This window comes from Marinococcus sp. LNSP9103-4 (assembly GCF_056034345.1).
The window spans coordinates 1-57,671 of sequence record NZ_JBQLIA010000003.1 but is presented as its reverse complement, the minus strand read 5'-3'; the positions used below and the strand labels follow the sequence as shown (position 1 = coordinate 57,671).

The 57,671-nt window shown below is 47.0% G+C and carries 45 protein-coding genes and 1 other annotated feature (1 of these 46 running past the window's edge); of the genes, 5 read left to right on the top strand and 40 right to left on the bottom strand.

Features of this window, described 5'->3' with window-relative positions; translation table 11 throughout:
• The 27 genes from thrS to ACTRXG_RS02870 all read right to left on the bottom strand — a co-directional run.
• Positions 1-1,489, bottom strand: the 5' portion of a protein-coding gene (gene thrS / locus ACTRXG_RS03000; RefSeq protein WP_474261915.1) for a threonine--tRNA ligase. It extends 452 nt beyond the left edge of the window; the window shows 1,489 of its 1,941 coding nt (coding positions 1-1,489); its start codon is at positions 1,487-1,489; its stop codon lies beyond the left edge, outside the window.
• 330 nt (positions 1,490-1,819) lie between these two features.
• Positions 1,820-2,929, bottom strand: a complete 1,110-nt coding sequence (gene mqnC, locus ACTRXG_RS02995; protein ID WP_322526531.1) for a cyclic dehypoxanthinyl futalosine synthase — start codon at positions 2,927-2,929, stop codon at positions 1,820-1,822.
• Positions 2,930-3,070: 141 nt separating this feature from the next.
• Entirely contained in the window at positions 3,071-3,997 is a 927-nt protein-coding gene (gene dnaI, locus ACTRXG_RS02990) for a primosomal protein DnaI (RefSeq protein ID WP_474284009.1), read from the bottom strand.
• Between the two features lie 18 nt (positions 3,998-4,015).
• Positions 4,016-5,419 carry a replication initiation and membrane attachment family protein gene (locus ACTRXG_RS02985; protein ID WP_474261913.1) on the bottom strand — a complete coding sequence of 468 codons (1,404 nt, stop codon included), beginning with the start codon at positions 5,417-5,419 and terminating at the stop codon, positions 4,016-4,018.
• Positions 5,420-5,435: 16 nt separating this feature from the next.
• Positions 5,436-5,915 carry a transcriptional regulator NrdR gene (gene nrdR, locus ACTRXG_RS02980; RefSeq protein WP_022793114.1) on the bottom strand — a complete coding sequence of 160 codons (480 nt, stop codon included), beginning with the start codon at positions 5,913-5,915 and terminating at the stop codon, positions 5,436-5,438.
• 171 nt (positions 5,916-6,086) lie between these two features.
• Complete coding sequence (gene speD, locus ACTRXG_RS02975) at positions 6,087-6,470, bottom strand: adenosylmethionine decarboxylase (RefSeq protein WP_022793113.1); 384 nt, start codon at positions 6,468-6,470, stop codon at positions 6,087-6,089.
• Positions 6,471-6,844: 374 nt separating this feature from the next.
• Positions 6,845-7,876 (bottom strand): glyceraldehyde-3-phosphate dehydrogenase, encoded by a 1,032-nt coding sequence (locus tag ACTRXG_RS02970; protein ID WP_474261912.1) that lies wholly within the window; start codon positions 7,874-7,876, stop codon positions 6,845-6,847.
• 139 nt (positions 7,877-8,015) lie between these two features.
• Positions 8,016-8,609, bottom strand: a complete 594-nt coding sequence (gene coaE / locus ACTRXG_RS02965; RefSeq protein ID WP_474261911.1) for a dephospho-CoA kinase — start codon at positions 8,607-8,609, stop codon at positions 8,016-8,018.
• Positions 8,582-9,445, bottom strand: a complete 864-nt coding sequence (gene mutM, locus ACTRXG_RS02960) for a DNA-formamidopyrimidine glycosylase (protein WP_474261910.1) — start codon at positions 9,443-9,445, stop codon at positions 8,582-8,584. Before mutM ends, coaE begins: the two co-directional genes overlap by 28 nt.
• Positions 9,446-9,457: 12 nt before the next feature.
• Complete coding sequence (gene polA, locus ACTRXG_RS02955; RefSeq protein ID WP_474284008.1) at positions 9,458-12,082, bottom strand: DNA polymerase I; 2,625 nt, start codon at positions 12,080-12,082, stop codon at positions 9,458-9,460.
• A gap of 262 nt (positions 12,083-12,344) precedes the next feature.
• Positions 12,345-14,126 (bottom strand): two-component system histidine kinase PnpS, encoded by a 1,782-nt coding sequence (gene pnpS / locus ACTRXG_RS02950; RefSeq protein ID WP_474261908.1) that lies wholly within the window; start codon positions 14,124-14,126, stop codon positions 12,345-12,347.
• Positions 14,123-14,827, bottom strand: coding sequence for a response regulator transcription factor (locus ACTRXG_RS02945; RefSeq protein ID WP_474281647.1), 705 nt, complete (start codon positions 14,825-14,827; stop codon positions 14,123-14,125). Before ACTRXG_RS02945 ends, pnpS begins: the two co-directional genes overlap by 4 nt.
• A 172-nt stretch (positions 14,828-14,999) precedes the next feature.
• Positions 15,000-15,944, bottom strand: coding sequence for a malate dehydrogenase (gene mdh, locus ACTRXG_RS02940; protein ID WP_474281645.1), 945 nt, complete (start codon positions 15,942-15,944; stop codon positions 15,000-15,002).
• A 29-nt stretch (positions 15,945-15,973) separates the two neighbouring features.
• Positions 15,974-17,242 (bottom strand): NADP-dependent isocitrate dehydrogenase, encoded by a 1,269-nt coding sequence (gene icd / locus ACTRXG_RS02935; RefSeq protein WP_474281643.1) that lies wholly within the window; start codon positions 17,240-17,242, stop codon positions 15,974-15,976.
• 124 nt (positions 17,243-17,366) lie between these two features.
• Complete coding sequence (citZ, locus tag ACTRXG_RS02930; RefSeq protein ID WP_474281641.1) at positions 17,367-18,482, bottom strand: citrate synthase; 1,116 nt, start codon at positions 18,480-18,482, stop codon at positions 17,367-17,369.
• A gap of 234 nt (positions 18,483-18,716) precedes the next feature.
• The gene (locus ACTRXG_RS02925) at positions 18,717-19,190 is read right to left on the bottom strand and encodes a DUF441 domain-containing protein (RefSeq protein ID WP_022793103.1); all 474 of its coding nucleotides are present in this window, start codon (positions 19,188-19,190) and stop codon (positions 18,717-18,719) included.
• 108 nt (positions 19,191-19,298) lie between these two features.
• Positions 19,299-19,697, bottom strand: coding sequence for an FxsA family protein (locus ACTRXG_RS02920; protein WP_474261904.1), 399 nt, complete (start codon positions 19,695-19,697; stop codon positions 19,299-19,301).
• A gap of 85 nt (positions 19,698-19,782) precedes the next feature.
• Positions 19,783-21,537 carry a pyruvate kinase gene (gene pyk, locus ACTRXG_RS02915; protein WP_474261903.1) on the bottom strand — a complete coding sequence of 585 codons (1,755 nt, stop codon included), beginning with the start codon at positions 21,535-21,537 and terminating at the stop codon, positions 19,783-19,785.
• 84 nt (positions 21,538-21,621) lie between these two features.
• The gene (gene pfkA, locus ACTRXG_RS02910) at positions 21,622-22,581 is read right to left on the bottom strand and encodes a 6-phosphofructokinase (RefSeq protein WP_474261902.1); all 960 of its coding nucleotides are present in this window, start codon (positions 22,579-22,581) and stop codon (positions 21,622-21,624) included.
• Between the two features lie 211 nt (positions 22,582-22,792).
• The gene (locus ACTRXG_RS02905; RefSeq protein ID WP_474281637.1) at positions 22,793-23,755 is read right to left on the bottom strand and encodes an acetyl-CoA carboxylase carboxyltransferase subunit alpha; all 963 of its coding nucleotides are present in this window, start codon (positions 23,753-23,755) and stop codon (positions 22,793-22,795) included.
• 15 nt (positions 23,756-23,770) lie between these two features.
• Complete coding sequence (gene accD / locus ACTRXG_RS02900) at positions 23,771-24,616, bottom strand: acetyl-CoA carboxylase, carboxyltransferase subunit beta (RefSeq protein WP_462865667.1); 846 nt, start codon at positions 24,614-24,616, stop codon at positions 23,771-23,773.
• 265 nt (positions 24,617-24,881) lie between these two features.
• Positions 24,882-26,117, bottom strand: a complete 1,236-nt coding sequence (ystJ, locus tag ACTRXG_RS02895; RefSeq protein ID WP_474284007.1) for an NADP-dependent malic enzyme — start codon at positions 26,115-26,117, stop codon at positions 24,882-24,884.
• Between the two features lie 114 nt (positions 26,118-26,231).
• On the bottom strand, positions 26,232-29,528 hold the full coding sequence (locus ACTRXG_RS02890; protein WP_474284006.1) for a DNA polymerase III subunit alpha: 3,297 nt from the start codon (positions 29,526-29,528) through the stop codon (positions 26,232-26,234).
• Between the two features lie 41 nt (positions 29,529-29,569).
• Positions 29,570-30,529, bottom strand: coding sequence for a DHH family phosphoesterase (locus tag ACTRXG_RS02885; protein ID WP_474284004.1), 960 nt, complete (start codon positions 30,527-30,529; stop codon positions 29,570-29,572).
• A 17-nt stretch (positions 30,530-30,546) separates the two neighbouring features.
• Positions 30,547-31,857 (bottom strand): DRTGG domain-containing protein, encoded by a 1,311-nt coding sequence (locus tag ACTRXG_RS02880; RefSeq protein ID WP_474261899.1) that lies wholly within the window; start codon positions 31,855-31,857, stop codon positions 30,547-30,549.
• 199 nt (positions 31,858-32,056) lie between these two features.
• On the bottom strand, positions 32,057-32,740 hold the full coding sequence (locus ACTRXG_RS02875; RefSeq protein WP_474261898.1) for a metal-dependent hydrolase: 684 nt from the start codon (positions 32,738-32,740) through the stop codon (positions 32,057-32,059).
• Positions 32,741-32,817: 77 nt separating this feature from the next.
• Positions 32,818-33,576, bottom strand: coding sequence for an SDR family oxidoreductase (locus tag ACTRXG_RS02870; protein ID WP_474261897.1), 759 nt, complete (start codon positions 33,574-33,576; stop codon positions 32,818-32,820).
• 171 nt (positions 33,577-33,747) lie between these two features.
• Between ACTRXG_RS02870 and ACTRXG_RS02865 the strand changes: the two genes are divergently transcribed.
• On the top strand, positions 33,748-34,188 hold the full coding sequence (locus tag ACTRXG_RS02865) for a universal stress protein (RefSeq protein ID WP_091614868.1): 441 nt from the start codon (positions 33,748-33,750) through the stop codon (positions 34,186-34,188).
• Positions 34,189-34,317: 129 nt separating this feature from the next.
• On the opposite strand, the gene argH is transcribed toward ACTRXG_RS02865, so the two are convergent.
• The 12 genes from argH to ACTRXG_RS02805 form a co-directional block, all read right to left on the bottom strand.
• Positions 34,318-35,697 carry an argininosuccinate lyase gene (gene argH / locus ACTRXG_RS02860; protein ID WP_474284003.1) on the bottom strand — a complete coding sequence of 460 codons (1,380 nt, stop codon included), beginning with the start codon at positions 35,695-35,697 and terminating at the stop codon, positions 34,318-34,320.
• On the bottom strand, positions 35,694-36,899 hold the full coding sequence (locus ACTRXG_RS02855) for an argininosuccinate synthase (RefSeq protein ID WP_322526553.1): 1,206 nt from the start codon (positions 36,897-36,899) through the stop codon (positions 35,694-35,696). Before ACTRXG_RS02855 ends, argH begins: the two co-directional genes overlap by 4 nt.
• Positions 36,900-37,236: 337 nt before the next feature.
• A complete protein-coding gene (locus ACTRXG_RS02850; RefSeq protein WP_474284002.1) occupies positions 37,237-39,615 on the bottom strand; it encodes a Lon protease family protein in 2,379 nt (792 codons plus the stop codon).
• A 121-nt stretch (positions 39,616-39,736) separates the two neighbouring features.
• A complete protein-coding gene (locus tag ACTRXG_RS02845; RefSeq protein WP_474284001.1) occupies positions 39,737-40,930 on the bottom strand; it encodes an acetate/propionate family kinase in 1,194 nt (397 codons plus the stop codon).
• Positions 40,931-40,959: 29 nt separating this feature from the next.
• Positions 40,960-41,958, bottom strand: coding sequence for a class I SAM-dependent methyltransferase (locus ACTRXG_RS02840; RefSeq protein WP_474261893.1), 999 nt, complete (start codon positions 41,956-41,958; stop codon positions 40,960-40,962).
• Between the two features lie 165 nt (positions 41,959-42,123).
• Positions 42,124-42,624, bottom strand: a complete 501-nt coding sequence (gene tpx, locus ACTRXG_RS02835; RefSeq protein WP_474261892.1) for a thiol peroxidase — start codon at positions 42,622-42,624, stop codon at positions 42,124-42,126.
• Between the two features lie 31 nt (positions 42,625-42,655).
• Entirely contained in the window at positions 42,656-43,213 is a 558-nt protein-coding gene (locus ACTRXG_RS02830) for an RDD family protein (protein WP_474284000.1), read from the bottom strand.
• An 8-nt stretch (positions 43,214-43,221) separates the two neighbouring features.
• Positions 43,222-44,220: a signal peptide peptidase SppA gene (gene sppA / locus ACTRXG_RS02825; RefSeq protein ID WP_474283999.1), complete on the bottom strand. Its 999-nt coding sequence runs from the start codon at positions 44,218-44,220 to the stop codon at positions 43,222-43,224.
• The gene (locus ACTRXG_RS02820) at positions 44,220-45,845 is read right to left on the bottom strand and encodes an amidohydrolase (RefSeq protein ID WP_474283998.1); all 1,626 of its coding nucleotides are present in this window, start codon (positions 45,843-45,845) and stop codon (positions 44,220-44,222) included. Before ACTRXG_RS02820 ends, sppA begins: the two co-directional genes overlap by 1 nt.
• A 98-nt stretch (positions 45,846-45,943) precedes the next feature.
• A complete protein-coding gene (thiI, locus tag ACTRXG_RS02815) occupies positions 45,944-47,149 on the bottom strand; it encodes a tRNA uracil 4-sulfurtransferase ThiI (RefSeq protein ID WP_474283997.1) in 1,206 nt (401 codons plus the stop codon).
• Positions 47,146-48,291 carry a cysteine desulfurase family protein gene (locus ACTRXG_RS02810; protein ID WP_474283996.1) on the bottom strand — a complete coding sequence of 382 codons (1,146 nt, stop codon included), beginning with the start codon at positions 48,289-48,291 and terminating at the stop codon, positions 47,146-47,148. The genes thiI and ACTRXG_RS02810 overlap by 4 nt, the downstream gene beginning before the upstream one ends.
• A gap of 78 nt (positions 48,292-48,369) precedes the next feature.
• Positions 48,370-50,079 carry a septation ring formation regulator EzrA gene (locus tag ACTRXG_RS02805; protein ID WP_474283995.1) on the bottom strand — a complete coding sequence of 570 codons (1,710 nt, stop codon included), beginning with the start codon at positions 50,077-50,079 and terminating at the stop codon, positions 48,370-48,372.
• A 267-nt stretch (positions 50,080-50,346) separates the two neighbouring features.
• On the opposite strand from ACTRXG_RS02805, the gene hisJ reads away from it, so the two are divergent.
• The 3 genes from hisJ (at position 50,347) to rpsD (ending at position 52,624) form a co-directional block, all read left to right on the top strand.
• Entirely contained in the window at positions 50,347-51,165 is an 819-nt protein-coding gene (gene hisJ, locus ACTRXG_RS02800; RefSeq protein WP_474261885.1) for a histidinol-phosphatase HisJ, read from the top strand.
• Positions 51,166-51,181: 16 nt separating this feature from the next.
• The gene (locus tag ACTRXG_RS02795) at positions 51,182-51,688 is read left to right on the top strand and encodes a GAF domain-containing protein (RefSeq protein ID WP_474261884.1); all 507 of its coding nucleotides are present in this window, start codon (positions 51,182-51,184) and stop codon (positions 51,686-51,688) included.
• Between the two features lie 333 nt (positions 51,689-52,021).
• Positions 52,022-52,624, top strand: a complete 603-nt coding sequence (gene rpsD, locus ACTRXG_RS02790; RefSeq protein WP_022793076.1) for a 30S ribosomal protein S4 — start codon at positions 52,022-52,024, stop codon at positions 52,622-52,624.
• Positions 52,625-52,694: 70 nt separating this feature from the next.
• On the opposite strand, the gene tyrS is transcribed toward rpsD, so the two are convergent.
• A complete protein-coding gene (gene tyrS / locus ACTRXG_RS02785) occupies positions 52,695-53,972 on the bottom strand; it encodes a tyrosine--tRNA ligase (RefSeq protein WP_474283994.1) in 1,278 nt (425 codons plus the stop codon).
• Positions 53,973-54,060: 88 nt separating this feature from the next.
• Positions 54,061-54,283, bottom strand: a binding site (T-box leader).
• A 113-nt stretch (positions 54,284-54,396) separates the two neighbouring features.
• On the opposite strand from tyrS, the gene ACTRXG_RS02780 reads away from it, so the two are divergent.
• Positions 54,397-57,671, top strand: a 3,275-nt coding sequence (locus ACTRXG_RS02780; RefSeq protein WP_474283992.1) for a transglycosylase domain-containing protein, incomplete at its 3' end; no start/stop codon positions are given.

Below are 57,671 nucleotides of genomic sequence, written 5' to 3'. Positions count from 1 at the left end.
GAGTGTCAATCTGGACAGTGGAAAGTGTCTCTTCTTTGCCCATTGCTGTCTTTACCTGGACATCGAGTTTCGGACCGTAAAATGCTGCTTCGCCTTCTGCTTCCACGTATTCAGCGTCAATCGCATCCATCGCTTCTTTCAGAATGCGCTCGGAATTTTCCCACATCTGGTCATCGTCCACGTATTTTTCTTTATCCTCCGGATCCCGGTAGGAAAGCCGGAAGGTATAATCTTTGATACCGAAATCATGATAGACTTCACGAACCAGGCGTACAGCACGAATGAACTCATCCTTCAGCTGATCCGGACGGGCAAAAATGTGACCGTCGTTTAGCGTCATCGCCCGCACCCGCTGAAGACCGGCAAGCGCTCCGGATTTTTCATAACGGTGCATCGTTCCGAGCTCTGCAATGCGTACCGGAAGATCGCGGTAGCTGTGCTTTTTATTTTTGTAAACCATCATGTGGTGCGGACAGTTCATCGGCCGAAGCACAAGTGTTTCATTATCCATTTCAATCGGCGGGAACATGTCGTCCTGATAGTGGTCCCAGTGGCCCGACGTTTTATAGAGCTCGGAGGAACCAAGTACCGGCGTATACACGTGGTCATAGCCGAGACGCACTTCTTTATCCACAATATAGCGCTCGATAATCCGACGGATCGTGGCACCGTTTGGAAGCCAGAGAGGAAGGCCCTGTCCGACTGTCTGACTTGTCGTAAATATGTCGAGCTCTCTGCCAATTTTACGGTGGTCGCGCTCCTTAGCTTCTTCGAGCATTTTCAAATGATCGTCAAGCTGGGACTGTTTTTCAAAGGCGGTTCCGTAAATACGCTGCAGCATTTTGTTGCTGCTGTCCCCGCGCCAGTATGCCCCGGAAATATTCATCAGCTTAAACTTTTTTAATTTGGATGTCTGCGGCACATGAACGCCGCGGCATAAATCGACAAATTCTCCCTGCCGGTAAAGCGCGATCTGTTCTCCTTCCGGGATATCCTCAATTAATTCCAGCTTCAGCTCGTCGCCAAGCTCTTTAAAAAAGCGGACTGCTTCTTCCCGGGACACTTCCTCGCGAATAATTTCAAGATTTTCATCGATGATTTTATTCATCTCTTTTTCGATTTTAGGAAGGTCTTCCGGCGTCAGCTGGTGCGACGTATCAATGTCGTAATAAAATCCGTTTTCAATCACCGGGCCGACACCAAGCTGCACATCATCAAACAAGCGCTTCACCGCCTGGGCCATCGCGTGCGCGGTGCTGTGCCGGAGCACTTCAAGGCCTTCCGGGGACTGATACGTGATGATTTCAATCTGACCGTCCTCCCGGAGCGGAGTGCGTAGATCCACCATTTTTCCATTAATTTTTCCTGCCAGCGCACTCTTTTTCAGTCCCGAGCTGATCCCGCCGGCTACTTCTTCTGTCGTCGTGCCAATATCATATGATTTTTCATTCCCATCTGGAAATATGAGCGTAATTGCCTGTTCTGCCACTGTGATTTATCCTCCTTTTATTACTGTAATATACAGAAAAACGCATAAAAAAACCGCCCCCTCGAAAGGGGCGGGCTCAGCCGCGGTTCCACCCTAGTTTCCATCCCCTGTAAAGGGACGACTCTATCCGGGTAACGGCCGGGGATCCGCCGGCAGATACTGCTGTTCCCTGCCGAAGCTCCGAGGGGGTAAAAATAAAACGGTTCGTAGAGAACTTCCAGCCATGGTTCTCTTCTCTGGGACGCCTGTTTTATTTTCATGGCCTCATCCTTGCATTTTCCTTTTCGCTATTTCAGCATAGCGAAAAGCTTCTTTTCATGCAACCTGTATTTAGTTTTGCATTACAAAGTCTTTTTCGCTGTTCTCTTCTCCCTCAAACACCCGGAGTGTATGATACTTCGTATTACGTTGAGCCGGCGTGTAGCCTGCTTCCCGTATTAAACGAAGAATACGGTTGATGTTCACTTTGTGTGTGGTACCGGCTGAAGAAACAACGTTCTCTTCCATCATAGTACTGCCAAAGTCGTTACAGCCGTAGGAAAGGGAGCGTTTCCCCGTTTCTGGTCCTGCTGTTACCCAGGAGGACTGGAAGTTCGGGATATTGTCCAGGAACAAGCGTGAAATGGCAACGTTACGGAGATAGCCTTCCGGTGTAATACGCTCGCCTTTCATGCTTGTGTAATCCTGCTGGAAGGTCCAGGATATGAAAGCCAAAAAGCAGTTGGATTCATCCTGCGCCTCACGAATACGCCACAGGTGTTCTGCCCGCTCTTCGTTGGATTCGCCAAAGCCGATAACCATCGTTGCAGTGCCGTGCATACCGACCTCTTTAGCCATTTTCATGCAGTCAATCCATTGATCGGCCGTGCATTTCAGGCGGCTGATCCGTTTTCTCGTTTTCTCTGTGAGAATTTCGGCGCCGCCGCCCGGAAGTGAATCCAAACCTGCTTCGTGAAGAGCCGTTAATACCTCTCTCAAGGACAGGCCGGACACTTCCATCATTTTGTACACCTCTGCCGGTGTAAACGAGTGCATCGTCACATCAGGGAAATGACTTTTAATTTTTTTGAGCAGGTTCGTATAGTATTCAAATGGGAGGTTCGGGTTGGTCCCGCCCTGCATTAAAATTTCGTCTCCTCCTACATCCTGAAGCTCTTTAATCTTCTGCAGGATCTGGTCATCCGAAAGAAGGTATCCCTCTTCCGATCCCGGCCGGCGGTAAAATGCACAAAAACGGCAGAAGGTATCGCAGACGTTTGTGTAATTGACATTCCGTCCTATGTTAAAGGTAGCGACAGGTTCGGGGTGCCAGCGTTTTTTAATTTCATCTGCGGCAGCTCCCATTTTTTCTATTTCATCGCTTTCATACAAGCGCACAGCGTCATCCATTGTCAGTCGTTCTCCGTTTAATGCACGTTCCAGTATTCCATCAATGCTCATTTGTATACCCTCCAGAAAATTCCTTTGTGGCGCTCGCATGAAAATACCGCGAATCCAACCCATTTTCTGCATGCTGGGCGCTATCATCATGGTAGCATATTTATTTGTATTATACACTTAGAATGCCCTATGCATTTCCAATTATCCCCGGCGGTTCTGTCCGTCCATGAACACTTCTTCTGTGAACGGGCGGATGCGCTCCATGATACGCTTAGCTTTCAGCCGCTCGTTACCACCCTTCTGGGAATACGTCAAATGCTCTTCAAGTTCACTGTAATCATAGTTGGAGGTATAAACAGTAGGAAGCTTTTCCATCATCCGGTACTGCAGAATAACTCCTAAAATATCGTCTCTTGTCCAGGCACTCATCGATTCGGCTCCAAGATCGTCGAGTATGAGCACCGGCACGCCTTTGACGCTGTCCACCTTTTCCCTCACCGTATTATCCGAAAGCGATTCTTTGATCTCACGGAAAAAGTCCGGCACGTGTACAATCATCGAGCCGATGTTTCGCTCCGCCAGTTCATTCATGATCGCTCCGGCAATATACGTTTTACCGACCCCGAATTTTCCATACAGGTAAAGTCCCTGTCCGTCTTCTCCGGGCACGGTGGTCGATGCGAAACGCAGTGCTGCGGTTCCTGCCTTCGCTCTTGATTCATGATCCATATCCACCTGGTCAAAGGAAGCATGCAGTATCTCTTTTGGAATATAATAGCTTTTAATAAGTGCCTGTCTTTTTTTCTTTTCATCATCGTGTATCTTTAATGAACAGCGGTGATAGGCAACCGTTACTTTTCCTTTGTCTTCCATCAATTCCGGCTGATAGCCCTGCATCAGGTTCGGGCAGTTTTCAAGCCCAGGACAGGCATCGCAGTTACTGCGCTCCCTTTTATACTCAAATAAAGCTGCCTTGTTTTTTTCGTATTCTTCCGCTGGTATGTGCGGATGACGGCGCTTGAAATCAATAACTCCCGGATAGGCAAACACTTCTTTTTCAAGTCTGGCCATCCGTTCCTTCCAATCCTTATCCATCCATCTGTTCAACGAGGATCCGATCGAATCCATCCAGCCGCCTCCTTTCTTTTAACGGTTTGCTCTTTCCCGTCGTTCCTTAAGCATTTCTTCAAAGCGCTCTCTTTCCTTCGACAGCTGCTCCTCCTGCGTGGAATTTTCACCTTCTGCCGGTTTATTCTCTGCCTGCTCTTCTTTTTCCAGCCACTTAGGCAGCTTATCGTTTCGGACGTAGCCCTGAGACCGCTTATTCGTATAATTGTTTTTAGGTGCCTGGCGTTCCTGGGCCTGCTTGTGTTCTTCCTTTGCAAGCTTCATGGCATCCTCTACGGTATGTACTTTTTTTCTTGTCCACTGGCCGGCAATTTTATACACAAGTGCTTTGCTTAATTTCATATTATTTTTCTTCATCACGTAATCTGTCAACACGTTCACAACTCCCGGGGATAAACGGTAGCTGAATAAAAGCTCCTCCACGAGATGAATATCCGACTCCGGCACAGTTGCTCCTTCGGCCACCGAACGAAGAAATGTCACGGGGGACGTCTGTTCATAAAACTGCTTCATTTGCTCCTGTTCAGACACCGGGCGGCCCTTTGCCGGTGCCGGCTCCTGACTTTCTGTACGGTTCCCGAGCGCAGGCGGGGCTGCTCCGTGCTCCATACGGTAATGATTTTTTGCCTTTTTACGCAGGTCTTCTATATTTACTTCATCGTCTGCTGATAGGGACTCCTGAATCACTTTTCCCATATCAATCGGCGATAGCTGATACACAAAAGCAAGCCGGCGGACGGTCTGCTGCAGCGAAGGTGTTAACAGCCGCGAGCTGTCGAGAAAGGAAGGGAGCGAAGCTTTTAGCAGTTCCATGTCGAATCCATTCTCCTCAAGCTGCAGGCGCGACGGCTCACTGCCACCGACAAATTCTGTTCCTTCATCTGCCGGAGGCGGCTCGGAAGCCATTTCCGACGCATGCAGGGAAGCAAATACTTCATTGAACGAAGCCGTAATTTCTTCTGCTCCTTCAGGCACAGCCGAAATGCCAAAACGCTGGCGCAGCTGAATGTATTTGCTTTTCCCAAGGCGGTTATATAAAAATACGCTTAGCACATCGTCCTGAAAAAAAGCCCGCGGCGACATAGGCGGCTGGATATCATAAACAAATGTTTTATCCTGTGAGTGTGTTTCGAGTTCATAAACCCTGAGAAGCCCGATGCCTTCAAGCAGGCGGCGGGCAGCGTAAATCTCATTTAAAGGCATCTGCAAAAAAGCCATCAGTTCATGATGGGTTGCTTCGGAGCTTTCATAGCAGTCTTTTTCAAGCTTATTCTGCAGAGTCTGGTAGAGAGCGATCGCTTTGCTTCCGACTAACGGCTGGTAGAGCATAGACATCGTTTTATCCGTGCTCTCGCTGAATTCTTTACTTGTGCGAACATAGTACCCATCCACCGGTTTTACTTCCATCCAATGCAGACTCAAAGCGCCGCCCTCCTTTTTATGATTTTGATGAATCTTCTTTATTTTCTTTATCAATCAGTTCTTTTAATTCATTGATGAATACATTTATATCACGAAACTGCCGGTAAACAGAAGCAAAACGGACATAAGCGATTTCATCAATATCCGCTAGCTCTTCCATGACAAGCTCCCCGGCTTCCTCGCTTTTCACTTCTGTTCGTCCTTCTTCCCGCAGTTTATTTTCCACCCTCGAAACGATGCCCTCGAGCGTTTCCATTGGGATTGGCCGCTTTTCACAGGCTCTGATCAAGCCTCTCAGCATTTTTTCCCGGCTGAATTCCTCCCGGTTCCCATTTTTTTTCACTACGACAAGCGGCAGTTCTTCTACAATTTCAAATGTAGTGAAGCGGTGGTGGCACGTATCACACTGACGCCGGCGCCGGATGGAACGGCCTTCATTGCTCGGCCTCGAATCCAATACACGTGTGCCATTGGAGTAGCATACAGGGCATTTCATTATTATCATCTCCAATTTGATGGGCGGTCTCTATTTTTATTGGTTCTATCATATCACATTCGCTCCTGGCGGGAGGATGACAATTTGTGTATTTCTTTGAATCCCTTGTACTGCAGGCAATAAAAAACCGTTCAAGCAGCTACCTGTGCTTAAACGGTGTTCGTATGCGTATTATAGGGCATTCGCTTCCGGGCGCTCTACACGGATAGGGCCTGTACCGCGGGGGATTTCTATTGTTTCTTCCGCTTCGGCACCGAGTGATCCGGCAATATATTTAGCCGCCGTGTTCGGATCAATATGGTCTCCGCAAGTATACACATCGATGCTTGCATAGCCGTGTTCCGGAAAGCTGTGAATCGTTAAATGCGATTCTGAAATGATGACTACTCCGCTTACACCCTGCGGTGCAAATTTATGAAAAATCACTTCTCTTATTTCAGCGCCTGCTTTTAAAGCGGCGTTTACAAAGATACGTTCGATTGCATTTACATTGTTTAAAGTTTCTTCGTCACAACCCCAGAGCTCGGAGATGACATGGCGTCCCATTGTTTCCATGGTACGTTTCCCCCTTTGTTTCTTTTTATTACATCATTAGGTCGCTGTATTTTTATCGGCCCGTCACGTTTTAAAGGCTACTCTGGGGGAAAGTTAGTCCGATTTGGCACTAACCCTTACAGTAACCGCTAGTATACCTGTATACGCCTGAAAACTGTGCATTTCTGCCGTCAAATTCAAGGACGCACAGGCACGAAATTCAGTATACGATGTTTATTTGCAATTTGCAACCAGTTTTCACATGCAGCATCTTTAAAGCTTTGATCCAGGGCTTTAATGCCTGTATTTAATCCATAACTTCTGTATATAATTCCCCATAGAGGATAAACAAAAAAGCGCCCCACTTACGGGACGCTTTCCCACATTAACGATTTTTAAAACGAAGCGACGGAGGAGTAGCCGACAGCTGGTTCTCCGACCATTTTTACCAGATCCACTACCCGGCAGGAGTAGCCCCACTCATTATCGTACCATGCAAGCACTTTAACCTGGCGGTCGTTAATGACCATGGTGGAGAGCGCATCTATAATAGATGAATTTTCGTTTCCATTAAAATCTGTTGATACGAGCGGGTCCTCGCAGTAGGAAATAATTCCTTTTAACTTCTGTTCTGAAGCCGTTTTTAGCGTTTGATTGATTTCTTCCTCTGTTACCGGACGCTTCATGTCAATTACCATATCCACCAGCGATACGTTCGGCGTTGGCACCCGGAGAGCCATACCATTCATTTTTCCCTCCATGGAAGGAATCACCTCTGAAAGAGCTTTAGCTGCTCCGGTAGACGTCGGGATAATCGACTGGCCGCAGGCTCTCGCCCGGCGCAAATCCTTGTGGGGATTATCCATATTGTTCTGGTCATTAGTGTATGCATGTACAGTTGTTATTAAACCGCTTTCAATACCGATGTTATCCTCAAGCACTTTGACGACCGGCGCAAGGCAGTTCGTCGTGCAGGATGCGTTTGAGATTACGTGGTGGCGTTCCGGATCGTAGTCTTTTTCGTTTACTCCCATTACGATGGTTGTATCGACTTCTTTGCCGGGAGCAGTCAGCACGACTTTTTTAGCTCCGGCTTCTATATGCATTTCAGCGTCAGGGCCACGGTTGAATTTCCCCGTCGCTTCGACCACAATATCTACACCCAGTTCCTCCCACGGAAGTTCGAGGGGATTTCGGTTTTGAAGCAGCCGGATCCGTTTTCCATCCACGATCATTTCGTCCCCTTCGGATTTTACTTCAAGCGGAAACGGACCGTGCACACTATCGTATTTCACTAAATGAGCCAGCGTTTCAGGAGGATACATGGCATTGATGGCTTTCACTTCAATTTCAGGGTCCATCATTGCCTTTCGAAAAACCATACGCCCAATTCGTCCGAAACCGTTGATCGCTATGCTTGTTTTCATTTAATATCCTCCTCTGGAAATATGTTATACTTTTATAAGTAAAATCTAAAAATAGTATAACACATTGACAGCGCATTCTTGCAACCTATTTTTAAAAAATAACCACTTTCTTTTACGAAAAGTGGTTATCCATCCGTTTTTATTTTATTTTCCATTGATGGAGCAGCTCGTTCACCTGGGTTTTTGTTTCCTTTTCTGTCCCCGAATTATCGATCACTGCATCCGCCAGCTCTCTTTTTTCTCCGAGAGGCATTTGCGATTTGATTCTAGCAGCCGCATCTTCTTCTCCCCGGCCGTCACGCTCCACGAGCCGCTGCTTTTGCGTTGCTTCATTGACATAAACGACGATAATGCGGTCGACCAGAAAGTTTAAATTGTTTTCGAGCAGAAGCGGGATATCGAGCACGACATGTTCATTTCCTTCACGTACGAGATCATCCCGTTTGCTCATCATGCGCTGCCTGACAGCCGGGTGAATAATTTGATTAAGCACCTGGCGTTTTTCAGTATCATTAAAAATGACAGAGCCTAATTTTTTTCTGTCGAGCGTTCCATCAAACTGGAGAATTTCCGGGCCGAAGTGCTCAATAATCTGCTCCAGGGCAGGCTCCCCCGGCTCCACCACTTCCCGTGAAATCACATCAGCATCAATCACGGGAAGGCCCTGCTCCCGCAGAGCGTCTGCCACCAGTGACTTACCGCTTGCTATTCCGCCTGTAAGGCCGATAACCATTCCGTCCCCTCCTTCGTCTGGCAGACTGGACAGTAGTGCGTACCCCGGCCCGCTACTACAGCCCGCTCAATTTCATGACTGCATACTTTGCACGGCTCCCCTTTTCTTCCATATACAAACAGATTTAATTGAAAAGCGCCGGCCTGTCCGTCTCCATTCACATAGGAGCGTACCGTGCTTCCTCCCTGTTTGACTGCCTCTTCAATCACTTCTGTGATCTGCTTTCGAAGGATTTCTACCACAGGCTTTTCAAGTCCTGCGGCCGGAGCGTCCGGCAGAACACCCGCCCGGAACAGCGCTTCATCCACATAAATGTTTCCGAGACCTGCAATAATTGATTGGTCGAGCAGTACCGCCTTAATACTGCGTGAGGTTTTTTGAAACCGGGCGTGCAGGTAATCAGCGGTAAAAGAAGCATCACGATAAGGCTCCGCCCCGAGCTGGTTCAGCGGTTTTTCGTTCCACTCCTCTCCTCGGCTGAACACATGCATCGTGCCGAATTTACGCACGTCACGGTAGCGGAGCTCCGTACCGTCGGTGAAATAAAAGCGCACATGCGTGTGTTTATCCGGCTCCCCGCCGTCACTCCATTCGTAACGACCTTCCATACGTAAGTGGGAAACAACAGCCAGATCTTCAAGATAAATTACTAAAAATTTCCCTTTACGGTGCACGCGCTCGATCGTCTTTCCTCCAAGCATCATTGAAAAGGCTTCGTGGTCATCGGGGCGTTTAATAATATTAGGCCAGTATACTTTCACGGTCTCCACCGTTTTTCCAACGGCCGTGTCTTCTAAATTCCGCCGGACCGTTTCTACTTCCGGTAATTCAGGCATCGTTCTCTCTCCTTATTTCGCATCATACCATGTCGGGCCCTGGGCCACGTCTGCTTTTAAAGGCACCGACAGTTCAATTGTCTGCTCCATCAGCTCCGGCACAAGCTCCTGCATGGTTTTCACTTCATTTTCGGGTACTTCAAAGATCAATTCGTCGTGTACCTGAAGCAGCAGCCGGCTGTTCAGTCCTTTTTCTTCAAGGGCTTTGCTTACATCCACCATCGCTTTTTTAATAATATCAGCCGCCGTGCCCTGAATAGGAGTGTTCATAGCTGTTCTTTCTGCAAAGCTGCGCTGGTTAAAGTTGCGGCTGTTCATGTCGGGCAGATACCTGCGGCGGTGCAGAAGTGTCGTTACAAACCCGTCGCGTCTCGCTTCATCCTTGATCTCATTCATGTAATTCTGCACGTTGGGATAGCTTTTTAAATAGCTCTCAATAAATTCTTTCGCTTCGTTTCTCGTAATGCCAAGGCTCTGCGAAAGGCCGTAATCCGAAATGCCGTAAACGATTCCGAAATTTACAGCTTTCGCACTTCTGCGCATGTTGGATGTCACTTCGTCGTGCCCTACGCCAAACACATCCATCGCAGTTTTTGTATGAATGTCCATATTGTTCTGGAAAGCTTCCTTGAGCCCCTCATCATCTGCAATATGAGCGAGCACCCGGAGTTCAATCTGCGAATAGTCTGCCGATAAAATAGACCACCCGGGTTCAGAAGGAATGAAAGCCTTCCGGATACGCCGGCCTTCTTCAAGGCGGATTGGGATGTTCTGCAGATTCGGCTCAGTAGAACTCAGCCGTCCTGTCTGCGTAATCGCCTGGTTGAACATCGTATGAATTTTGCCCGTAGTTGGGTGAATAACTTTTAGGAGCCCTTCAATATATGTCGAACGCAGCTTCGAAATCTGGCGGTACAACAACAGATTTGGAATAATTTCATGCTGGTCACTCAGTTTCTCGAGCACATCCGCCGACGTGGAATAGCCGGTTTTCGTTTTCTTAACAGCCGGCAGTCCGAGCTCTTCAAACAGAATTGGCCCGAGCTGCTTCGGCGAATTAATGTTAAATTCACGCCCGGCTTGTTTGTAAATTTCTTTTTCAAGCTCTGTGAGGCGGCCGTCCAGCTCATCACCGATCACCTCAAGCTGCGAACGGTCCACAGAGATGCCCTGGGTTTCCATCTGTCCGAGTACAAGCGACAGCGGCATTTCCAGCTCCTTAAACAGTTCGAGCTGCTCGTTCTGTTTTAAGTCCTCTTCAATTTTCCCCTGCAGCCGGTAGACGGCTTCACCTTTCCGGATCAGATGCTCTGCCAGTGCTTCTTCCTCCGGCTTCGTACGTTTGGCACCTTTGCCGTAAACTGCTTCGTCGGTGTCCACCACCTGCAGATTCCGGCGCTTTGCTATATCAGACACGTGATGCGAAGATACAGAGGGATCAATTAAATAGGAGGCTATCAGCGTATCATGGGTGATACCCCGGAGTTCCACGCCTTTCCAGCCCAGAGCAACGACAGCGCGCTTTGTATCAAACGTATATTTTTCTTTGGATTCGTCTTTAGCCCATTCCTGGAATGCTTCACTCTGCAGCGCGTCTTCTGTGGAAATAAAATACCGGCCGGTTTCATTAATAACCGCTATGCCCCAGATACTCCCGTGGTGATAATTTTCTTCCGGCACTTCCACCACCAGGGCAGACGGGGAAACGAGCATATCCTCCTGCACGTCTTTTACATGCTTGTATGCCAGCTCATCGAATGTCTGCTGCGCTTCATCAACGTCATCAAATTTGTTTAACAGCGTTTGAAACTCCAGCTCGCGGAAAAGATCTGTCACTTCTTTTACGTCATAGTCTTCATGCTTTAATTGCTGAAGCTCTAAATCGAGCGGCGTTTCCCGGTAAATAACAGCGAGTTCTTTGCTCATTTTCGCCTGTTCTTTATTTTCTTCGAGCCGTTCCTTCATTTTTTTTCCGGAAATTTTATCAATGGACTCCAGTACTTTATCCACGGAGCCGTATTCCTGTAACAGCTTTAATGCGGTTTTTTCCCCGATCCCGGGCACGCCTGGAATATTATCCGAGCTGTCCCCCATCAGCCCCTTCATATCAGTAATCTGAAGAGGAGTAAGGCCGTACCGATCCTGAATCGCATCCGGGTCATACAGTTCGGTGTTTGTTATTCCTTTTTTGATAAAGGAAACATGCACGTGAGGACTGACCAGCTGCAGCAGGTCCCGGTCACCAGTATAGATGCGCACGTCCCAGTTTTCATCCTCGGCCCGTTTCGAAAGGGTGCCGATAATATCATCTGCTTCATAGTTCTCCTTTTCGATATAAGGAACTTTAAAAACGTCCAGCACTTCACGAATGACTGGAAGCTGTTCGGATAACTCAGAAGGGGTTTTTTCCCGGCCGGATTTGTACTCGCTGTAAGTATCGTGGCGGAAGGTTGTTTTCCCGGCATCAAAGGCCACCAGCACGTGGCTTGGCTCCTCGTCCTCCAAAATTTTTAAAAGCATGGTTGTAAAGCCGTAAATCGCATTTGTATAAACGCCTTTATCGTTATTTAAAAGAGGCAGGGCAAAAAAGGCCCGGTAAGCAATACTGTTTCCATCCAATAATACTAGTTTACTCAAATTATTGTCCTCCTTATTACAAAAAGCCGAACCGGCTTCTTATGTACTTCATCAAGCGGGCTTTCACGTTCATCGTTATATTTTATCATACACCGCGGACAGCGTCAGAATGTCTACCTGAAAAAAGCATAAAAAAAGAACGAAAGCCAAGGGGTGCTTTCGTTCCAGAGGGGATGCAGCCCGCTGCAAAAACAGACAGCGGATGAAAACCCGTTCGACCACTATGTTATCGCATAAATGTAAATAGGTCGTTTACCGGAGGTTAAGAATTTGTAAATTCTTCCTCTACGGGCTGTCTCTCCCCGGGAAAACGCAGTGTGAATACCGTTCCTGCGTCCCTGGTGCTATTCACTTCGATACGGCCGCCGTGGGCGTCCGTCAGATGTTTAACAATAGCAAGTCCGAGCCCGGTGCCGCCCGAACCGCGGCTTCTCGCTTTATCAACACGATAGAACCGCTCAAAGATACGCGGCAGCTGCTCGGGACTGATACCGATGCCGTTGTCTTCTACTTCAAGCACTACTTCCTCTGCTTCTTTAAACAACCGCACCTGCACTTCCCCGCCTTCTTTTGTATAAATAATGGCGTTATTGACCAAGTTGATAATAATTTGTTTCAACCGGGCTTCGTCCCCATCCATATAAATTCCTGCGTCCACACGCGAAGTAAGCAGCAAATGTTTATCAATCGCTTTAGGCTCAAGCAGGCGGACGGCTTCTGCAGCCGTATTGCTCACATCGAATCGTGACCGGTTTAATTCAAAATAATCCTGCTCAATTCTTGAAAGCTCCAAAAGATCACTGATTAAATCCTGGAGCCGGTCGCTTTCTTTCCAAATAATATCCAGGAACTGTCTGCTTAGCGCTTCGTCATGCATAGCCCCGTCCAGGAGCGTTTCGGTAAAGCCTTTTACGGAAGTAACCGGCGTTTTTAATTCGTGTGATACGTTCGCGACAAAATCTTTCCGCACTTCCTCCAGCTTTTTCAGCTCTGTAATATCATGCAAAACAAGCACAATGCCGCGCAGCTCATCTTTTTCCCCCAGCACCGGAGCACCGTAGACGTGGAAAAAACGCACTTCAAGTTCATGAAGCATCTGCACAGTGGCACTGGACCGGCTCTCTGTTAAAAATATTTTCTGGATAAGCTTAATGATCTCTTTCTCGTCCATTGCTTCATAGTACAGTAAATCGAGCCACTGGCTTGTGTCTTCCTTAAAAATACGGGCACAGTAGGCATTCATCAACGTAATTTCGCCGCGGCTGTTTATAAATACCAGGCCGCTTTCCATCGTATTGATCAGCGTTTCAAGCCGTTCCTGCTGCTCCTGATTTTCCTTTGTCACACTTTCAAGATTAAATGCGAGCACGTTAATCGAACGGGTCAGCTGACCGACTTCATCCTGCGTACTTCCATAAGCCCTGGCGCTGAAATTTCCTTTAGCCAGTTCATTGGCCGTTCTTGTAGCCTGAGTAATTGGTTTCGTCAACTGATTTGTCACTTTTGTTGTAATATATAAAATGATCAGAAGCGCGATACCAAAGCTCCCAATCAAAGTTCCCCAGATCAGCCAGTTAGTGGCATTGATCCGTTCAACAGGAATAGCCAGCCTCATATAATGCGTATCGTTTTCATACGAAAATGGCACAGCGTAATAAAGGAGCTCTGCTTCCACCGTCTCACTGTACCGCAGATTACTGCCTTCACCATTTTCCCGCGCTGATTCTATTTCCGGACGCCCGAAATGGTTATCGAGTTCTTCAGGCTCCGCTTCAGTTTCTCCGATCACGGTTCCGTTTTCATCCATAATCGTCACACGGACATCCAGCTGGCTGCTGATATTCTGTGCCAGTGCTTCCCAGCTTTCTTCATTTCGTTCTTCAGCAATCGAGGCAGAAAGGTTGGCCTCCCTTTCAAGACTGTTCTCGAGCTCATCCACGTAAAGAGAACGGACAATCTGTCCGATCACAAGCCCTACGACGGTCAAAACGATTAAAATAATCGCCATCAGAGCTACGATCAGGCGGGTACGGAATCTCCTCATGCAGGTGCCGGCTCCTCAAATTTATAGCCAAGGCCGCGGACCGTTTTGATGTATACCGGTTTTTTCGTATTCGGTTCAATTTTTTCACGCAGATGACTGATATGTACATCAACGATTCTCGTGTCTCCGACAAATTCGTAATTCCATACTGCATTCAACAGCTGGTCACGCGTAAGCACCCGTCCTTTATGGTTAATTAAGTACACGAGCAGCTCAAATTCCTTCGGCGTCAGCTCAAGCGCTTCTTCTTTTACATATGCTTCATAATTTTCCGGATACACTGTTAAATGGCCGATGCTTTTTCTTTCTATCTTTTCCGTTTCCTGTCCGGAATAGTCCACTCTGCGCATGATAGCCTTGACACGGGCAACCAGCTCACGAGGACTGAACGGCTTTGTCATATAATCATCGGCTCCCAGTTCAAGACCGAGTACTTTATCAAACTCTTCGTCTTTTGCCGTCAGCATCAAAATTGGTACCTGAATCTTTTCTGTCCGGATTTTCCGGCACACTTCAAGGCCGTCGATCTCTGGAATCATTAGATCGAGCACAATTAAATCGTACTTTACCTCCTGTGCTTTCCGGAGTGCTTCCACGCCGTCGTAAGCTGTATCCACCACGTATCCCGACTGCTCAAGATTGTATTTTAACAGCGTTACAATGGATTCTTCATCGTCTACTACCAATAACCTTGTTGCCATATGAACCCTCCGCCTCTCAGCGCCCCCCTTGGCACTGATTATTTTCCCGAGCTGCTGCATCTGTCACATTCATCATACTATAAGCGAGTCATACAGCTCAATGTTTATCGCTTTTCTCCTGTTGGCATAAAAAAAAAGCTGCCTGTACGATACAGGCAGCTTCAGCACTTCTTTAATCGTTCGGTAATGCCTTCATGACATCACGAACAGAATCAGCAGAAGTATTCAATTGATTTTGTTCTTCATCTGTCAGCTCGAGCTCGATAATTTTTTCCAACCCGTTACCGCCAAGAATGGTCGGTACCCCGAGGTAAAGATCATTATATCCATATTCGCCTTCAAGAAAAGCAATAGATGGAATCACTCGCTTTTTATCTTTTAAAATCGCTTCAACCATTTCCGTGAGAGCAGCGGCTGGAGCGTAATAAGCACTCCCATTACCGAGAAGCTGCACAATTTCCCCTCCGCCCTTGCGCGTGCGTTCAATGATTGCGTCAATACGTTCCTGGGATATGAGCTTAGTCAGCGGCACTCCGCCAGCGTTAGAGTAACGGATCAGCGGTACCATGTCATCTCCGTGGCCACCAAGAACGAATCCCTGGATGTCTTCAACGGAAATGCCGGTTTCCTGGGCGACAAACGTACGGAAGCGTGCCGTATCGAGTACTCCGGACTGACCGATAACACGGTTTTTAGGGAAGCCGGATTCTTTGTACACCGCATATGTCATTGCATCTGCTGGATTGGTGAGCACGACAATAATGCATTCCGGCGAATGCTTCACCACTTCTTTTGTGACAGATTTCATGATTTTTGCGTTTGTATTAATCAGATCATCCCGGCTCATCCCCGGCTTTCTTGCAATACCTGCTGTGATTACGACAATGTCCGATCCAGCTGTATCAGCGTAATCCGAGGTGCCGGTCACATTAACATCCGACCCATATACTGGAGTCGACTCGAGCATGTCGAGTGCTTTTCCTTTTGTCGGCCCTTCATTGTCCGGGACGTCTACAAGCACTACATCCCCAAGCTCTTTCTGGGCAACCATAAGAGCCGTAGTAGCACCTGTAAAGCCGCCACCTATAACTGATACTTTTCTGCGCGTAATAGCCATGCATGCTCATCTCCTATCAATTGATTGGATTACATATTGCTGATTAGAGCGTCACCGAATTCAGAGCACTTCACTTCTTTTGCACCGTCCATCAGACGGGCGAAGTCATAGGTTACGACTTTGCTTCCGATGGTTTTGTCCATGGATTGAAGCACAAGCTCGGCAGCTTCATTCCAGCCAAGGTGACGAAGCAGCAGTTCTCCGGAAAGGATAACAGAGGAAGGATTCACTTTGTCCAGGCCGGCATATTTTGGCGCTGTGCCGTGTGTAGCCTCGAAAATAGCGTGTCCCGTCTCATAGTTGATGTTGGCGCCTGGAGCAATACCAATGCCGCCAACCTGCGCAGCCAGCGCGTCAGAAACATAGTCTCCGTTTAAGTTCATAGTGGCTACTACATCAAACTCTTTCGGACGTGTCAGAATCTGCTGCAGGAAGATGTCTGCAATAGCATCCTTTACGATGATTTTGCCTTCGCTTACCGCTTTATCCTGAGCAGCGTTTCCTGCTTCCTTGCCTTCTTTTTCTACGATTTCATCGTATTCGCGCCATGTGAAGACCTTATCTCCGAATTCACGCTCTGCAAGGTCGTAGCCCCAGTTTTTGAAGGAGCCTTCGGTGAACTTCATAATATTTCCTTTGTGTACGAGGGTTACACTTTCACGGCCTTCATCGAGTGCGTATTGAATAGAAGCACGGACGAGGCGCTCAGTACCTTCTTTGGAAACAGGTTTTACACCGATACCGGAGGTTTCAGGGAAACGGATGTTTTCGGAGCCCATTTCATTTTGCAGGAAGTCGATTACTTTTTTCACTTCATCTGTGCCTTCCTGGAATTCAATACCGGCATAAATGTCCTCAGTGTTCTCACGGAAAATAACCATGTTAACGTCTTCCGGACGCTTTACCGGGGAAGGTACGCCTGTAAAGTGCTGTACCGGACGCAGGCATGTAAACAGGTCAAGCTTCTGGCGAAGTGCTACGTTCAGGGAACGAATGCCTCCACCGATAGGAGTGGTGAGCGGGCCTTTAATAGCGATTAAGTATTCACGGATAGCATCCAGGGATTCTTCCGGGAGCCATTCGCCTGTTTTATCATAAGCTTTCTGACCTACAAGAATTTCTTTCCAGTGAATTTTCTTTTCACCGTTATAGGCTTTTTCTACAGCTGCATCCAATACTTTCTCTGCTGCAGCCCAGATGTCCGGACCAATGCCGTCCCCTTCGATATAAGGGATGATTGGTTCGTTTGGCACCGTTAAATTACCATTATTAGTTTGAATCTTTTCTCCGTTAGACATAAAATAAATCCTCCTTTAATATGATCAACTTTTCTTTTTTACCCGGACATCAAATCATGCCCGGGACGCTGAATAAGCGGAAGCAGGAAAACGAAGCACCGTTTTCCACAATTTCAGTTCCAGTTTACCGTTCGTCGAGAGAAACATACGTTTTATTTTCCGGGCCGACATATTCTGCACGCGGACGGATTAAACGATTATTTTCATACTGCTCAAGAATATGAGCGATCCATCCGGACGTACGGCTGACGGCAAAAATCGGTGTAAACAAGTCGTGGTCAATGCCGAGACTGTGATATACAGACGCTGAAAAGAAATCCACGTTCGGCAGAAGACCTTTTTCGTTTTCGATTTTTTCTTCAACTTTCATCGACATGTCATACCATTTTGATTCACCGGTAACTTCTGTCAGCTGACGGGACATCTCACGCAGGTATTTGGCACGAGGATCGCCATTTTTATATACCCGGTGTCCGAATCCCATAATCTTTTCTTTGTTATCAAGAAGCTTCTGCACATAGCTGTCCACATTGTCCGGGGTTCCGATTTCTGTCAGCATCCCCATTACACGCTCATTGGCGCCGCCGTGAAGCTCGCCTTTTAATGCGCCGATAGCCGCTGTTACTCCAGAATACATATCCGAAAGGGTGGCTACACAAACACGGGCAGTAAATGTAGATGCATTCAGTTCATGGTCAGCGTGCAGAATCATCGCTTTGTTAAACGCTTTAATCGATGTTTCATCTGGTGCTTCTCCGTTTAGCATATACAAAAAGTTTGCAGAAAAGCTCAGTGCAGGATCAGGCTTAATCGGGTCTTTTCCTTTTCGAACTCTTGCAAAACCTGTAACGAGAGATAGAATCTGTGCCTGCAGCCGCACCGCTTTACGCTGGTTTGCTTCTTCGCTCATGTCATCAGCTTCACTGTCGTAAAGGCTCAACTGCGAAACTGCAGTACGAAGAGCAGCCATAGGGCGCACTTTATCGACCGGATACTGTTTCATATATTCAAAAATTTCATCCGGTACACTCATATTATCCATGAGCGACTGACGGAAATTATTATATTCTTCTTTGGTTGGAAGCTCCCCGTACCAAAGCAGATAAATAACTTCTTCAAAAGAGGCATTTTCTGTCAGGTCATCAATATGATAGCCCTGGTATCTCAATACATCATCAACAATGGAGCTGACACTGGAAGTAGTAGCTACAACGCCTTCTAAACCACGAGTTGAACTCATTACACAATCTCTCCTTTAATTCAAAAAGTATAGCGTATGTACTGAAGAAGAAAATGCTTACATTTTCCTTTTAATAAAACATACGCTTCGAAAACAGAACGGTTGGTCTGTTTTTGACATAAAAGCCCATTGCACTGCAACTTTTTGGAGGTATAGCGCATTCAATTGTGTATACAATAATGACTTTTCCCCTGTTGAGGCAGCCGGAGATACCTCCGGCTGTTATTCAGCCGTCTATCCGCCGAGAGAGGAAAACCACTCCACGGCTCTCATCGCAATATAAGCGATGCCGGCCCCGATAAGAGGCCCGACGGCAATACCGTTAAACAGAGCTACTGCTAAAATGGTGCCAAGCACAAGCGCAGTAGTGATATGCGGATCTGTCTGAAGAAGCTCTACACCACCCTTGGCAATAAGCGCCACCAGTATGCCCGAGGCGAGCGCAATCCATGCATAATAGGAACGAACTGCTTCACCGAGCTGGCGAAAGCCAATGTCCCCAGTAGCAATGGGGACCAGAACCGCAAATGTCAAAATAGTAACAGCAATTTCAATGCCTTTTGCCTGCATAAACGGAAATATTTTATCGCCCAGTCCTGTCCATTTAATAACGATTAAAGCAGCGACAGCTATGATTAATGACTGGTTTTTTGCGAAAATCCCCACCGCAAGCAGTATAAGTAAAAAAACTGAGGCTTGCGATAACAATGCATGGTCATCCTTCCAAATTAAACGCTCCTAATAATCCTACCACATTTGACAATTTCATGTCATGTACGCCCGGAAAGTTTTCAGAAGTTTCAATCGGGAGCAGGCTTACCACCTGCGCCCCATCACTCTTATATTCCCGTTATCCACCATTTTTTTAAACCATTTCTTTAAAACGGCTTTCATTCCTCTTCTCGACCACGGAATTAACAGGCTGAAACCGAGAGCGTCTGTGATAAATCCCGGGGTGAGCAGCAGCGTGCCGCCAACAAGAATACAGACACCATCCAGAACAATATCCCCAGGCATCTCCCCCCGCTGCGTCTGCATCTGCAGCGTACGGAACACCTGCAGGCCTTCCCGTTTCGCAAGCCAGGCCCCAAGCAGCCCGGTCGCAATAATGAGTGCAATTGTCGGCCATATGCCGATCGTGTTGCCGGATAATATTAATACACCTACTTCTGCGGCCGGTACAATAATCAACAGCAATAAAAACCATTTACCCATCTGCCCGCCCCCTTTCATTTAAAAATTTATCCAGATTTCTTCGTCGTTTCAGCATTACCGGGTTATAGTTAGTTCTCAGAATCTCTTACAATACACTCGCATGTCCGCGGTAAATGTCGCCTCTTGAAGCGTCGACTGTAATTTCTTCGCCATCTTCAAACAAGTTTCTGGCTTCTTCAACCCCGACTACTACAGGGATACCCAGATTCAGTCCTACAACAGCAGCATGGGATGTCAAGCCGCCTTCTTCTGTCACCACAGCCAGCGCTTTTTCCACAGCAGGCATCATATCTTTATCCGTTGCCTGAGTGACGAGCACCGCGCCCTCTGTCATTTTGGCATTTGCCTCTTCTGCACTGCCTGCAACCACTACTCGTCCTGATGCAGTGTAACGGCCAATGCCCTGTCCTTTTGCCACTGTTTCTCCGATCACGTGGACCTTCATCAGGTTAGTCGTTCCTGTTTCACCTACAGGTACTCCGGCAGAGATAACTACAAGGTCCCCACGGCTGACAAGCTCTTCCGACAGAGCTTTGCTTACGGTGACATCAAGCATTTCATCGGTAGTACTCGATTTTGTGCCAAGCAGTCCCTGAACGCCCCAGATTAAAGCGAGCCGGCGATAGACACGTTCATTACTTGTAACTGCAATGATCGGTGACTCCGGACGGTATTTTGAAACAATACGTGCAGTATACCCGCTTTCGGTGGCGGTCAGAATCGCTGAGGCATTTAATGCATAAGCCGTATAGGCAACGGACTGCCCGATGGAGTTGGTAATTGAAGGCTTGCTTTCTTTGGTTTTTTCATCGAGCGTATTCCGGTACTGCAGGGAGGATTCTGCTCTAAGCGCGATGTTGCTCATTGTTTCCACGGATTCCACTGGATAGTCCCCGGCTGCTGTTTCCCCGGAAAGCATGATAGCATCTGTACCATCGAAAATGGCATTCGCCACATCACTTGCTTCAGCACGGGTTGGACGCGGGTTGTGCTGCATGGAATCGAGCATCTGAGTAGCTGTGATGACTGGCTTTGCCAGGAAGTTGCAGCGTTTAATCAGACGCTTTTGTACGAGTGGTACTTCTTCTGGCGGAATTTCAACTCCCATATCTCCGCGAGCCACCATCAGGCCGTCAGATACTTCCAGAATTTCCTCGACGTTGTCGATGCCTTCCTGGTTTTCAATTTTCGGCACGATAAACGTGTCTTCAGCTCCGTGTTTTTCCAGGAGCTCCCGGATTTCCAGCACGTCAGAAGCCCTGCGCACAAATGAAGCTGCAATAAAATCTACGTTGTTTCTAATTCCGAATTCGATGTCATCCGCATCTTTTTCTGTGATCCCTGGCAGATTGACCTTCACATTTGGAAGGTTAACGCCTTTTTTATTTTTCAGTTCGCCGTTATTCAGCACTTTCGTATGAACTTCTTTGTCTTCGATACCGGTTACTTCAAGCTCAATCAGTCCATCATCAAGAAGAATTTTTTTGCCGACCTCCATATCATCAGTAAGGCCATCGTGGGTGACAGAGATTTTTTCTTTTGTCCCTACGACTTCTTCTGTGCTGATGATCAGCGGCTGTCCTTTTTCAAGTTGAATAGCGCCGCCTTCCATCGTATGAGTCCGCACTTCCGGACCCTTGGTGTCCAGCAGAATAGCAACGTTTTTTTTCAGACGGGCAGAAACTTCACGTATGCTGTCAATCCGGGCCTGATGCTCATCAAAGTCCCCGTGGGAAAAGTTGAGTCTCGCTACATTCATGCCGTTTTCAATTAATTTCTCCAGCGTTTCCGGCGCTTCACTTGCCGGTCCTATCGTACATACAATTTTTGTTTTTCGCATGATTTTCCTCCTGTTCTCTCTCTAAAATCCTAGTTCATTGTACCATAGAAACTTTTCATCCGTGACACTGCGTTGACCCCGGAATTAAATCGACAGTTCCTGTGACAATTTATACATGCCGGAGTCTACCTGATGCTTTTGCCTAAGCACCTCCGGAATGGATTTATCAACAATCTCATTTTTTTCAATGCCGACCATCCGTCCTTCTTTACCGTTTAAAAGAAGCTCCACGGCCCTTGCTCCCAGACGGCTTGCGAGCACACGATCAAATCCGGTTGGCGAGCCTCCGCGCTGGATATGGCCGAGCACGGTCACCCTCGTTTCAAGATTCGTCGTTTCCTGAATTTTTTGGCCGAATTCTGTTCCGCTCCCCACGCCTTCAGCGATAATGATGATACTGTGTTTTTTGCCCCTCGCGTGACCACGGCGGAGACGGCTTACTACCTGATCCATGTCATATTCTTCTTCTGGAATAAGAATCGTCTCTGCGCCGTCGGCGAGCCCGGACCAGAGAGCGAGGTCCCCGGCATCTCTGCCCATTACTTCAATAACGTATGTACGCTCATGTGAAGTGGCGGTATCACGGATTTTATCAATAGCGTCGATGACTGTGTTCAGCGCCGTATCAAAGCCGATTGTGTAATCCGTTCCCGGGATGTCATTGTCGATTGTGCCCGGCACGCCAATCGTCGGATAGCCAAGCTCGGTCAATTTTTCAGCACCGCGGAAGGAACCGTCACCGCCTATGACGACCAATGCTTCAATGCCTCTTGCATTCAGCTGATCCACTGCCTTCTGGCGTCCTTCAGGTGTACGGAACTCTTCACAGCGGGCGGTATACAATTTCGTTCCGCCGCGGTGGATAATATCCCCAACGTCGCCAAGCTCCATTTTTTTGATATCGCCTTCGATCAGCCCGGCATAACCGTACTGAACCCCGTAAACCTCAAGATCGTGATAAATCGCCTTCCGAACAACAGCACGTATGGCTGCATTCATTCCCGGAGAATCTCCTCCACTAGTTAGTACTCCAATCCGTTTCATTCCATAACTCCTTCCCTTTGCATTCCTGTTTATCATTATACCCGTTATAGACCCGATGACACAAAAGTAATTGTATTTAAAAAAACCGCTTTAATCAAAAAGCCGCACTAACAGGGGGCCTCTGTGACAGTCCCCGGTACGGCTTTTTCAATATCAGCTGAACAACAGGGGCCCGTTCGATTTCATAAAAAAAGCGCCACCCGGCGCTTTCCTAAAAATCACTTTCTTCAAACGTACCCATCTGCTTAAATTTTTCATACCTTGATTCTATTAATTCATTCGGCGTTAATACGAGCAGATCCTTCAAAGACTGCTGAAGCGTTTTTCGCAGAATAGTCATCTGTTCTTTCGGATCATGATGGGCCCCTCCCCGGGGTTCCTTCACAATCTCATCAATTACTCCAAATTCCTTCAGATCTCCGGCTGTGATACGCATAGCTTCAGCAGCTTCCCTTGCATATGAAGCATCCTTCCATAGAATAGAGGAAGCCCCTTCTGGAGAAATCGTCGAATACCATGAATTTTCGAACATATGTACATGATTCGCTACTCCAAGCGCTAGACCGCCTCCGCTGCCGCCTTCTCCGATAACAACACTAATTACCGGCACTTTCAGCCCGGCCATTTCCATCAGGTTACGCGCAATAGCTTCACTTTGGCCCCGCTCTTCCGCTGCTTTTCCGGGATAAGCGCCCTTTGTATCAACGAAGCAGATCACCGGCCGGTTGAACTTTTCGGCCTGCTTCATAAGACGAAGCGCTTTGCGGTACCCTTCCGGATGCGGCATACCGAAATTCCGGCGCACATTTTCCTTCGTATCCCGTCCACGCTGATGTCCAATAACAGTTACCGGGCTTCCTTCAAAAAAGGCAATGCCTCCGACAATCGCTTCGTCATCGCCAAAAAGCCGATCGCCGTGCAGTTCAATGAATTGTTCAAACAAACTGTCGATATAATCCAGCGTGGTGGGCCGCTCCGGGTGCCTCGCGATCTGCACCCGCTGCCACGGCTTTAAATTATTATATACTTCTGCTTCGAGCTGCTCCAGCCGCTGTTCCAGTTTTTCTATCTCTCCGCTTAAATCAATGTCCTTCTCATCTGTGAAGCTTTTTAATTCATCGATTTTGTTCCGAAGCTCCATGATTGGTTTTTCAAAAGGAAGATGATTTTCCATTGTCACTTACTCCCTTCACGTATGCATCTGCACGATTGCGGACAAAACATTTTTCATGTCCTGCCTATGCAGTACCTTGTCGAGCTGTCCGTGTTTAAGCAAAAATTCCGCTGTCTGAAAGTCTTCGGGAAGCTCCTGGCGTATTGTCTGTTCAATTATTCTTCTTCCGGCAAAGCCTATCAATGCTTCCGGCTCGGCAAAATTGTAATCTCCGAGAGAGGCAAAGCTTGCGGAAACGCCGCCGGTAGTAGGGTGAGTCATAACTGATACAAATAAAAGCCCTGCTTCATCCATTTTTTTCAGCGCTGCACTCGTCTTGGCCATTTGCATGAGGCTGAGAATCCCTTCCTGCATACGGGCTCCGCCTGAAGCTGAAAACAGAATAAAGGGTGCATGGAGGTCAAGCGCCCGTTCGATTGCCCGTGCGATTTTCTCTCCGACTACCGACCCCATGCTCCCCATCCGGAACGCCGGATCCATGACACCAAGAACCACCGGGGTGCCTCCGATCGTCCCTTCACCTGTGACGACAGCTTCTTTATGACCAGTCTTTTTCTGATCCTTTTCAAGCTTTTCTTTGTATTCCGGAAACTCCAGAGGATCTGCCGAAACCATATGAGGGTTTAATTCCCGGAAGGAATCTGTATCGAGGATCAAATCGATCCGTTCGGAAGGAGTCATCGGCATATGATGACCACAGTGCATACAGACATTGGCATGTTTCATTAATTCCTTCGTATACACAATTGTTTTACATTTAGGGCACTTTGTCATAACGCCTTCATTCATTGTTTTCGGCTGTTCCCGTTCAGCCGGCATTGAAGCATATTTCCGCCTTTTGCTGAATAAATCTTTGATCATCATAAAGACACCTTCTTCATATTTAATGCTTGGCTGCTCCGCAAATAATAAAAACGCAAGCAGACTGCAGCGTCCCGGAATGCAATTCACCGTTCAGCGGGTGTACATAACGCAGCGCTGTTGTTTTATTTGCAGACGTACATCAGGAGCGACCGTTTTGTCAGCGATCGCTCCTGCTATTAGTCTCCCACATAGTCTATCACATACAGGCTCTAATATATAGGAAAAGCCAGACATCTTCAATGGCTAAGAGTATAGGTCTTTACTATTCTTCGATATCAGAAAGAGCTCTTGTTTTTTCCTTAATTTTTTCCGGATCAGCATTTTTTCGCGCCACACCTGTTTCCATCGCTGTTTTCGCTACTGCTGCTGCTACTTCTGGAGCGACTCTCGGGTCAAAAGGATTTGGAATAACATAATCTTCGTTCAGCTCATCTTCGGTAATCAGCTCTGCAATAGCATATACAGCTGCTTTTTTCATGTCCTCGTTAATGTGGGTCGCGTTTACATCGAGGGCACCCCGGAAAATACCCGGAAACGCAAGCACGTTGTTCACCTGGTTCGGAAAATCGGAGCGGCCTGTGCCAATTACTTTCGCTCCGGCTTCCTTGGCATCGTCCGGAGTGATTTCAGGGTCCGGATTAGCCATCGCAAAGATGATAGGGTCATCATTCATGGACTCTACCATTTCCTTCGATAATACTCCCGCCACAGAAACACCAATAAATACATCCGTATTCTGGACAACCTCTTTTAATCCGCCGGAAACATTTTCATTGTTCGTTACTTTTGCGACTTCCGCTTTCATGTCATTCATGCCTTCCGGACGACCTTCGTAAATCGCTCCCTTGGAGTCGCATAAAATTACGTCTTTCACTCCAAAGCGGCGCAGAAGTTTAATAATAGCAATGCCGGCTGAACCTGCCCCGTTAATAACTACGCGGATTTCAGACATATGCTTTTTGTTGATTTTCAGGGCGTTGATTAACCCGGCTACAGTGACGATTGCTGTGCCGTGCTGATCGTCATGAAAAACAGGAATATTCGTTTCTTTTTTCAGCCGTTCTTCAATTACAAAGCAGTTAGGAGCGGCGATATCTTCAAGATTCACGCCGCCAAAAGTCGGCTGCATTAATTTTACCGTTTCTACAATTTTGTCGACATCATTTGTTTCGAGGCAGATCGGAAAAGCATCCACACCCGCAAAGGATTTAAACAGAACTGCCTTTCCTTCCATAACAGGCAGAGACGCTTCCGGGCCGATATTACCCAGCCCAAGCACGGCAGAGCCGTCGGATACAACCGCTACCATGTTTCCTTTCATTGTATATTCAAATACCTTTTGTTTATCATCAAAAATTTCTTTGCACGGCTCGGCTACACCTGGAGAATAGGCCAGACTTAAATCTCTTCCATTTCTTACTGGTACTTTCGAGACCGTCTCCAGTTTTCCCTGGTTCTGTTTATGAATATGTAGTGCTTCCTCGCGGGTTGTCGGCATGGTGCCACTCTCCTTCAGCATATTTTATATTTTAATTATAACCCTGTGCTTTTAGAAGCACATCAAGTGTTTCATTCATTTTAATTATAAACGTTACCTATTATAACAGAATAATCAGTCAGCGGCATCTTTATTTGGTTTTAAAATAATGGAGTCTTTTGAAACAACCTTTTCAAGTTCGCGCAGGCATGCTTCCCCGGCGTTTGTTTTCAAGCTGTTTCCGAGCTGAATGGTGCGCTCCTGCTGCTCATCATAGACGATGACAGGTACAGCCCCGGGCGACTGCCGCAGTATGTGCTTAATCCGGCTCAGCGCCTGTTCCCCGCTTTCTGCCGGCAGTTTAACAAACAGCGTATTCTCCGACTGTTTTTCAAGCTCCTGCAGGGAAAGACAGTCCTCTGCAATCAGTTTGCTGGTGCGGGCCTGTTTATCGGTGCGCCCCTGAATCAGAAGGATCGATTTTTCTGTCAGCAGTGATTTTACATTCCGGTAGACGTTCGGAAATACGACCACTTCAAGCTCCCCGGAGCCATCATCCATCGTCAGAAAGCACATGGACTGTCCATTTTTCGTTCGCACGGTTTTTACGGTCCGCACGAACCCGCCGGCCCAGCGCAGCTGATTATCCGCTGGAAGCGAGCTTCCAAGGTCCCATAACCGGAAGGCAGCAAAAAGTTCATTGTAGGCATCCAGCGGATGGCCGCTTAAGTAGTATCCGGAGGCTTCTTTTTCCATCTCAAGCTTTTCTTCGCGGGTAAGGGGCTCAGCTTCAATCCAGCGCATTCTCGGGGCCAGCTCTGTGCCAAACTCCTGGAATTCCTGTTCTCCCTCGATCATCCGCAGGGAACGGTCAAGCGAAGCGAGCAGCGTCGACCTTTCAACACCAAATTCATCAAACACGCCAGCCTGAATAAGATACACAAACCCCTGACGGCCAATCGCTCTTGTATCCACGCGGTGAAGAAAATCAAGCCAGTATTCAAAACGTCCACCGCTTTTTCTTTCATTTAAAATCATCTGGATATTGTTTTTACCTGCCTGTTTAATGATATTCAAGCCAAAACGAAGATTTCCTTCCTCAATACGAAACCCATAGCCGCTTTGATTGATTGAAGGCGGAAGCAGCCTAATACCAAGCTCTTTTGCTTCCCGCTGATATTCCAGGAATTTTTCTTCACTTCGCACATGACTTGTCATTAATGAAGAGAAAAACACGGCCGGATAATGGGCTTTAATATAAGCCAGCTGATAGGAAATAACGCTGTAGGCCACTGCGTGGCTTTTATTGAAGCCGTAATTGGCAAACTGTTCAATCCAGCTGAATATTGTTTCTGCTTCCGTTTTCGGTACTCCTGAAGCTGCTGCTTTTTCGAGAAACCGTTTCTCTTCTTTTTTCATTTCAACAGCGTTTTTTTTGCTGATAGCCCTCCGGAAGGAGTCCGCTTCCCCCATTGTATATCCTGCCACTTGCACCGCAATCTGCATAATCTGCTCCTGGTATACGATAATGCCATATGTAGACCCTGCAATATCTTCAATATGTTCAGGGAGCTCAGGCATTTCTTTTATTCCATGCTTGCGCTCTGCATACAACGGGATCTGAGCCATCGGGCCCGGACGATAAAGAGCACTCACTGCGGCAATATCCTCGAAACGGTCGGGCCTGATCTGCTGCAGAGCAGATTTCATCCCTGCCGATTCAAGCTGAAATATTCCGTTAGTTTTCCCCCCGCTCAGCAGTTGATACGTTCTTTCATCATCCATAGGTATGCGTCTTAACTGAAAATTCTTCTCTATCTTTTGAACAGCCTCGGTCATATATTCAAGCAGCGTTAAATTCCGGAGCCCCAGCAGGTCGATTTTCACAAGTCCGAGAGCTTCAAGGTCCTCCATCGGGTACTGCGTTAACAGCAGCGATCCGTTTCTCTCCATTAAGGGAGTGTAGGCTTCCAGCTGTTCGCTGCTTAACACGATGCCAGCGGCGTGAATAGATGTCTGACGCGGCAGCCCTTCCAAAAAGGAAGCCGCCCGAAGGAGGGAGTCAACTTTTGGTTCGTTCTGCTGCCACTGCTGCAGCTGTTTGTCACCGGCAATTTTTCCGGCAATGGAATCGGCGCTTGAAAACATACCGGCCGTCCGGTTAATGAGTCCCTGAGGAATTTCGAGCACCCTTCCCGCATCCCTTATTGCCGCCCGCGCCCCGAACGTATTGAATGTAACGATCTGAGCCACATGGCTGTCCCCGTATTTATTCCTTAAATAATGCAGCACCTCTTCCCGCCGGTGATCCGGAAAGTCAATATCTATGTCCGGAAGCGCCGCACGTTCCGGGTTTAAAAACCGCTCAAAAAGAAGATCGTACTGCAGGGGATCCACATCCGTAATACCGATAAGGTAGGAAACGAGCGACCCCGCTGCCGACCCTCTTCCCGGTCCTACATACATTTCCTGCTTTTTGGCAAAAGCAACAAAATCCTGCACAATTAAAAAATAATCAGCGAAGCCGGCATCGATAATGACATCCAGTTCATGCTTCAATCGCTCTCTCATTTGTTCTGAGACGGCATTATAACGCTTTTGCATTCCTTTTTCTGCAAGTTTTTTTAAATACAGGCCGGCAGACTGCCCGCGCGGAGCTGGAAATACCGGAAGGTGCGTTTCCCCTAATGAAATATCTACGTGGCATTTATCAGCTGCCCGCTTCCAGTTACTGATATGTTCAGCTTCATACATAACGGATGCTTCCTGCTGCCACATTTCGAGCGAGAAAGGTCTCTGTTCTATCACGGTATCTTTCCAGACACTGCCTTTCTTCACTGCATGCAGCAGCTTGTAGGCCCGCTCCTCTTCGGTTGTCTGCATATTGATTAATGGAGACGCTGCCATTGGGAGCCCGAATTGCTCTGCAGCCCTTCTCCATTCTATTTCTTCTCCAGCCCGCGGTGCTTCAAGCCAAAGAACATCAGCCCCGAACCGTCTGCTCCATTTTTCAAAAAACGCATGTAACTCGTCTTTGCGATTCTTAAAGGTACCGGGCTCACTGTTTTCAAGCGGCAGGATAAAAAGACAACCGGCAGACTCTGCCAGTTGTTTCCATTTTACCTTTCTGTCCTGCTGCTTGTCCCCGGCCCACCGCATGAGCTGCCCGTATCCCTGGTTATCCTGCGGCAGCGCAACCACCGGAAATTCTTCGTCCTCTTTAGTGTCTCCCTGGACCCACAATTCAATCCCTGGGAGACCCTTCACCTGGTACTGCCGGCAGAGACGGTAAAAAGCCACTGCCCCGTGCATCGTGTCCCGGTCAGTAACCGCTGCCGCCGGCCAATTGTACTCTTTTGCTTTGCGGACAAGGTTTTCAAGCCGGATAGTACTTTGTAAAATGCTGTATTCCGAATATGCGTGCAGTGACATGCGCCTCCCCCTCCCTTCGGCCTGGTCTGTGATGAACGTTCTTACCGCCGCTTCCAATTTCGGCAGATATTTTCAAGCTCCTGTATAATATCTTCCGTTTCTTTCCTGTTCTCTGCTTGCGCTCCTGCAGCCATTGTATGGCCGCCTCCACGGTATTTAACAGCCAGCTGATTGATCACCGGCCCGCGCGAACGAAAACGCACACGGTATGAACCCTGCTCTTCTTCTACAAAAAATACCCATGCAATGACTCCTTCTGTATCAGCAAATGAGTTAATTACCGCTGAAGATTCATTAATGGTTACATTGTATTTTCCGAGCAGCTCCCGGGTTAAGTACATGTAGGCTGCTCCGTCTTCGGTAAGCGTAAAGTTTTGAAGCACTTCTCCGCGCAGGCGCACCAGACTCTCGGGATTTTTATACATTTCGGCATAGATTGCTCCCGGGTCAAAATCAAATGCAAGCAGTTCAGCTGCCATGTGCATCGTGTTTGGCGTGGTGTTACTGAACTGGAAACGTCCGGTATCTCCGATAATCCCAGCATAGCACAGGCGGGCAGTTTCATTTGGGATTGTCCAACCGTAAGACTTTTGGGCATACAGCACCAGCTCGGTAATCATTTCGCAAGTGGAGCTTTTTTTCGTATCTACCCACATCGGCTCGCCGTATGGATCTTCGTTTGGATGATGGTCGATTTTTATAACCGCCGCTCCCTGCTCCCAGCCTGCACCGTCGATTCTTGCCATATTGGCAGTGTCACACACGATAACCAGGGTTTCGGCGTCCACTTCAAACGAATGTTCATCCATCGTCGTTAAAAACGAAAGAGAGGGTTCATTTTCACCTGTAGTACCCACCTGCTTGTCTGGAAACTGTTTTCTAATCCATGCCGCCAATCCAGCCTGAGAACCGAGAGCATCCGGATCCGGACGTTCGTGCCGGTAAATCATGATTTTGCTGTATTGTTCTATCGTTTGTATGATTGCCTGAAACATCTGCATTATCTTTCCTCCATTGATCAGCGGTCGAGCAGCTGTACCATCATCATCGCCTTACCGACGATTGCACCTTCGTAGTACAGTTCTACATCCACTTTTCCGTGTTTTCTTCCCACTTCAAGAATTTTTCCGTTCAAATCAATTTTACTTTCAATCTGTACCGGGCGGATAAAGTAAAGTGTTACATTTTCTACAACCATGTCACCCTTTTTGTATTCTCTCAGCAGGCGCCGGCCGGTTTCTGTAACAAGAGACATAATAACTCCATTTGCCACTGTCCCAAGCGCATTAGTCATCTGCGGGGTAACATCGCATTCAAACATAAAGCCTGACCCGGGATGGGCCTCCCGAAAACGGCTTGTCACCGTATCTTCGATGGTTTCCCCAACGTGCGGCTGGCGCTGCACCATCTGCAGTGCTTTTAATACGTCCTGCCGGCTGATGACTCCAAGCAGCTTTTTCGCATCGTCCATCACTGGGAGCAGTTCGATTCCCTCCCACACCATCGTGTGGGCTACCGAAGCTACAGACGTTCGTTCACTCACCGTAATCGGAGACTTCGTCATTACTTTTTCAATAGGGGTCTGCACAGAAGCCCCCAGGACGTCCTTCGCTGCCACCATCCCCTGGATTTTCATGTCTTCACTGATCACCGGGTATCTGCTGTGGCCTGTTTTCTGGTTCATTTCGTGCCATTTTTCCACAGTGTTATCCACTGTCATAAAATAGGTGTCCTGAAGTGGAATTAAAATATCGTTTACTACCACGATTTCCTTTTTAATCAACTGGTCATAGATCGCCCGGTTAATCATGGAGGCTACCGTAAACGTGTCGTACGTCGTTGTAATTACCGGCAGCCCCAGTTCATCCGCCAGAGAAATAACATGTTCATTTGTGTCAAATCCACCGGTGATTAAAACAGCTGCTCCGGCTTCAAGCGCAAGCTTATGCACCTGATAGCGGTTACCGACAATCAGAAGATTCCCGGGCTCCACGTAGCGCATCATCGCTTCGAGCTTCATGGCCCCGATAACGAAACGGTTCAGGGTTTTATGCAGGCCGTTCCTGCCCCCGAGCACCTGACCGTCGATAATATTGACTACTTCAGCATACGTCAAGCGCTCAAAATTTTCTTTTTGCTTTTTTTCGATACGTATCGTGCCGACTCGTTCGATCGTACTGACAATCCCCTGGTTTTCCGCTTCTTTGATCGCCCGGTAAGCTGTCCCTTCACTTACCTCTAAATTCTTTGCAATTCCACGGACCGAGATTTTTTCCCCTACATCCAGGGCAAGTATGTAGTTTAATATTTGTTCATGTTTGGTCGCCATAGGCACAGTACCTTCCTTTTTATTTACGCATTTACCGGGAGCGTTCTGTCTGCGTAAATTTCTAACTGTATTACTTCTGTTATATCATCTGTACTATTACATTATACGGTTCAAGAACCCTCCCTTCAACTGCCTGCCGGCAATTGCATTAAAAAAAACCGCTCAGTCTGTTTTAATGACTGAACGGTTTTTTTAATTGTTACAGCTCGACGGATTCGCCTGCTTTCAGCGCCTTTCCCTTCAACGGTGAAAGCGAGTCCACAAACTGCTGCGGATCCTGTTCTATAGGAGGGAACGTATTATAGTGAACAGGAACGGTGTAATCCGCGTTCACCCATTCCGCGGCGGTTTTGGCATCCCTTGGCCCCATCGTGAAGTTATCACCGATAGGAACGAACAAAAGGTCAATCTTGTTTCTTTCAGCGATGAGCTTAATATCAGAGAACAAGCCGGTATCACCCATGTGATATACTTTTTTGCCATCTGCTTCGAAGATAATTCCTCCTGGCATACCGGTATAAATTATCTTTTGCTCTTCTTCAAGGAAGTAGCCGGAACCGTGAAACGCCTGTGTGAACTGCACGTGACCGAAATCAAACGTATAACCGCCGCCAATGTGCATTGGGTGTGTTTCTACGCCCTGCCAGCCAAGGTACTGCGCCAGCTCAAACGGTGCCACAACAAGCGCGTTATTGCGTTTAGCGATATCCACGGTGTCGCCAACGTGATCAAAGTGCCCGTGAGTCAGCAGAATAGCATCTGCTTTTACTTCGTCCGCATTTAAATCAGTTTGTGGGTTGTCTGTAATAAATGGATCAATCAGGATTGTTTTGCCGTTCGTCTCAATCTTTACTACTGAGTGACCATGATAAGATACTTTCATGTATATCCTCCTCCGCAATCAAAAACTGTTTCCGGGTAACTATACCTTTTACAGAGCTAACTTAAACTGCCTTCCATCTACCTGCGTTTATGAAGCACATCCACACCGCCGGTTACTTCAATTACAGAACCTGTAATCATATCTGCATCGTCATCCGTTAAAAACAAAATAGTTCTAGCAATATCACCGCCGGTTGCCGGCCTTCCTACAGGAATGGAGTCGTCGGTCACCTCTCTGCCTTCATGAATATCTGCTTCCTTAAAATCCCCGGTCACTACACCCGGGCATACCATATTTGCGGTAATGCCATGAGAAGCTTCTTCAATTGATATTGATTTTGTCAGCGAGACCAGGCCGCTTTTCGCTGCAGCGTAGGCTGAACGATAAATCCACCCCGGGGCTGTTGGGGCGTTTTGGAAACCATAGGTGACGAAACGCCCGAACTGCTGATGTCGCATAATCGGTATTGCCTTTCTTGCCAAATGAAAGGCAGCGCTTAAATTACCATCAATCATCCGGTGCCATTCTTCATCAGAGTAATCTGCCAGCTTTTTTTTCTCGAATATGTAGGGGCCGGCGTTATTCACGACAATATCGAGACGGCCAAAGGCTGCATAAGCCTCCTCCACCATCCGCTCAACATCCTGCTTGGACACCATATCTCCCTGAACAAACTGAACACGGCTGCTTTCTTCTTCCCACTGCTTTTTCATCCTGTAATAGGCTTCGTCTTTTTTTCGGTAAGTAATAGTCAATGTATATCCTTTTTCTTTTAAAGCTTCAGAAACTTTTCGGCCGAGGCCTTTGGTGCCTGCTGTAATTAACGCATGCCTCATCGTTATTCACCCGCCTTTATATCATCCATTAGTCATTTAATAGTGAAAATTATTTGAACATTTTTCACTTGTTTCTCCGGCACATCCTTTTACCTACACACAATCGTTTTAAATTAAAAAAATAGGGAAAAATATCTATAGGAAAGAGAAATCCTACGACAGAAGGGGAGGATGGCATTGAGTAGATACGAAGTTATTATTGTTGCCGTCGACGGCTCAGATGAATCCAGAACAGCGTTCAAAAAATCTGTTGAGATCGCACAGGAGCAGCAGGCGAAACTAATCATCTCTCATGTTATTGACACAAGAACATTCGCTACAATGGAACGGTATGACCGTACTATTATTGCACGAGCAGAAGAATATGGCAACGAACTGCTCGAGAACTACACAGCAGAAGCAAAAAATGCAGGAGTCCCTGACGTCGTCTCCTCGTTGGAGTTTGGTTCTCCAAAAACAAAGATCCCGCGTGAGCTGGCCAAAAACTATGAAGCAGATTTAATCATCACCGGGGCTACAGGCCTGAATGCTGTTGAACGTGTGTTTATCGGCAGCGTTTCTGAAGCCATTGCCCGCCACGCAAAATGTGACGTCTTAATTGTACGTAAATAAGAACCGGTAAAGTCCCCCGTATCCTTAAGGATGCGGGGCTTTCTATTGGTGTTGCAGGCGGCAGGCCCTTCCGCGCCCAAAAAAGCCCCGTCCGGAGGGTCACTCCGGACGGGGCAGAAGCAGTGCTTATTACGCTTGGTTTATTATTTTTTTGCCCTGTGTGATTGCAGCACGCACCTGTTCAAAGCCGGTGCCGCCTTCACTGTTTCTGCGGCTCACGACAGTTTCTGGCTTTAAAACATCATAAATGTCTTCTTCAAATGCTTCATTAGCTTCTTTAAATTCCTGCATGGAAAGGTCCATAAGATACTTGTTGTTCTGAATGCAGTCGAGTACTAACTTGCCGACAATCTCATGGGCTTCCCGGAACGGAACTCCTTTAACAGCAAGATAATCCGCCAGTTCTGTCGCATTGGAAAAGTCTTTGCTGGTTGTTTCCGCCATTTGTTCCGTACGGACTTCCATCGTTTCCACCATTCCCGCAAAAATGTCCAGAGATCCTTCAAGCGTCCGCACGGTATCAAACAGTCCTTCTTTGTCCTCCTGCATATCTTTGTTATACGCAAGCGGCAGCCCCTTCAAAAGCGTATACAGACCCATCAGGTTACCGTATACTCTCCCGGTTTTCCCACGAATAAGCTCTGCCATGTCCGGATTTTTCTTCTGAGGCATAATACTGCTCCCTGTCGCAAAGGAATCATCGAGCTCAATAAACTGGAATTCCTGGCTTGACCAGAAAATCATTTCTTCGGCCAATCTTGATAAATGCATCATGACCGTAGAGGCCGCATTCATAAATTCCAGGGCAAAATCTCTGTCGCTTACTGCGTCCAGGCTGTTCTGGTAAATATCGTCAAAGCCGAGTTCTTCTGCAGTCTGCCTGCGGTCGATAGGGAACGTGGTACCGGCGAGGGCCCCCGCTCCAAGAGGAGAAATGTTCGTGCGTTTTAAGCTGTCCTCAAAGCGCCCGTAGTCCCGCTCAAGCATCCAGAAATAAGCCATCATGTGATGGCCGAAGGATATAGGCTGGGCCCGCTGCAAATGAGTGTAGCCGGGAATAATGGTCTCCACATGCTCCTCTGCCTGCAGGAGCAGTGCCTGCTGCAGAGCCCGGATGGAATTCATAACGGTGTATGTATGATTTCGCACATACAGATGAACATCTGTGGCCACCTGGTCGTTCCGGCTCCGTCCTGTATGGAGCTTGCCCCCTACCGGACCGATTTCATCAATTAAAAACTTCTCGATATTTAAGTGAATATCTTCATTTTGCACCGAATACTCTAGTTCTCCATTTTTTGCTTTGGTAAGCACCGCTTTCAAACCGCGGTGGATTTCGGAGGCTTCTTCTTCAGTGATAATTTCCTGATTTTTCAGCATATGTACGTGCGCAATACTTCCCTGGATGTCTTCTTCCACCAGTTTTTGGTCAAAAGGAATGGATGCCCCGAAGGCATCCACCCATTCTTCCGCTTGTTTTGTAAAGCGCCCGCCCCACAGTTTGGTCATACATTAACACCTTTCTTGTTAACTGCACTTTGTACTTTGGTAGGCAGACCCCACAGCTGAATGAATCCGACAGCTGCATTATGATCAAATTCGTCGTGTGTTGAGTAGGTAGCCAGATTTTCATTGTACAAGGAGTAGTCTGATTTTCTTCCTTCAATGATAGCATGGCCTTTAAATAATTTCACCCGTACAATACCTGTCACATTAGTCTGTGTTTCTTTCAAAAACGCTTCAAGAGCCGGCCGTACCTGGGAGAACCACAGTCCTTCATAAATCACTTCACTCAATTTTTTCTCAATGACCGGCTTAAAGTGTGCTACTTCTTTGGAAAGCGTCAGATCTTCAAGCTCTTTGTGCGCCTGAATCAGCGTCATAGCTGCCGGGCACTCGTAAATTTCTCTTGATTTAATTCCAACCATTCTGTTTTCCACGTGATCAATTCTGCCCACACCGTGCTTACCGGCAACGTCGTTTAACTCCAAAATCAAATCCTGCAGTTCATAGGCCTGGCCGTTAAGTGCCACCGGCTTGCCCTGCTTGAATTCAATTTCGACGATATCTGCTTCGTCCGGTGTTTTTTCGAGCGGGTTCGTCAGATCATACGCGCCTTCCGGCGGTGTAGCCCACGGGTCTTCAAGAACACCGCATTCGTTGCTTCTGCCCCAGAGGTTCTGGTCAACAGAATATGGATTATCGAGGTTTACCGGAACAGGAACATCATTTTCTTTCGCATAAGCAATTTCTTCATCTCTCGACCATCCCCACTCCCGGACCGGGGCGAGTACTTCAAGATCCGGATTAAGAGCCTGAATGCTTACTTCAAATCTTACCTGGTCGTTTCCTTTACCCGTGCAGCCATGCGCTACGGCATCAGCATTTGTCTGCTCAGCAATTTCCACAAGCTTCTTTGAAATCAACGGCCGTGACAACGCAGACACGAGCGGATATTTTTGTTCATACATCGTATGTGCCTGAAGGGCCGGAAGTACGAAATCCTCGGCAAATTCTTTCTTTGCATCTACCGTATATGACTGTACCGCCCCTACTTCCAGTGCTTTATTTTTTACAAACTCCAAATCTTTTCCTTCACCTACGTCAAGTCCTACTGCTACCACTTCGTACCCTTGACTGCTCAACCACTTGATTGCTACTGATGTGTCCAACCCGCCTGAATAAGCGAGAACTACTTTTTTGTCTGCCATTCTTATTTCCCTCCAGATTATAATTGAATATTCATACTTGATTAATTATTTTTATACATCGTTTTGAAAAAATTAAAAGGACCAGCGCCTTTGTTTATGATTACTGTATTCAACTTCTTTCATTACTTTAACAAGCCCACAAAGAATTTGCAACCGGAAAATACAATTTTTTAGTATAAAAATTTATTTTTTTGATATTTTATGCGTTATCTGCCCAATATCATGCATTTCGGTGTATGTGCATGCACGAATCATAATCAGTGTTGAATGTTTCTGCTAAGCAGGCGGAGGCATACACAAATAAGCAGAGACGCCTGCCCGGGCCTCTCTGCTGCATTTATTCCTGATGTTTTTCTGCCATTTCCATTAACCGCTGCTGCACATTACCGTAAACAGTATTAGAAGCGTAAAATCCATTTTCTCCTACTTCACCGGCATGTTCACTCATAAGTATTTCCATGCCTTCCTTTACAGTATCCACCGCCCAGATATGGAAATCACCTGCTTCCACGGACCGCCTGATTTCGTTTCGAAGCATCAAATGCTTAATGTTCTGCGTCGGTATAATTACCCCCTGGGTTTTTGTGAGGCCCTGTTTCTTGCATACATAATAAAAGCCTTCAATTTTTTCGTTCACTTCTCCAATCGCCTGCACATCACCAAACTGATTGACCGCCCCGGTTACAGCAATGTCCTGACGGAGCGGTACCTCTGCCAGAGAAGAAAGGAGCGCGTACAGTTCTGTGCTTGAAGCGCTGTCCCCGTCCACTAAATGATAGGATTGTTCGAAGGTGATGCTTGCCGCAAGCGGGAGAGGCCGGTCACTTGCAAATTCCGCCTGCAGATAGCTTGTCAGTGTATGAAGGCCCTTCGTATGAAAGGCTCCGGTAAGCTGCGATTCCCTGTCGATATTAACGATACCGCCGCTGCCGGCATATGTACGCGCCGTGACACGGGTCGGATAACCAAATGAATAATCTCCTGTGTGGGCTACCACCAGCGCATTAATCTGGCCAATTTTTTCTCCGTTCGTTGCAATATTGATTGTTCTGTCTTCAATTGCTTCATGAATGGCTGCTTCCGGCTGAGCCGAACGGTAATTCGTTTCTTTTAAGGCAGCGTGCACATGCTCTTGTTCAATTATGGCTGACTGTTCCTGCGCCGCCCAATAATTCGCTTCAATCAATAGAGATGTCACTTCGTGAAATTTAATGGAAAGCTTACGCTGGTGACCTGCTTCCCTGGTGCTGTAATCAACAAGCCTTGCGACTGCTTCCGATGTCAGAGGACGCAGCCGTTTGTTATCACAAAAGCAGGCCAGAAAAGTCGCGTACTGCCATATATTTTCTTTTGTCCGCTCCATGGTGGTAGTAAAATCCACCTTCACTTTAAAAAGCTTGCGGAAGGTTTCATCTTCTTTTTGCAGCTTCTGGTATAAAGCATTCGTACCGACAAGAAGCACTTTCGCCTGAAAAGGCACGGGTTCGGGCTCAAGGTAAGTACTGGCAAATATATCAGAGTCCTCATAAGGCGTCTCGAGCCGGATATAGCCAAGCCGCATGGCTCTTTTTAATGCTTTCCATGCAAATGGATGCGACATCAGCTCTGCGGCATGAAGGATTAAGAATCCGCCATTCGCCCGGTGAAGAGCGCCGCCTCTGATGTGGGAAAAGTCCACCGGCGAACCTCCATTACGGCCAATTTCGACCTTTCCAAACAGGTTGACGTATGTCGGATGGGACTCATAAATGACAGGCGCCCCCGAATTACCGCTGTTATTCACCAAAATATTAATTTCATACCGGCGGAACGAAAAGTTCGATGCGGCCGGACGCCCTTCCTGGGTTTCTTTTGCCGGGAGGAATTCCTGCCAGTGCTGAATAACGTCCTTTTCCATGTCCGACAGAAAATTATGTAAGTCTTCATTGATATATTCATCTTTTAAAGTCGATATAAAGCCCTGAATGGATGCTTGAACCATCTGCTCGTCGGCTTCCCTGAGCTGGCGTCTTAAAATACGCTTCGCCACCTGCTGTTGTCTCAAAAAGTCGTTCACCTGTCTGGTAATCGCCTGAGACTCCTCCATGATGTAATCCTGCCGGCTTTTTGAAAGTTCATTATAGCTTTCGTCACTATGAGGGTCACCGTCTTCTTTAAGAGGCACCGCCACGATGTCTTCTTCTGTTTTTTCAAGAGCAAACCCCTTTGCCGCGGCTTCCTCTTCAAGCTTTTCCCAATGCTCATTAATCACTTTTTCATGCTTTTCTGCCATAGATACTTTTTTCCGCTCAAAGGACTTACTGCGAAGTGTCGCAGCAATCTCTTCCTGCAGGTCCTCAATCAATTCTTTAATATCTTTAGCAAATGGCTCAGCCATTCCGGCGGGGATGCTCATCACCCTCGGCCGCCGGGGATCCTCAAAAGAATATGTATAAATCCAGTCAGCCGGCACCTGCCTTTTTTCTGCTGCCTGCTTTGCTTTTCTTCGGGCATATGTCGTTTTCCCAAGCCCGCTTGCTCCGGTTAAAAACATATGATAATTTTCATCCTGAATCTCCAAACCCATCTCCATAGCTTTCACTGCACGCTCTTGTCCAATCATTCCCTGAGTTCTATCTGTTAATTCTTTCGTTGTGTGAAAGGAAAACATGCGCGGATCGCAGCGCTCCGCTAATGCTGAGACAGGAAGTTTGCAGCGCATTTCGGCTGTTTGCATAAATCTGTCCCCTTTCAAAGTACTGTTACTCCTTCTTTCCCATTATCCAGAGAATATATGCAGAAATATCATATATTCTGTAAAAAACTCCTGCTTCATCGAAACAGGAGTTGAGTCTGACTTATTGAATCTGGCCGAGCCGGACTGTGTCCCGGGCAATCATTACTTCTTCATCCGTAGGGACCACTGCGACAGCCACACGGGAGTCATCTGTCTGAATAAACGCCTCGCCCGAAGCCTCGCCGTTTTTCTTTTTATCAATTTGAATGCCCATAAAATCAAGTCCTTCCATCACTTTTTCACGGACCAGGGCGCTGTTTTCCCCTACACCGGCAGTGAATATAACTGCATCGACGCCGTTCATACTGGCCGCATAGGTACCAATATATTTATGCATCCGCGTCAAATATATATCAAGCGCTGTCTGGGCTCTTTCATTACCTTCCCCTGCCTGCTGAACGACATCGCGGAAATCACTGGATGCTCCGCTTACGCCAAGCAGGCCGCTCTTTTTATTTAAGGTGTCAATAACTTCTGCAGCTGTCTGACCGGTTTTTTCCATTAAATATGGGATCAGGGCCGGATCAATGTTGCCGGAACGTGTGCCCATCATTACCCCTGCAAGCGGGGTGAAGCCCATCGACGTATCGACAGAAGCGCCGTGGTCCACCGCCGTGATGCTGGCACCGTTGCCGATATGGCAGGAAATGATTTTCAGATCATTCTCCGGCCGATCCATTAACTCTGTCATCCGCTGACTGACATATTTATGGGAGGTTCCGTGAAAGCCGTATTTACGCACACCGTACTTTTCGTAGTATTCATAAGGGACACCGTATAAATACTTTTCTTTTGGGATCGACTGGTGAAACGCTGTGTCAAACACGGCTACAGATGGAACATCCGGGAGAATATCACGAAACGCTTTAATGCCGACAATGTTAGCTGGGTTATGAAGCGGAGCAAGCTCGCTTACATTTTCCAGTTCGCTGAGTACCTGGTCTGTAATCAATACAGAATCAGAGAATGCTTCGCCGCCGTGAACTACCCGGTGGCCCACACCTTCAATGTCATTAACATCGGTAATGACATTGTACTTTGTTAACGAATCCAACAGGGCTTTTACAGCCTCTTCGTGGTTTTGCAGCGAAGGATATTCTGTTTTCTTTTCTCCCTGTACCTCTACGGTAATAAAAGGAGTCTCCAGACCGATCCGTTCCACGACCCCTTTAGTGATAATTGTTTCTTCAGGCATTTGCAGCAGTTGGAATTTCAGCGAGGAGCTCCCCGCATTAATAGCAATAATGGTAGACATTCGTTCTCCACTCCTAATAATTACTCTCTTTATTTATTGATAAACCCTTCTTGCACAAACCAGTCGTTGATCCGCTTCATCATATCCTGGAGCGCTTCCTGGCGGCTGAATGATGGCAGCTCTGCCAATAGCGCCTGCCCCGGCTGTTTTACATCAGGACTTTTCTTTTGGAGCATCCATATGCTTTTCGATGCTTCTTTGGCCTGAAACATCGTTTCCGGCAGCTGAAGAAGACCGAGCGTATGCGCATGTCTTTTTACATATGCCTGAAGCTCCGCTGCTTTTTCATCCTCAAACAGGTTGTTTGGAATGAGAAGCACCATAAAACCACCCGGTTTCAGCCGGTTCATCATGCCCTCCACAAGCAAATGATGCACATAGGATTGTCCGTCCGTGCTTCCGAGCTGGTACAATTCGGCAATTTGATTTTTCGGATAGTAGCCGACCGGGAGATCGCTCATGACCACATCCGGATCTGCCGCACCGAATTGTTCGATACTGTCCTGATGGAAAAGCTGAACAGCATGCTCCTGCAGATTCGCCAGCGTATAGGCAATTTTAATTAACGTTTCGTCAACCTCCGAACCGTACGCCTCAATATTTTTTTCTGACAGCTGGTTTAATACGGCTGATAAAAGATTACCTGTTCCTACAGCCGGATCCGCAATAACAAATTCATTACGGCCATTCATCAGCTTGTCTACTAAATAACCCATGAAAATAGCAACAGCGTCCGGTGTAATAGCGTGATGCTGCTGCACGGACTGCTTCATTCCTTTAATCAGGGCGAGCTGAAACGCTTTGCGAATATCCTCCTGCTCCATCGCTTCAGGCATCTTTTCTTCCAGGCTTTGCTCCAAACGGTCTTTTTCTTCTGCAGATATGCGCTGCACCACCGTCCCCTGAAAGATATCCTCCCCGGCTTCGGCTATCGCTTCCAAATACGTTATACTCAGTTCCTGCTGTATCGTTTTCGTAAGGTCATCCAGCAATTCAAAAAGCTGTTCAACCGGTGTCGTTTCGTCCATGACACGCCCTCCTTCTGCAGCGTAATGCTTCACCACTCTCACTTTACAATACGCCAGTATAGCAGATGTGCTCTTTAAAGAGAAGTAATGAAAACGGAAAAAACCGATTACTTTCCAGCCCTGCACACACAATAAATGACGCCTTTGCAGGCGCCATTTTCTTCATTAGTGTGTATTGTTGGCTGCGTTGATTGCCGCTTCATAATCAGGATGGTTCGTTCCTTCTGAAACAATTTCCTTATAGGAAACCTTTCCTTCGCTGTCTACGACGATCACTGAACGGGCAAGCAGTCTCATTTCATCCATTACCAGACCAAACTGTTTGCCAAAGTCCAGGTCTTTATGGTCGGAAAGTACATGGACATTTTCAATTCCTTCTGCTGCACACCAGCGCCGCTGTGCAAAAGGAAGATCGCAGCTGATAGTCCATACTTCCACATTTTCAAGCGAAGCAGCTTCTTCGTTGAATTTCCGTGTCTGCTGTGAGCAGACACCTGTATCAATAGATGGCACTACACTGATTAGCCTTACTTTGCCTGAGGCATCACTTAGTGATACCGGGCTCATATCATTTGCAAGTACAGTGAAATCGGGAGCGTATTCTCCGGATTCGACTTTGTCTCCCACGAGTGTCACCGGTTTTTCTTTAAACGTTACTGCTGTCATCTTACTCCTCCTTCACTTTTTGTTCCGGGCTTCATTTTCTTGTATGAATGACCCTCGTATCCGCAATCATATCATGAATACCAGCCTTTTGTGGTGTAAAGGCTACTACGATATATGCCAGATTTGTAATAACCAGGCTGCGGTAGGCAAACCGTAGAACGATTTCCCTGAAAATGATATCGGACCATTTTAGCTTTTCCCGGTTCACCCGGACTACTCTCAAACCGAAAATCATTTTACCAAGCGTCTGCCCATAAAATTTTGTCATCAGTAAAAAATATCCGTAGGTGATCACTGCGTTAAAGACAGCATACAATGTGATGAATCCCCAGATTTCTCCTTGTCCCGTAAAATAGAAAGGAGAGAGAAGGAGCCCGTTCAAGGAAAAAAGTATAATCAGATCAGTAAGGTACGCCCAAAAGCGCATCCAAAACCCTGCGAATAGTTCTTCCTTCGCTTCATTTCTTTCATTGGCATTTTGCTTATCTGCTGAGCCGGACAGAGAACCAGCATTCTCGTTGCTTCCTTCCGGCACTGTTTGTTCCACTCTCTTAGGGTCTTCCGGATAGCCGCCATTTGTGGTCATCATTATCCCTCCTATCCTTCATACAAATACATTGGCCGCGGACTGTCGCTTCCGACTGACTTCAGCAGTTCCTGGAGTCCCAGCAGCTTCTCATCAGAAATGAACAATCCCTGGACGGAATTTTGCAGAAGCGACTGCCAGCTAAATCCCTCCGAAGTGTAGCGCTCTACAGTAGCGTCTCCGAGTTCAAGATCTTCTTCCATCATTGCAATAGTGTCATCTGAAGTCCCAAGCTCATCGATCAGTCCATTTTCTTCCGCCTGCTCACCCGTATAAATACGGCCATCAGCTAAATCCCTTGCCTCGTCTTCACTAAATCCTCTTCCATCTATTACAACCTGCAGAAAATCTTCATACATGTCGTCGACGATGCCCTGCATGATTTCCCGATCTTCTTCTGTCATTTCTTCCGTAGGAGAGCCCATGTCTTTAAACTCTCCGCTCGTTATGTTCACGCCTTCAATGCCCAGGTTTTCAGCCAGCTCGGAGTAGTTCAGGGAAGACATAATCACGCCTATCGAACCGGTAATAGTCGCTGAATGGGCAACTATTTTATCCGCTGGGGCTGCAAGGTAGTAGCCGCCGGAAGCAGCCGTATTACCCATCGAAACATATACAGGTTTATTTTCTTCCTCCTGTACTTCGACGACAGCGTCGTGGATTTCATCACTTTCAACCACCCCTCCACCAGGGCTGTTTACATTAATAATAATACCGTCTACATCTGCGCTCGACCCGGCTTCTTCGAGATTACTCAGAAATTCATCATGGTTGTAGCCTTCCCCGGAGAAAGCACCGGAGCCGCCCGAGGATTGAATGGTGCCCTCTACATCAAGCATTGCTATCCGGCTGTCTGAAGAGCCCTCTTTCACTATGTCCTCCTGATTCTGCTGATTTTGCGCCTGGTTCGAAACTGTATTCCACAAGGAAAAAGCTGTCTGGGCGCCAAGCGAAACGATAAGAAGCACCGCTGCCGCTAATAAAGCAAACCATCTTTTTGCATTCATCATTATTCCTCCGCTTCAATATTAATTTTGATTCTGCTCTCCTCGGGCATGAACACGACTTCTTCCCCTACCACGGTCGCTTCCACCTCGGCTGTTAAAATCTCTTCCGGCTTTATTTGAAAAAGATCCTTCCTGAGCACCGTGAAGTCCGCTTTATACCCGGGAGCAATTCTCCCCAGATCGTGTTCACGGCTGATCGCTCTGGCACTGCCTCCAGTATACAGCTCCACGGCTTCAAAAGGAGTTAGTTTTTCTTCCGGCATATAGCCGTTGTGCATCTCCCCCGGGTTTTTCCGGGCGACAGCCGCATAAATTCCGGTTCTCGGGTCTACAGATTCAATAGGAGCGTCTGAGCTCCCCGCGCAGATGATTCCCTGATCGAGGAGTGTTTTCCAGGCGAAGGAATAACGAAGCCTTTCTCTGCCGAGACGCTCTTCGACCCACGGGAAATCCGAAAGCACAAACCGGGGTTGCAGATCGAGTGCTACCGGCAGAGCCTTCAGCCGTTCCACCAAATCTTCCCTCGCAATTTGGACGTGAATAATCCGGTCCCGCACCCCTTCTGGCACCGGCCAGGCTTCTAAAGCATCTATCACATATTCCAAAGCTAAATCGCCAATAGCGTGAACAGCCACCGGCATATTTTCTTTTCTGGCTTCTGCCACGAGCTTTTTCAGTTCTTCTCTCGAATGGATAGCAACACCCGCTGTTTCAGGGGCATCATTGTAGGGATGGCTGAGAAGGGCGGTACGTCCCCCCAGTGCTCCATCTGCAAATATTTTCATAGCGCCGAGTTCCAGACCTTCATCAAGAAGACCGTACGTATGACCCTGCTGTATAAAGTCCGGAAACACTTCATGATGCACGAGAAGATGCGCCCGAAATGAAGTGGCGGCCAAAATATTTCTGAATGTGTTCAATGTCCTCGTAAACCCGCCGTAGTAATTAAGATCTTCCGTATGTCCGCCAGTCAGTCCGCATTGATGCATATGACTCACCGCTTTTCCAAGTGCCTCCTGTAGATACTCCTCGGACACCTCTGGAATTTCATTTTTTACTAAGTCTGCGGCCTGGTCGAGCAAATACCCTGTAGGCTCCCCATTCCTTGATTTAACAATGATGCCGCCCTCCGGGTCCGGAGTATCTTTATCGATACCTGCAGCATCGAGGGCGCGTGTGTTAACCAATGCGGCGTGTCGGCATATCCGTGTCAGCAGCAATGGATGAGCGGGCACTAAATCATCAAGCTCCTCCCGGTGGAAAATTTTCCGGTCCGGGAAATTGTTTTCGTTCCATCCTTCCCCAATGACCCATTCACCTGCGGGCACTTCTTTTGTTTTCTCTTTAATCAGTGCAGCCATTTCTTCTGCAGAGGTGCACTCTGACAGATCCAGCTGGATCATCGTTTCCCCCAGCCCGATCATATGTAAATGACTGTCTGTAAAACCAGGGTACATCGCGCTTCCGTTTAAATCCACCCGGCGGACAGCAGCATTTTGCAGTTCTTTTTCTATCTCTGCGAGCACTCCTGCTTTTTCAATCGTCCCCTCCGAGGTTAAAACTGCCTCGACCTTTTCTTTTTCTTTTTTCATCGTATAAATATTTCCGTTATACCAAAGTGTTTTCACAGCATTAACCGCCTCTCCTTTTTACGGACGACTTCCCGTTTTGTTTCAGCTCTTCCGAAATTCCATTTTATACCACTTGCACAAATGAAAAAAGCTCTTTAGAGAAGGTCTTCAAACTCTTCATTTCCACTTTTTGCATTAGATACAGAAATCACTTTCGTTTCAGCTATCGCTTCTTTAAACAATTCCTCTTTATCCAGACGTTTTTCATATTTATAGACTAAACCAATTTTGGGTTTAGTGGCAGGACTGGCCGGTTGAAACACAGTACAGCAATCTTCATACGGTCGCACAGAAATATCATAGGTGCCTATACGCTTAGCGATGCTGATAATTTCTTCTTTGTCCATGGCAATCAGCGGCCGAAGCACCGGTACACTCGTGACTTCGTTGATAACGTTCATACTTTCAAGCGTCTGGGAAGCTACCTGTCCCAGGCTTTCGCCATTTACTACTGCCTTGGCGTCTTCCTTCTCCGCTATTTTGGTTACTATTTCAAGCATCGCTCTTCGTGTAATCGTCATCGTATGGTCATCGGGCACCCTGTTTCGGATAGCTTCCTGAACACGGGTAAATGGTACCACATGAAGATTGATACTCCCTCCAAACTGACTGAGAACCCGGGCGATATCTTCCACTTTTTGTTTCGCCCGCTCATTTGTATAAGGCGGGCTGTGAAAGTGAACTGCCTCGATCGTTACTCCACGCTTCATGGCTAAATATGCAGCGGTCGGACTGTCTATGCCTCCGGAAAGCATACTGACTACTTTTCCGCCAGTGCCTGTCGGCAGTCCCCCCGCCCCGTTAATACGTCCGCAGCTTACATAGGCCCCCTGCTCGCGAACATCAATTTCCACGGTTACTTCTGGATTCTTCACGTCCACCCCGACGCCTTCGGTATGATGGAGAATATAACTTCCGACGCTTGGAGCGAGCTTCGTGGAATGAATAGGAAAGTCTTTATTGGACCTTCTTGCTTCCACCTTAAACGTAGTTTTTCTATCCTTATATTCCGAAAACATTTGATAGGCCGTCTGCTGGATCTCCTCTTCCGATAAATCCGCTTTTCTCGCATAGCTGATGGAGGAAATTCCAAACACCGGCTTCACCGCTTCAATGACTTCTTCAGCAGGTTCCCCCAGCAGATTAATCGCAATACGTCCATAGGTGCGCCGTACTTCACAGTGAGGGAAATCCTTTACCGCGTGATCAATGTTTTCTCTTAACTGCCGTTCGAATTCTTTTCGGTTTTTTCCTTTTAAAGCAAGTTCACCAAAGCGAATTAATAAATATTCTTCTCTCATTGCTGTTCCTCCATAACCTTTTTCAACTGTGGCAGCACTTCTTCACAGATGCTGCATAAATGAGCGGCTTCCTCTTTCTTTGTATCTGCAGAGAAACTTATCCTCACAGCACTTTCTGCAAGTTTCCGCTCTCCCGTAGCAGCTAAAACGACGGCAGATGGCTCCGAGTTTTTAGCAGCACATGCTGTTTTAGTAGAAATTGAAACTCCCCTCTCCGCGAGCGCTTCAACGAGTACTTCCGGTTTTATTCCGGGGAAGGAAATATTTAATATGAACGGAGAGCCTCCGGAAAAAGGAGAGTTAATCACTCCACCGCTTTCCTGCAGCCGGGACGCGGTCCACAATTTGATTTCTTCAATTCTGCTGCTGTTTGCAGCATAGCTTTCTTTTGCCAGACGAAGTGCTTTGGCCATAGCTGCAGCACCTGCTGTATTCTCTGTTCCTGAACGGACCCCGCTTTCCTGACCGCCCCCGTGTATTAAAGGCTCAAGCACCGTTCTTGGATGCTTATACAACAGTCCCGCACCTTTCAATCCATGGAATTTATGAGCGGATACCGTAACAAAATCCAGGCCCGCTTTTTCAATATTTAATGGAATTTTGGCCGCACCCTGTACGTAATCCGTATGAAAATAAATATCAGTGCGGGAAGAGAGTATTTCTCCAATCGCCTCAACAGGCTGTATTGCACCGGTTTCACTGTTTGTATGACCGATCGTAACAAGGATAGTATCCGGCTCCAATGCCTTAGTCAAATTCTCTGTAACTATACGGCCGTCCCTGCCAACCGGCAGATATGTTACCCGATACCCTTTTTCTTCTAAGTGGACACAGGTTTCCATTACTGATGGATGTTCCACAGCCGTTGTTATAATATGACGACCAAGATTTTTTCTCGCCTCTGCGACTCCTTTTAATATCATATTATTTCCTTCCGTACCACCGCTCGTAAAAAAGCAGCGCTCCGGTTCCACGTTTAACTCCCGGGCAATCTGGCTTCTCGCAGATTCAAGCAGGCGTTCAGCTTCACCGCCCTTATGGTGAAATGAAGAAGGGTTGGCAAAATAACTTTCGGACGCTTTCCTGTATGCACTCAGCACTTCCTCGTATGGCTGGGTGGTCGCGCTGTTATCAAAATACATTTTCAAATTCCTCCCAGCATTCACTAATATCATAAAAAAGAAGCCTGAGTTCAGGCTTCTTAACTATTTGCTTGTCGATTATGCTTCTGTCAGCTGCATGTCAGACTCCTGCAGAACTTCTGTTACAAAACGGTCATCCATTTTCCGCACAGATGATGAAGCCACCTGCAGGGCATGCTCATACTGGCCTTTGCGAAAAGCACTTTCTGCTTCTTTCAGGCTTTGATCGAGTTCAGCCTCTTTGCTCCGGTATAAATTTCCTCGCTGGATGATACGTTCAGTCATCAACGCCTGCTCTTCCATACGCCGAAGCATTGTGGAAACAGTGCGCACACTCTCTTCTGCCTGAGCTACCGTTTCACGCACCTGCGACATTTCAAGTGGCGTTTCAGAAAGGGCCGCAGCGGCATGGGCAATTTTATCATCCGCTGATTCTTTTTCATTCAAAAGTATTGGCGGAAGCTTAGGCAGCCTTGTACGCTGCATTCTCATTTCTTCGATGCGGTTCTGGCGTTTCAGCTCTTCGAGCGTTTCCATTGCCTGTGTTTCATCTTTTCGGAGTACGCCGAGCTGGTTCTCTGCTTCCAGAATTCCCGACTCAACTTCTTCCTGTTTCTCAAGAATTTGCTTTAGTTCCATTTCAATATGCGTAAAGGAATGTTCTTTGTTTTCTTTTTGCTCCTGCAATTGTAATACGCTCTTTCTAATTCCATCAACCTGTCGTTTTGATGAAGCAATCAAATGGTCTGTTTCCGATGGAATCCGATAGTTGGCTTCGATAAATTCTTTTTCCACTAACAGCGTCTGCATCCTCGTGGATAACTGTTCTCTGCCTTCATGAACCTGAGGCAGCAGACGTTCAACCTCGGCACGGGCTTCCACTTCTTCTTCAAGAATGCGGTACACTTCTTCATTGTAGGCATCCATTTCAGTAAGGCGTTCTGCAACCCCGTCAAGGTCCAGGTTTTCAATCCGCGTCTGTAGTTGTTCAGCTTCTGCTTCGTTTTCATTCAGTCGTTGTTCAAATGCAAAAGCATCCATGGGGTATCCCTGCTCTTCCATTTCATACAGCCCGGCGCGCAAGGATTTCCATTCTTCCGGCAGACGCCGCCGTACTTTTGCAAGCATATCAGGTACGGCATAAAGCGATGCTTCTTCACGTTCCAAATCTTCATCGAGCTTCTCTCTGATCTGTTTGGCTTCAGATTGATTTCCCTGCTCCACCGCTTCATAAAAAGCTTCAAAAGAAGACTGGAGGTCGCGCATGTGCTGATCAAAAAGCGGGGCTGTCTTGCCGAGCGTGTGCCAGTTCTGGGAAACAAACCGTTTTATATCTTCATATTTCTGTTCCGACTCTTCAATGCCGCGACGGTTATCAGATTCATTATGTACCAGCTCTTCTATTTCCAGAAATATATTGCTGATCTCCTCTTCGATACTGGCGAGCTGCGTATCTACAGCAGCAGCGATTTCTGAAGCCTGACTAAACTTGTACTTGTCTGCTTTTTCTTCCGCATCATAAAGAGCCTTTTCAATATCAGGCAGATGCTTGCCCACAATTTCGTCCCAGTCCTTGCGCCATGATTCAAACTTTTCTTCTGTTTCTCCCGACATTGTCATGCCCTTGACCCGCGCAATCTCTTCAGCTACAGGCTGGTCCGCCATATTTGCCCTTGCATCCTCCAGGCGGTCTACTTCCCGGTAAATGCGTCTGCGTCCCCATGCTCCGTATATGACAAACGCGGCGATAATGATAACCAGAACTATAATTACAATTGTTGTCGCCAAATTCCTCACTCCAGTTTTCCCCGCTGTGCATCCTTGTTTTCAATAATTTACACGTTATGGGTTACTTATACTTATCTCATACTTTATGTGCACGAATGTACTCAAAATATTTTTTCAACTATGTTTGCTCTAACTTATGATAACATGTAAACGCAGTGATTGTTATATGACGATAAAGAAAATTTCGAGAAAATCCATTTTCCTTATTTCTTAATTCCGCCAACCGTATTTTAATAATATTTTCCACAAAACAAGGAGTTTATACCTATGACAATTACCCGTGACGGCCATATTCACTCCCCCTTCTGTCCGCATGGAAGCAGAGACTCGTTTCACGACTATATTGAGGCTTGTATCAAAAACGGAATAAAAACGATCAGTTTCACCGAGCACGCTCCTCTTCCTAAGGGTTTTACAGATCCTGTGCCGGATAAAGACAGTGCCATGCCGCTTGCGCAGCTCGATCAGTATCTCCATGATTTAAATGACCTTCAGTCAGAATACCATAGCGATATTTCCATTAAAAAAGGACTCGAAGTGGATTTTATTGAAGGATTTGAGAAAAATACAGAACAGTTTATGAACACGTACGGTCCTGAGCTCGAGGATTGCATTCTTTCCTCTCACTTCATTAAAATAAACAGTGAATATATATGTATAGATTTTTCACCTGATCACTTTGACCGCTACGTCCGTCTAAGCGGATCACCGCAAAAAGCGGCGGAATTGTACTATAGTGCCGTTCTCCGCTCTGCTCAGACTCACCTTGGAAAATACGCACCGAACAGGATCGGGCATATGACGCTTATTCGAAAGTTTCATAAAAATTACGAATATGATTTTCTTGATCAAAATGCTATTGAAGCTATTTTGCAGGAGGTTAAATCCAGAGGGTTTGAACTTGATGTGAACGGTGCCGGTACAATCAAAGAACGGTGCCTCGAGCCGTACCCGCATCCCTCGGTAATACAATCAGCATTAAAGATGGGGATACCGCTTGTATACGGCTCCGATGCCCACGCCTCTTCGGGACTGCTCGCAGGCAGTAACGATATTTCAGCTCTTGCAGGGGAGCAACTACGATAATGAAAGAGGGATCTTCATGTCTTTTCAACCAGTTTCTTATGACTCATCTTTAGAGAAAAGCTACCATACATTATGCCAGCAGGCGAAAGCATTATTTTCAGACGAAAACAGCCAAACCGCCAACTTGGCCAACGCCTCCGCTTTGCTTAATCAATTTTTGACCGACGTAAACTGGGTCGGCTTCTATATTTGGAACGATACAGAAAATGAACTGGTTCTCGGTCCATTCCAGGGGCTGCCTGCCTGTAACCGCATCACCCCTGGCAAAGGGGTCTGCGGTACGGCTTATGAGAAAAAGCAGACGGTTCGCGTGGAGGATGTGCACGCCTTTCCGGGCCATATCGCATGTGATGCTGCCAGCCAGTCAGAAATAGTTGTTCCGTTGTTCACCCCTGAGGGGAAGGTGTACGGCGTGCTCGACATTGACAGCCCTGTACTGAACCGCTTTTCTGAACAGGAAGAGTCTTTCCTTCGTCAGTTTGCCGATGAAATTGAACACGGGCTGTTTTCAGCTAAAACGTAACCTTCTCCAGTTCGCTGTTCTGCCAGGCAAGCTTAAATTATACTTGCCTGGCTTCTTTATTTCCTCCGGAAATTTTCCATTAATTTTATTTAAATCTTACCGGTCTAAACATATTGACTTGCCATCAGCCAGAAGTTATAATGACGGTTGTGTAAAAGACAGCCTGGGCAAGCCTTGCATGTGCTTTCCATTTTGCTCCTTGCTTTCAGCAAGGTGTGTTGCGTAACCCCTAGCTGTCGGGGCGAAGACATACGAGGGCAAAATGAGCATGACGGGAGATTCGCCAACAGTGTTTTTATACCAAAATTTGTTTTAATAGAGGAGGATGCCATTATGGCACGCTATACAGGTCCAACCTGGAAAAAGTCCCGCCGCTTCGGCATCTCTCTCAGTGGTACAGGAAAAGAACTCGAAAAACGTCCTTATCCGCCGGGAGAGCATGGTCCAACGCAGCGCAGAAAATTATCCGAATACGGTGTTCAGCTGCAGGAAAAACAGAAGCTTCGTTTCATGTACAACTTAAATGAGCGCCAATTCCTGCGCACATTTAACATCGCCGGCAAATTGCCTGGTGTACACGGCGAAAACTTCCTGATTCTGCTTGAATCCCGTCTCGATAACCTTGTTTATCGTCTCGGTCTTTCCCGCACCCGCCGCGGTGCACGCCAGCTGGTCAACCATGGCCACATCACTGTAGACGGTAATCGTGTAGATATCCCGTCTTACCGCGTAGAGCCAGGAAAAACCATCAGTGTTCGTGAAAAATCCCGCAACATGAGCGCTATCCAGGACGCACTTGAAGCTAATTCTTTCGTTCCGGAATATCTCACGTTTGATGCTGACAACCTTCAGGGCACGTACAGTCGTTACCCTGAACGTTCTGAGCTTCCTGCGGAAATTTCCGAAGCACTAATCGTTGAGTACTACTCTCGTTAATAGTAAAAATCCCGTGCAGATATCGATCTGCACGGGATTTTTATGTTTGTCCGGCTTTTTTCAGCCGGTTTTATCCATTGTTTTTTAAAATCAGAAAATATTTCTTTTTACCTCTGCGCATAATGATAAATTGATCGTCAATTAAATCATTGTTCCCTACAGTTTTGTCTGTACTCTGTTCTCTTTCACCATTAATATACACAGCACCGTTCTGTACATCTTCCCTGGCCTGTCGTTTTGAACCTGCTATTCCCGCTTGAACTAAAAGATCCACCAGGTTTTGTTCTTCTGCTTCCATCGTGTACGATGGTACATCTTTGAAACCCTGGGCTATTTCATCTGCTGTCAGTGCTGTCAGCTCGCCTCCGCCAAAAAGAGCTTTCGTAATGTTTTCAGCCTGATTCAGTGCTTCCCCGCCGTGGACAAACGAGGTGATTTCCTGTGCCAGCCTCCGGTGGGCTTCTCTTTTTTCAGGCACTGTCTGCATCTTTTCTTCAAGCTCTTTCATTTCTTCATGATCAATAAACGTGAAGTAGCGTATAAACTTTAATACATCACGATCATCCGTATTAAGCAGGAATTGATACATTTCGTATGGAGATGTTTTCTCAGGATCGAGCCATATCGCGTAGCCGGCTGTTTTTCCAAATTTCGTGCCGTCGGCTTTGGTTACTAACGGGATTGTCATACCGTAAGCAGGGGATTTTTCCTCGTCTTCATATTCAAGACGACGAATCAGCTCTAAACCGGCAGTAATATTGCCCCATTGATCGCTGCCGCCGATTTGAAGCGTACACTGGTAATTTTTGTAGAGGTAGTAAAAATCAATTGACTGCATTATCTGGTAGCTGAATTCCGTAAAAGAAATGCCTTCCTGAATACGGGATTCCACCGATTCTTTCGCAAGCATATAATTGACACTGAAATGCTTCCCAAAGTCTCTAAGGAAGCTGATGAGAGTCATGCTTCCAAGCCAGTCATGGTTGTTTACTATTTCTGCACCATACGCACCGTCAAAATCGAGATATTTTTCAAGCTGGGTGCGGATTTTTTGTGAAAAACCTTCCACAATCTCTGGTTCATTCAGGGAGCGTTCTGCGTTTCTCCCGCTCGGATCCCCAATCATTCCTGTGCCACCACCTACAAGAGCAATTGGCTGATGCCCGTGCAGCTGCATCCGGCGCATTAAAATAATAGTCAGCAGATGACCAATATGAAGACTGTCTCCCGTAGGATCGAATCCACAGTAAAAACGGAGCTGACCGTTGTTTAACTGATTCTTAAGTCCCTCTCTTTCTGTTACCTGATTCACAAGTCCTCTTTCTTCTAATTCCTCCCAAATGCCCATAACTTTCCCCTTTCTGGTTTAAAAACGCACTAAACTTGGATATATAAGTGTAGGTACATAAAAAAGTCCCTCTTCGCTTCGAAAAACGAAAAGGGACGATGATGACCGCGGTACCACCCTTATTGGAAGCATAAGCTTCCCGGCTTCATGTTGATAACGATGCATTACACCGTTTCAGACCTTTTTTAATCAAAGATCTGAAAGGAGCTCTGGATGTGTAATTCGCCAAAGGCTGCAGTTCGACTTTCAGCTAACGTCGACTCTCTGTGACTGTAGGTCCTATGGTTACTTTCATCCTTCATAGCTGTATGTTATAGTTTGTTTTCAAGTTTGCACTTCTTTTATTTTTAGCACAAGACTTTCAACACTGTCAATGTATGAATCCAAAGACAAAGCTACATAGAGAAGGGAGATCGTAATAATTATGGGGCGTCACGACCAAACAAGCTCTAGAAACACCTTACGCGTTGTTGGTCTTTCATTTCTCACCCTGTTTATTGTTTTTATTTTAGCTTTATTATTTATTGGGTCAATCGGTGCAGGCTTTTTCGCTTCCTTGGTTAAAGGACAGGAAGCTTACACGGAGGAAGAAATGCAGGAATCAATATATAGCTATGCCGAGAACAGCACCGTCCATTTTGCCAGCGGAGAGGAACTGGGAGAGCTGCCTTCAGAATTGGAGAGACAGCGTGTAGAACTCGATAACGTTTCAACCAACCTGCAGGATGCATTTTTGTCTACAGAGGATAGGGCTTTTTATGATCACAACGGAATTAATCCCCAGTCATTAATGCGCGCTACATACCAGGAGGTAACGAACTCTTCCACTCAAACGGGAGGATCAACTTTAACTCAGCAGATCGTTAAAAACCAGCTGTTGACCAGAGAAGTATCCTTTGAAAGAAAAGCGAAAGAAGTCGCTTTGGCGATGAGAATGGAAACGTACTTTTCGAAAGATGAAATATTTCAGGCTTATATGAATATCGTTCCATTCGGCCGTAATGCCAATGGGGAAAATATCGCAGGGGCCCAGGCAGCCGCCCAGGGAATATTTGGCGTTGACGCCTCTGAACTGAACGTGGCCCAGTCCGCCTACATTGCCGGGCTCCCGCAAAACCCTTACACCTACACTCCATTTGAAAGTAACGGGGAAATAAAAGACGACCTCTCTCAAGGGCTGAACAGGAAAGATGAAGTCTTAAACAATATGCTCGAAGTAGAGTCCATTTCCCAGGAAGAATATGATGAAGCAATGGATTACGATATTCGCGACAATCTTGCTGAACCAAAAGAAGAAGTAGCACAGGAATACCCTTATTTGATTAATGAAGCTCAGCGCAGAGCTACAAGGATTATGCGCGAAGAAATGCTTGCCGAAGACGACGTTCAATTAGAAAATTTATCAGACGAAGAGCGTCAGGAAACCATTCAGCAATATAACCAGGAAGCAGGCCGGGAAGTTGCTGAAGGCGGGTATGATATTGAACTGACGGTTCATAAAGACACCTATGATGCTATGCAGGAAGCTGTAGATGGCAACGACTACTTTGGCCCCGAAAAAGAGGGCGAAGCAGAGCAGGTCGGCGGTATGATGATTGAAAATAACAGCGGTGCTATTTTAAGCTTCGTCGGAGGTCGTGATTTTGAAACAAGTTCATTAAACTACGCTACCCAGACGCGCAGGCAGAACGGCTCAACCATGAAACCGCTGCTTGATTATGGCCCCGCCATTGAAGAAGGCCTTCTGCATCCCGGACAGACGCTGCTCGATATTCCTACCGAATACGGAGGAGACGATGACGAGCTCAATAACTTTGACGGAGAGTATGAAGGCTTTATCGACGCCAGAAGTGCTTTAGCCGAATCACGAAACATACCGGCAGTACGGGTGTTTGACATGCTGGACGAATCGACCAGAGAAGAAGCTCTTAATGATCTTGGTATGGGCAATGTAGTCGAAAACGGCATTTCTTCTTCCACTGCCATCGGCGGACTCAGCCGCGGCGTAAGTGTAGAACAAAACACAAGCGCGTTTACGACCTTTCCTGCCGGAGGAGAACATCATGAACCTTACATGGTAGCTTCTATTACCGACAGTACAGACGAAGCTGTTTTCGAACATGAAGAAGAATCCACCAATCCTTTTTCGGAGCAGACCAGCTTCCTTATTACAGATATTCTTCGTGACGTATTAGGATCAGACGGTACTGCAAGCTCTCTTCCTGATCGTCTGAATATTGACGGTGACTGGGCCGGAAAGACGGGTACGACAAATAATCAGATCGACTCCTGGTTCGTCGGCTATAATCCCAACGTAACCTTCGGCCTATGGCTTGGGTATAATGAACAGATTGGCATTGAAGATGCGCAGGGGCTCTCTTATTCGCAGAGAACTCAGCAGATTTGGGCCGATATTATGAATGCCGCTTCCGAGACGGAGGACGATTTAATCGGGACTGGGGACACATTCTCTGAACCGGATGGCATATCTACAGAAGAAATATGCGGACTCTCCGGTCAACAGCCTACCGATTTGTGTGAAGAAGCAGATCTGGTGAATGAAGATATTCTCAATGAAGAATTCGCTCCTACTGAAGAGGATGACAGTCTCGAAGAAATTGAATATGTAACCATCGACGGAGATCGTTACCCTGGGTACGATGATACTCCTTCTGAATTTATGGAAGATGGCATTTCTTTAAATGACGAATACCTTTTGGACGGCGATGAAGAAGAGATTCAGGAATATCTGCCGGACGATTGGGATAATATTGTTCCAGATGAAGATGCTCCTGAAAATAACAGGGACCCTTCCCGTGTGACTGGAGTCTCTAATGATGGCGGAACCCTCTCCTGGTCAGCCTCCGATGATAATGATGTGATCGGCTATCGTATCTTTAATGACGGCGACGAAGTTGACAATGTAATCGACCGGGAAACCACAGAATTTGATACTGATGGAAACGGCGAGTATACTGTCCGCGCCGTAGATACTCACGGCAGGGAATCAAATGATTCCAGCGGAGCTGACGTCAGCGGTTCGAATGGCGATGGCGACAATAACAGCAATGATAATTCTGACGACAACAATGACTCCGGCAATAACAATTCCGGAAGCAACGAAGACTCAGACAGCAGCGACTCAGAAAACAACAATAATGACTCGGGCAATGATGACGCTGAAGAAAATACCGGCAGTAATGGTTCTTCAAACAACGATAATGAAAATCAAAACTCTGAAGACCAGGACACAGGCGACAACTCCGGCAGTGATAATGAAGAAAACAGCACAGATGAAAATAACGAAAACGAAGGCGGGGATAATTCCTCTTCTGAAGATTCTTCCGGCGACAGCCCGGGGGAATCTGAGGATAACTCTTCGGAGCCATCAGGCAATGACAGCAGTGATAGCTCCGATGAAAACACAAACGAATCGAATACGGCGGATGAAGCAGAAAATGACGGAAGTTCAACAGACGAAGAAGAAGCCACTGAAGACAGCAGCAATGAAGACTCTTCCGCTCCTTCCGGAGACGGGGACGCTGAGGAAACCGAAGACTCCGGCGCCTCCACTGATGAAGAGGATTCCACTGAGGACTCCTCTTCTGCTCCTTCCGGGGATGGTGGCTCTGACGAGACTGAAGACTCCGGCGCTTCCACTGACGAAGAGGATTCCGCTGAGGACTCCTCTTCTGCTCC

Bases quoted from the DNA above. Each gene is read 5' to 3' on its own strand.
- mqnC (WP_322526531.1), bottom strand. From the start codon at position 2,929: ATGAGCATTGATGGAATACTGGAACGTGCATTAAACGGAGAACGACTG.
- dnaI (WP_474284009.1), bottom strand. From the start codon at position 3,997: ATGGATTCGATCGGATCCTCGTTGAACAGATGGATGGATAAGGATTGG.
- nrdR (WP_022793114.1), bottom strand. From the start codon at position 5,915: ATGAAATGCCCTGTATGCTACTCCAATGGCACACGTGTATTGGATTCG.
- speD (WP_022793113.1), bottom strand. From the start codon at position 6,470: ATGGAAACAATGGGACGCCATGTCATCTCCGAGCTCTGGGGTTGTGAC.
- ACTRXG_RS02970 (WP_474261912.1), bottom strand. From the start codon at position 7,876: ATGAAAACAAGCATAGCGATCAACGGTTTCGGACGAATTGGGCGTATG.
- coaE (WP_474261911.1), bottom strand. From the start codon at position 8,609: ATGGTTATCGGCCTTACAGGCGGAATAGCAAGCGGTAAGTCACTGGTG.
- mutM (WP_474261910.1), bottom strand. From the start codon at position 9,445: ATGCCTGAATTACCGGAAGTAGAAACGGTCCGGCGGAATTTAGAAGAC.
- pnpS (WP_474261908.1), bottom strand. From the start codon at position 14,126: ATGAGGAGATTCCGTACCCGCCTGATCGTAGCTCTGATGGCGATTATT.
- ACTRXG_RS02945 (WP_474281647.1), bottom strand. From the start codon at position 14,827: ATGGCAACAAGGTTATTGGTAGTAGACGATGAAGAATCCATTGTAACG.
- mdh (WP_474281645.1), bottom strand. From the start codon at position 15,944: ATGGCTATTACGCGCAGAAAAGTATCAGTTATAGGTGGCGGCTTTACA.
- icd (WP_474281643.1), bottom strand. From the start codon at position 17,242: ATGTCTAACGGAGAAAAGATTCAAACTAATAATGGTAATTTAACGGTG.
- citZ (WP_474281641.1), bottom strand. From the start codon at position 18,482: ATGAGTTCAACTCGTGGTTTAGAAGGCGTTGTAGCTACTACTTCCAGT.
- ACTRXG_RS02920 (WP_474261904.1), bottom strand. From the start codon at position 19,697: ATGGGTAAATGGTTTTTATTGCTGTTGATTATTGTACCGGCCGCAGAA.
- pyk (WP_474261903.1), bottom strand. From the start codon at position 21,537: ATGCGAAAAACAAAAATTGTATGTACGATAGGACCGGCAAGTGAAGCG.
- pfkA (WP_474261902.1), bottom strand. From the start codon at position 22,581: ATGAAACGGATTGGAGTACTAACTAGTGGAGGAGATTCTCCGGGAATG.
- ACTRXG_RS02905 (WP_474281637.1), bottom strand. From the start codon at position 23,755: ATGGAAAATCATCTTCCTTTTGAAAAACCAATCATGGAGCTTCGGAAC.
- accD (WP_462865667.1), bottom strand. From the start codon at position 24,616: ATGATCAAAGATTTATTCAGCAAAAGGCGGAAATATGCTTCAATGCCG.
- ystJ (WP_474284007.1), bottom strand. From the start codon at position 26,117: ATGCCGACAACCCGCGAGGAAGCACTACATATTCATAAACAGAACCAG.
- ACTRXG_RS02890 (WP_474284006.1), bottom strand. From the start codon at position 29,528: ATGTCACTGCACGCATATTCGGAATACAGCATTTTACAAAGTACTATC.
- ACTRXG_RS02885 (WP_474284004.1), bottom strand. From the start codon at position 30,529: ATGCAGATGTTTCAGGCAATCATACAAACGATAGAACAATACAGCAAA.
- ACTRXG_RS02880 (WP_474261899.1), bottom strand. From the start codon at position 31,857: ATGGCGACCAAACATGAACAAATATTAAACTACATACTTGCCCTGGAT.
- ACTRXG_RS02875 (WP_474261898.1), bottom strand. From the start codon at position 32,740: ATGAAAGTATCTTATCATGGTCACTCAGTAGTAAAGATTGAGACGAAC.
- ACTRXG_RS02870 (WP_474261897.1), bottom strand. From the start codon at position 33,576: ATGAGGCATGCGTTAATTACAGCAGGCACCAAAGGCCTCGGCCGAAAA.
- ACTRXG_RS02865 (WP_091614868.1), top strand. From the start codon at position 33,748: ATGGCATTGAGTAGATACGAAGTTATTATTGTTGCCGTCGACGGCTCA.
- argH (WP_474284003.1), bottom strand. From the start codon at position 35,697: ATGACCAAACTGTGGGGCGGGCGCTTTACAAAACAAGCGGAAGAATGG.
- ACTRXG_RS02855 (WP_322526553.1), bottom strand. From the start codon at position 36,899: ATGGCAGACAAAAAAGTAGTTCTCGCTTATTCAGGCGGGTTGGACACA.
- ACTRXG_RS02850 (WP_474284002.1), bottom strand. From the start codon at position 39,615: ATGCAAACAGCCGAAATGCGCTGCAAACTTCCTGTCTCAGCATTAGCG.
- ACTRXG_RS02845 (WP_474284001.1), bottom strand. From the start codon at position 40,930: ATGTCTACCATTATTGCTATTAATGCGGGGAGCTCCTCGCTGAAATTC.
- ACTRXG_RS02840 (WP_474261893.1), bottom strand. From the start codon at position 41,958: ATGGACGAAACGACACCGGTTGAACAGCTTTTTGAATTGCTGGATGAC.
- tpx (WP_474261892.1), bottom strand. From the start codon at position 42,624: ATGACAGCAGTAACGTTTAAAGAAAAACCGGTGACACTCGTGGGAGAC.
- ACTRXG_RS02830 (WP_474284000.1), bottom strand. From the start codon at position 43,213: ATGATGACCACAAATGGCGGCTATCCGGAAGACCCTAAGAGAGTGGAA.
- sppA (WP_474283999.1), bottom strand. From the start codon at position 44,220: ATGATGAATGCAAAAAGATGGTTTGCTTTATTAGCGGCAGCGGTGCTT.
- thiI (WP_474283997.1), bottom strand. From the start codon at position 47,149: ATGAGAGAAGAATATTTATTAATTCGCTTTGGTGAACTTGCTTTAAAA.
- ACTRXG_RS02810 (WP_474283996.1), bottom strand. From the start codon at position 48,291: ATGTATTTTGATAACAGCGCGACCACCCAGCCATACGAGGAAGTGCTG.
- hisJ (WP_474261885.1), top strand. From the start codon at position 50,347: ATGACAATTACCCGTGACGGCCATATTCACTCCCCCTTCTGTCCGCAT.
- ACTRXG_RS02795 (WP_474261884.1), top strand. From the start codon at position 51,182: ATGTCTTTTCAACCAGTTTCTTATGACTCATCTTTAGAGAAAAGCTAC.
- rpsD (WP_022793076.1), top strand. From the start codon at position 52,022: ATGGCACGCTATACAGGTCCAACCTGGAAAAAGTCCCGCCGCTTCGGC.
- tyrS (WP_474283994.1), bottom strand. From the start codon at position 53,972: ATGGGCATTTGGGAGGAATTAGAAGAAAGAGGACTTGTGAATCAGGTA.